The sequence below is a fragment of the Pseudomonas sp. AC229 genome, from assembly GCF_979254655.1.
This window is the reverse complement of the sequence record NZ_CEEDHK010000008.1, coordinates 172439-228783: the sequence shown is the minus strand read 5'-3', so window position 1 is coordinate 228783 and position 56345 is coordinate 172439. Positions and strand designations below refer to the sequence as shown.

General features: G+C 62.1%; 52 protein-coding genes, 2 pseudogenes and 1 riboswitch (2 of these 55 running past the window's edge). Of the genes and pseudogenes, 32 read left to right on the top strand and 22 right to left on the bottom strand.

What is annotated here, in order from left to right; all coding sequences use genetic code 11:
* The 5 genes in view from AC0IW7_RS13590 to AC0IW7_RS13570 are tightly spaced (at most 33 nt apart) and all read right to left on the bottom strand, a layout consistent with a single transcriptional unit that may run on beyond the window.
* On the bottom strand, positions 1-502 hold the 5' end (the start) of the coding sequence (locus AC0IW7_RS13590; protein ID WP_471818647.1) for a methyl-accepting chemotaxis protein. Its footprint begins 1145 nt before the window's first position; 502 of the gene's 1647 nt are visible here — the first part of the coding sequence; the start codon lies at positions 500-502; its stop codon lies off the left edge, out of view.
* Between the two features lie 10 nt (positions 503-512).
* A complete protein-coding gene (locus tag AC0IW7_RS13585) occupies positions 513-2708 on the bottom strand; it encodes a chemotaxis protein CheA (RefSeq protein WP_471818645.1) in 2196 nt (731 codons plus the stop codon).
* Positions 2709-2718: 10 nt separating this feature from the next.
* Positions 2719-3033 (bottom strand): STAS domain-containing protein, encoded by a 315-nt coding sequence (locus AC0IW7_RS13580; RefSeq protein ID WP_463382760.1) that lies wholly within the window; start codon positions 3031-3033, stop codon positions 2719-2721.
* Position 3034: 1 nt separating this feature from the next.
* Positions 3035-3400: a response regulator gene (locus tag AC0IW7_RS13575; RefSeq protein WP_122495991.1), complete on the bottom strand. Its 366-nt coding sequence runs from the start codon at positions 3398-3400 to the stop codon at positions 3035-3037.
* Between the two features lie 33 nt (positions 3401-3433).
* Positions 3434-4456, bottom strand: a complete 1023-nt coding sequence (locus AC0IW7_RS13570; protein WP_471818710.1) for a methyl-accepting chemotaxis protein — start codon at positions 4454-4456, stop codon at positions 3434-3436.
* A 224-nt stretch (positions 4457-4680) separates the two neighbouring features.
* Positions 4681-4918, top strand: a riboswitch (cobalamin riboswitch).
* Positions 4919-5067: 149 nt separating this feature from the next.
* On the opposite strand from AC0IW7_RS13570, the gene cobO reads away from it, so the two are divergent.
* The 18 genes from cobO to AC0IW7_RS13480 all read left to right on the top strand — a co-directional run bounded on the left by cobO (position 5068) and on the right by AC0IW7_RS13480 (position 19620).
* Complete coding sequence (cobO, locus tag AC0IW7_RS13565) at positions 5068-5679, top strand: cob(I)yrinic acid a,c-diamide adenosyltransferase (RefSeq protein ID WP_122450863.1); 612 nt, start codon at positions 5068-5070, stop codon at positions 5677-5679.
* A complete protein-coding gene (locus tag AC0IW7_RS13560; RefSeq protein WP_471818643.1) occupies positions 5679-7025 on the top strand; it encodes a cobyrinate a,c-diamide synthase in 1347 nt (448 codons plus the stop codon). The genes cobO and AC0IW7_RS13560 overlap by 1 nt, the downstream gene beginning before the upstream one ends.
* A complete protein-coding gene (gene bluB / locus AC0IW7_RS13555; protein ID WP_471818641.1) occupies positions 7022-7672 on the top strand; it encodes a 5,6-dimethylbenzimidazole synthase in 651 nt (216 codons plus the stop codon). Before AC0IW7_RS13560 ends, bluB begins: the two co-directional genes overlap by 4 nt.
* Entirely contained in the window at positions 7669-8601 is a 933-nt protein-coding gene (gene cbiB / locus AC0IW7_RS13550) for an adenosylcobinamide-phosphate synthase CbiB (protein ID WP_471818639.1), read from the top strand. Before bluB ends, cbiB begins: the two co-directional genes overlap by 4 nt.
* Positions 8594-9604, top strand: coding sequence for a threonine-phosphate decarboxylase CobD (cobD, locus tag AC0IW7_RS13545; protein ID WP_471818637.1), 1011 nt, complete (start codon positions 8594-8596; stop codon positions 9602-9604). Before cbiB ends, cobD begins: the two co-directional genes overlap by 8 nt.
* Before the next feature lie 19 nt (positions 9605-9623).
* Positions 9624-11084, top strand: a complete 1461-nt coding sequence (locus tag AC0IW7_RS13540) for a cobyric acid synthase (protein WP_471818708.1) — start codon at positions 9624-9626, stop codon at positions 11082-11084.
* Between the two features lie 47 nt (positions 11085-11131).
* A complete protein-coding gene (cobU, locus tag AC0IW7_RS13535; RefSeq protein ID WP_471818635.1) occupies positions 11132-11653 on the top strand; it encodes a bifunctional adenosylcobinamide kinase/adenosylcobinamide-phosphate guanylyltransferase in 522 nt (173 codons plus the stop codon).
* Positions 11650-12705, top strand: coding sequence for a nicotinate-nucleotide--dimethylbenzimidazole phosphoribosyltransferase (gene cobT, locus AC0IW7_RS13530; RefSeq protein ID WP_471818633.1), 1056 nt, complete (start codon positions 11650-11652; stop codon positions 12703-12705). Before cobU ends, cobT begins: the two co-directional genes overlap by 4 nt.
* Complete coding sequence (cobC, locus tag AC0IW7_RS13525; protein WP_471818632.1) at positions 12702-13274, top strand: alpha-ribazole phosphatase family protein; 573 nt, start codon at positions 12702-12704, stop codon at positions 13272-13274. The genes cobT and cobC overlap by 4 nt, the downstream gene beginning before the upstream one ends.
* A complete protein-coding gene (locus tag AC0IW7_RS13520; RefSeq protein ID WP_471818631.1) occupies positions 13274-13999 on the top strand; it encodes an adenosylcobinamide-GDP ribazoletransferase in 726 nt (241 codons plus the stop codon). The genes cobC and AC0IW7_RS13520 overlap by 1 nt, the downstream gene beginning before the upstream one ends.
* Positions 14000-14504: 505 nt before the next feature.
* Positions 14505-14918, top strand: coding sequence for a MarR family winged helix-turn-helix transcriptional regulator (locus AC0IW7_RS13515; protein ID WP_471818630.1), 414 nt, complete (start codon positions 14505-14507; stop codon positions 14916-14918).
* 22 nt (positions 14919-14940) lie between these two features.
* Complete coding sequence (locus AC0IW7_RS13510; protein ID WP_471818629.1) at positions 14941-16140, top strand: MFS transporter; 1200 nt, start codon at positions 14941-14943, stop codon at positions 16138-16140.
* The gene (locus tag AC0IW7_RS13505; RefSeq protein WP_471818628.1) at positions 16137-16262 is read left to right on the top strand and encodes a hypothetical protein; all 126 of its coding nucleotides are present in this window, start codon (positions 16137-16139) and stop codon (positions 16260-16262) included. The genes AC0IW7_RS13510 and AC0IW7_RS13505 overlap by 4 nt, the downstream gene beginning before the upstream one ends.
* 60 nt (positions 16263-16322) lie before the next feature.
* The gene (locus AC0IW7_RS13500; RefSeq protein WP_471818627.1) at positions 16323-16883 is read left to right on the top strand and encodes a glutathione peroxidase; all 561 of its coding nucleotides are present in this window, start codon (positions 16323-16325) and stop codon (positions 16881-16883) included.
* A 106-nt stretch (positions 16884-16989) separates the two neighbouring features.
* On the top strand, positions 16990-17298 hold the full coding sequence (locus AC0IW7_RS13495; RefSeq protein ID WP_122496016.1) for a PepSY domain-containing protein: 309 nt from the start codon (positions 16990-16992) through the stop codon (positions 17296-17298).
* Positions 17298-17633 carry a PepSY domain-containing protein gene (locus AC0IW7_RS13490; RefSeq protein WP_241000607.1) on the top strand — a complete coding sequence of 112 codons (336 nt, stop codon included), beginning with the start codon at positions 17298-17300 and terminating at the stop codon, positions 17631-17633. The genes AC0IW7_RS13495 and AC0IW7_RS13490 overlap by 1 nt, the downstream gene beginning before the upstream one ends.
* Positions 17633-18301 (top strand): response regulator transcription factor, encoded by a 669-nt coding sequence (locus AC0IW7_RS13485; RefSeq protein ID WP_463549697.1) that lies wholly within the window; start codon positions 17633-17635, stop codon positions 18299-18301. The genes AC0IW7_RS13490 and AC0IW7_RS13485 overlap by 1 nt, the downstream gene beginning before the upstream one ends.
* Positions 18298-19620: an ATP-binding protein gene (locus AC0IW7_RS13480; protein WP_471818624.1), complete on the top strand. Its 1323-nt coding sequence runs from the start codon at positions 18298-18300 to the stop codon at positions 19618-19620. The genes AC0IW7_RS13485 and AC0IW7_RS13480 overlap by 4 nt, the downstream gene beginning before the upstream one ends.
* 459 nt (positions 19621-20079) lie before the next feature.
* Here the strand turns inward: AC0IW7_RS13480 and AC0IW7_RS13475 are convergent, their stop codons facing one another.
* From AC0IW7_RS13475 to AC0IW7_RS13465, 3 genes and pseudogenes are all read right to left on the bottom strand, one after another.
* Positions 20080-20676, bottom strand: a complete 597-nt coding sequence (locus tag AC0IW7_RS13475; RefSeq protein WP_471818622.1) for an NADPH-dependent FMN reductase — start codon at positions 20674-20676, stop codon at positions 20080-20082.
* Between the two features lie 200 nt (positions 20677-20876).
* Complete coding sequence (locus AC0IW7_RS13470) at positions 20877-21632, bottom strand: methyl-accepting chemotaxis protein (RefSeq protein WP_471818706.1); 756 nt, start codon at positions 21630-21632, stop codon at positions 20877-20879.
* A 102-nt stretch (positions 21633-21734) separates the two neighbouring features.
* Positions 21735-22688 (bottom strand): annotated as a pseudogene (locus tag AC0IW7_RS13465) (PDC sensor domain-containing protein); the annotation flags it as partial.
* Between the two features lie 630 nt (positions 22689-23318).
* Here AC0IW7_RS13465 and AC0IW7_RS13460 point away from each other — a divergent pair.
* Positions 23319-24137: pseudogene (locus AC0IW7_RS13460) on the top strand (cache domain-containing protein); the annotation flags it as partial.
* Between the two features lie 36 nt (positions 24138-24173).
* Positions 24174-24995: a methyl-accepting chemotaxis protein gene (locus AC0IW7_RS13455; protein ID WP_463384697.1), complete on the top strand. Its 822-nt coding sequence runs from the start codon at positions 24174-24176 to the stop codon at positions 24993-24995.
* Positions 24996-25314: 319 nt separating this feature from the next.
* Here the strand turns inward: AC0IW7_RS13455 and AC0IW7_RS13450 are convergent, their stop codons facing one another.
* From AC0IW7_RS13450 to AC0IW7_RS13425, 6 genes are read right to left on the bottom strand one after another with little or no spacing between them, the layout of a single operon-like run.
* The gene (locus AC0IW7_RS13450) at positions 25315-26955 is read right to left on the bottom strand and encodes a BatD family protein (protein WP_471818620.1); all 1641 of its coding nucleotides are present in this window, start codon (positions 26953-26955) and stop codon (positions 25315-25317) included.
* A gap of 3 nt (positions 26956-26958) precedes the next feature.
* A complete protein-coding gene (locus tag AC0IW7_RS13445; protein ID WP_471818619.1) occupies positions 26959-28791 on the bottom strand; it encodes a VWA domain-containing protein in 1833 nt (610 codons plus the stop codon).
* Positions 28788-29837: a vWA domain-containing protein gene (locus AC0IW7_RS13440; RefSeq protein WP_471818617.1), complete on the bottom strand. Its 1050-nt coding sequence runs from the start codon at positions 29835-29837 to the stop codon at positions 28788-28790. Before AC0IW7_RS13440 ends, AC0IW7_RS13445 begins: the two co-directional genes overlap by 4 nt.
* Positions 29830-30324 (bottom strand): DUF4381 domain-containing protein, encoded by a 495-nt coding sequence (locus tag AC0IW7_RS13435; protein ID WP_471818615.1) that lies wholly within the window; start codon positions 30322-30324, stop codon positions 29830-29832. The genes AC0IW7_RS13440 and AC0IW7_RS13435 overlap by 8 nt, the downstream gene beginning before the upstream one ends.
* Positions 30321-31265, bottom strand: a complete 945-nt coding sequence (locus AC0IW7_RS13430) for a DUF58 domain-containing protein (protein ID WP_471818613.1) — start codon at positions 31263-31265, stop codon at positions 30321-30323. Before AC0IW7_RS13430 ends, AC0IW7_RS13435 begins: the two co-directional genes overlap by 4 nt.
* 5 nt (positions 31266-31270) lie before the next feature.
* Positions 31271-32230, bottom strand: coding sequence for an AAA family ATPase (locus tag AC0IW7_RS13425; RefSeq protein WP_108097801.1), 960 nt, complete (start codon positions 32228-32230; stop codon positions 31271-31273).
* An 831-nt stretch (positions 32231-33061) separates the two neighbouring features.
* Here AC0IW7_RS13425 and AC0IW7_RS13420 point away from each other — a divergent pair.
* Both AC0IW7_RS13420 and AC0IW7_RS13415 read left to right on the top strand, forming a co-directional pair.
* Positions 33062-37903: an NAD-glutamate dehydrogenase gene (locus tag AC0IW7_RS13420; protein WP_471818611.1), complete on the top strand. Its 4842-nt coding sequence runs from the start codon at positions 33062-33064 to the stop codon at positions 37901-37903.
* Positions 37904-38224: 321 nt separating this feature from the next.
* Positions 38225-39181, top strand: coding sequence for a hypothetical protein (locus tag AC0IW7_RS13415; protein ID WP_471818609.1), 957 nt, complete (start codon positions 38225-38227; stop codon positions 39179-39181).
* Between the two features lie 404 nt (positions 39182-39585).
* On the opposite strand, the gene AC0IW7_RS13410 is transcribed toward AC0IW7_RS13415, so the two are convergent.
* Both AC0IW7_RS13410 and AC0IW7_RS13405 read right to left on the bottom strand, forming a co-directional pair.
* A complete protein-coding gene (locus AC0IW7_RS13410; protein WP_471818607.1) occupies positions 39586-41562 on the bottom strand; it encodes a BCCT family transporter in 1977 nt (658 codons plus the stop codon).
* A 316-nt stretch (positions 41563-41878) separates the two neighbouring features.
* Positions 41879-42058, bottom strand: coding sequence for a hypothetical protein (locus AC0IW7_RS13405; protein ID WP_471818605.1), 180 nt, complete (start codon positions 42056-42058; stop codon positions 41879-41881).
* Between the two features lie 48 nt (positions 42059-42106).
* Between AC0IW7_RS13405 and AC0IW7_RS13400 the strand changes: the two genes are divergently transcribed.
* Together AC0IW7_RS13400 and AC0IW7_RS13395 are read left to right on the top strand one after the other, a co-directional pair.
* A complete protein-coding gene (locus tag AC0IW7_RS13400) occupies positions 42107-42382 on the top strand; it encodes a hypothetical protein (RefSeq protein WP_463538882.1) in 276 nt (91 codons plus the stop codon).
* Positions 42383-42387: 5 nt separating this feature from the next.
* Positions 42388-43140 (top strand): SGNH/GDSL hydrolase family protein, encoded by a 753-nt coding sequence (locus AC0IW7_RS13395; RefSeq protein WP_471818603.1) that lies wholly within the window; start codon positions 42388-42390, stop codon positions 43138-43140.
* 169 nt (positions 43141-43309) lie between these two features.
* Here the strand turns inward: AC0IW7_RS13395 and AC0IW7_RS13390 are convergent, their stop codons facing one another.
* From AC0IW7_RS13390 to AC0IW7_RS13380, 3 genes are all read right to left on the bottom strand, one after another.
* Entirely contained in the window at positions 43310-44122 is an 813-nt protein-coding gene (locus AC0IW7_RS13390) for an alpha/beta fold hydrolase (RefSeq protein WP_471818704.1), read from the bottom strand.
* A gap of 138 nt (positions 44123-44260) precedes the next feature.
* Complete coding sequence (locus AC0IW7_RS13385; RefSeq protein WP_471818601.1) at positions 44261-45049, bottom strand: SDR family NAD(P)-dependent oxidoreductase; 789 nt, start codon at positions 45047-45049, stop codon at positions 44261-44263.
* Between the two features lie 30 nt (positions 45050-45079).
* On the bottom strand, positions 45080-46162 hold the full coding sequence (locus AC0IW7_RS13380; RefSeq protein ID WP_471818599.1) for an alkene reductase: 1083 nt from the start codon (positions 46160-46162) through the stop codon (positions 45080-45082).
* Positions 46163-46323: 161 nt separating this feature from the next.
* On the opposite strand from AC0IW7_RS13380, the gene AC0IW7_RS13375 reads away from it, so the two are divergent.
* From AC0IW7_RS13375 to AC0IW7_RS13365, 3 genes are all read left to right on the top strand, one after another.
* On the top strand, positions 46324-46911 hold the full coding sequence (locus AC0IW7_RS13375) for a TetR/AcrR family transcriptional regulator (protein ID WP_471818597.1): 588 nt from the start codon (positions 46324-46326) through the stop codon (positions 46909-46911).
* A gap of 148 nt (positions 46912-47059) precedes the next feature.
* Positions 47060-49321, top strand: a complete 2262-nt coding sequence (locus tag AC0IW7_RS13370; protein ID WP_471818702.1) for a putative bifunctional diguanylate cyclase/phosphodiesterase — start codon at positions 47060-47062, stop codon at positions 49319-49321.
* Complete coding sequence (locus tag AC0IW7_RS13365; protein WP_471818595.1) at positions 49309-50178, top strand: phosphate/phosphite/phosphonate ABC transporter substrate-binding protein; 870 nt, start codon at positions 49309-49311, stop codon at positions 50176-50178. Before AC0IW7_RS13370 ends, AC0IW7_RS13365 begins: the two co-directional genes overlap by 13 nt.
* Positions 50179-50188: 10 nt before the next feature.
* Here AC0IW7_RS13365 and AC0IW7_RS13360 read toward each other — a convergent pair whose 3' ends face one another.
* From AC0IW7_RS13360 to AC0IW7_RS13350, 3 genes are all read right to left on the bottom strand, one after another.
* The gene (locus tag AC0IW7_RS13360; protein ID WP_471818700.1) at positions 50189-51043 is read right to left on the bottom strand and encodes an AraC family transcriptional regulator; all 855 of its coding nucleotides are present in this window, start codon (positions 51041-51043) and stop codon (positions 50189-50191) included.
* A 126-nt stretch (positions 51044-51169) separates the two neighbouring features.
* Entirely contained in the window at positions 51170-52093 is a 924-nt protein-coding gene (locus AC0IW7_RS13355) for an NADP-dependent oxidoreductase (RefSeq protein WP_471818593.1), read from the bottom strand.
* Positions 52094-52154: 61 nt separating this feature from the next.
* The gene (locus AC0IW7_RS13350; protein ID WP_471818591.1) at positions 52155-52586 is read right to left on the bottom strand and encodes a DoxX family protein; all 432 of its coding nucleotides are present in this window, start codon (positions 52584-52586) and stop codon (positions 52155-52157) included.
* Positions 52587-52827: 241 nt separating this feature from the next.
* Here AC0IW7_RS13350 and AC0IW7_RS13345 point away from each other — a divergent pair, with 241 nt between their 5' ends.
* From AC0IW7_RS13345 to AC0IW7_RS13325, 5 genes are all read left to right on the top strand, one after another.
* Positions 52828-53127, top strand: a complete 300-nt coding sequence (locus AC0IW7_RS13345) for a putative quinol monooxygenase (protein ID WP_122496066.1) — start codon at positions 52828-52830, stop codon at positions 53125-53127.
* Positions 53128-53197: 70 nt separating this feature from the next.
* On the top strand, positions 53198-54031 hold the full coding sequence (locus AC0IW7_RS13340; RefSeq protein ID WP_471818589.1) for an oxidoreductase: 834 nt from the start codon (positions 53198-53200) through the stop codon (positions 54029-54031).
* Positions 54032-54189: 158 nt separating this feature from the next.
* Positions 54190-55413 carry an MFS transporter gene (locus AC0IW7_RS13335; protein WP_471818588.1) on the top strand — a complete coding sequence of 408 codons (1224 nt, stop codon included), beginning with the start codon at positions 54190-54192 and terminating at the stop codon, positions 55411-55413.
* A 54-nt stretch (positions 55414-55467) separates the two neighbouring features.
* The gene (locus tag AC0IW7_RS13330; protein ID WP_122496072.1) at positions 55468-55722 is read left to right on the top strand and encodes an Atu4866 domain-containing protein; all 255 of its coding nucleotides are present in this window, start codon (positions 55468-55470) and stop codon (positions 55720-55722) included.
* A gap of 197 nt (positions 55723-55919) precedes the next feature.
* A protein-coding gene (locus AC0IW7_RS13325) for a helix-turn-helix domain-containing protein (RefSeq protein ID WP_471818698.1) crosses the window boundary here: on the top strand, positions 55920-56345 show its 5' end (the start). 474 nt of this gene lie beyond the right edge of the window; the window shows 426 of its 900 coding nt (coding positions 1-426); it begins with the start codon at positions 55920-55922; its stop codon lies off the right edge, out of view.

The following is a 56345-nucleotide window of genomic DNA, read 5'->3' as shown; positions in this document are numbered from 1 at the left end:
CAATCGTTTCGTCGGCGGCGTTGCTCTGGGCGCGCAGCTCGGGCAGCAGGGCGATCACATCGCTGGCCTCGGCGAAGCGGCCGCTGGCTTTGTTGATGTCGAGAATACGCAGCGCGGTTTGCTCGTAGGTATTCAGCTCTTTGGTCAGGGTGGCCAACTGCGCCAGCGACTCAGGGCTGCTAAAGCTGGGGCGCGCCTTGTCGAGGTTTTCGTGCATGGCTTTAAGCGCCTCGTGCACTTGCGCCATGGTGCGCTCGCGCTCTTCGGCATTGATGCTCAACAAGCTGCTGCGCAGGTGACGGCCCACGTAGGCGAGGTTGAGGTTGGCGGTTTGCATATAGCTCAGGCCGATCATTTCGCGCTGGTACATCTGGTCTGACAGGTCGTTGACCTTGCCCAGATTGATGATGCCCAGTGCGCCGACCAAAGCGGTGAGAATCACCACCAGGGTAAAGCCGGCGATCAGCCGAATGCCGATCTTCAAGTTACGGATAGCGTGCATAAAAGGTCTCCTAGGAGCCGGTGAGGTCCGGTCGCGGTTGGTTAGCGCGCGAGTCGGCCTCGACGCTGTGTTGCAGGGTGTTGAACAGACTGGCGATATCCAGGATCAGGGCGATTTGCCCGGAGCCGAGAATGGTGGAGCCGCTGATGCCTTGCAGGTGCTGGAACAGCAGGCCAAGCGGCTTGATAACGGTTTGCAGCTCGCCGTGCAGGTGGTCGACGATCAGCCCGGCCTGCTGGCGGCCGAAATTGACCACCACGATATTGCGGCGGCTGGTGTGGCTGGCGGGCAAGCCAAAGTGCGCGGCCAGGTCGATGCACGGCAGCGGTTTGCCGCGCAGTTCGATGTAGCCATAGGTGCAGCGCGCCAATTGGGTGGCGTCCAGCTCGATGCACTCGGTGACCAGATCCAGCGGCACCACCAAATGCTCGTCGCCCAGGCTGACCAAAAAGCCATCGATGATTGCCAGTGTCAGCGGCAGGCGTATGCGGAAAGTGGTGCCTTGGCCGAGCACGGAATCGATGTCGATGCTGCCGCGCAATGCGTCGATGGCGCTGCGCACAACGTCCATGCCGACGCCACGGCCGGAGAGGTCGGACACCGCATCGGCGGTTGAGAAGCCGGCGGCGAAAATCAGCCGTTGAATGTCGTGTTCCGAAAGGTTGGCCTGGGCGTCGATCAAGCCCCGGGCGATGGCTTTTTCGCGGATGCGTGCGGTGTTCAGGCCGTGGCCGTCGTCGCTCACTTCAATCACGATCATGCCCGACTCGTGGTAGGCATTCAGGCGCAGCAAGCCCTGCGCCGATTTGCCGGCCGCCGCGCGTTGTTCGGCGTTTTCGATGCCGTGGTCGATGGCATTGCGCACCAGGTGGGTGAGCGGGTCGGCCAGTTGGTCGATCACCGATTTATCCAGCTCAGTGTCGGCGCCGCGAATGTCCAGGCGGATGTCTTTGCCCAGTTGCTGGCTGACGTCGCGCACCACGCGGTGAAAGCGGTTGAAGGTGTCGCCGATTTCGATCATGCGCATTTTCAGCGCCACTTCGCGGATTTGCTCTACGTGCTGATTCACCGTTTGCGCGCTTTCGATGCACAGCGCATTGCCATGTTTTTGCGCGTGCAACTGGGCGCCGGCCGCACTGATGACCAGCTCGCCGACCAGGTTAATTAGCTCGTCGAGCTTGTGCGCGGCCACGCGAATTGGGCTGTCATTAACGCGCTTGTCGCGGGAGGCTTTTTGTTTGGCCAATGCCGCGTCTACGGCTTTCGGCGCCACCATGCCCTGGCTCACCAGCACTTCGCCGAGCGCGGGTTTTTCATCGGTGGCGCTGGCTTGCAGGTGCAGGCTGGTTTGCAGTTCGTGTTCGGTCAGCAAGCCGGCGGTCACCAGAATCTGGCCAATGCGCGCGTCGCTTTCGGGCAGTTGCTGAATGAGCTTGAGGTAGTCGTCCAACACGCTGTCGGGCGGCAAAATGTGCAAGGTGCAGAAGTCACGGATGAACTCGAACACCTCTTCAATCTCGGTTTTGCTGGCCTCGCTTTGCAGGTCAATTTCCAAACCCAGGTAGCAGCTTTCCGGGTCCAGATCGGCGAGGGCCGGCAGGGTGTCGTCGATCAACGCCAAGTGATTGATGTCGCCCAGACGCGCCAGGTAACGCACAAACGAGGCCGGGTCGAAACCGTTGCGCAGCAGGTCGGCGTGAAAGCGCAGGGAAATGTGCCAAGCCGCCGATTTACCCAGCGAGGCCACAACCGGCGCGCTGTTTTCAGGTTCGTGGGCAGCTATCACCGGCATGGCGCCGGGTACGGCCTGAGCATGTTCAGCCAGGGTCGCAAGCAGTTGCGCCTGATGCTCTTCATCCACCGGAAGTTCGCCCGTTTGCGCGTCGATCAGCGCCACCATGGAGGCGATTTCATCCAGGCAGCGCAGCAGCACGGAAATCAGCGCCGGGGTCAGCGTGCCGGCGCCGTCGCGCACGGCCATCAGCAGGTTTTCCAGGTGATGGGTAAAGCTCACCAGCGGCGTCAGCGAGAACAAACCCGCCGAGCCCTTGATGGTGTGCATGGCGCGGAACAGGCCGCTCAACGCCTCTTCGTCGGTAGGCGATTGGTCCAGTTGCAGCAAGTATTCCTCAGCCTGCTTGGTCAGCTCGCTGGCTTCTTCGATAAAGCCCAGCAGCAGTTGTGTCCACTGTTCGCCGTTCAGCATGGGGTGGCCCTCAGGCCTGGGCTGCCGACAACGGCAGCAAATGGGAGAGGCGCAACAGGGCAAGCAGCTCGTGTACGGCGGCGGCCGGGTTGCAGGTTTCCAGCACGATGCCCAGCTGTTGCAGCGACTTGTGCAAGGCCAGCAGCAGTTGCACGCCGGCGGTGTCGAGCTCTTCCACCTCGCTCAGGTCCAGGCGCCAGGCGGGCAGGTGCGTGTCGCTGGCGAGCACGGCGGCCAATTCGGTGTGCGCCTGGCTGACTTCATAAATCGTCAGGCTGCCGGCGATGGCCAACTGGCCCGGGGCAGGGTGGCTGAGCTGGAACATCTCAGCTGGCCAACTTGTCGACGGCCGACAACAACTGCGCCGGCTGGAAGGGTTTGACGATCCAGGCGCGCGCACCGGCGGCTTGGCCTTCGGCCTTTTTGTTTTGCTCGCTTTCGGTGGTCAGCATGACGATGGGGGTGAACTTGTATTCCGGCCGCGCTTTAAGCGCCTTGACCAGGCCGATGCCGTCGAGGTTGGGCATGTTGACGTCGCTGATGATCAGGTTGACCTTTTGCCCGGTCAGCTTGGCCAGCGCGTCGCGACCGTCGACGGCTTCAATCACTTGGTGGCCGGCACCGGTGAGGGTCATCTTCACCAGTTGGCGCATGGACGATGAGTCATCGACGATCAGAATGGTTTTGGCCATGGGGCAGGGCTCCGTCAGGGCAAGGAAAAGGCGTTAGAAAAAGGTGATGTCGTCTTGCGCAGCGCGGCTTTTGCCGGCTGCACGGCGGCCGCCGCGTTCTTCATCGGTGGTGAATTGGCTGCGCAGTTCACGCAGCCAGCGCTGCGGGTCGCTGATGATCGGGTCCTGGCTTTGCAGGGCGCTTTGCAGGCGCTGGATGTCGCTTTGCAGGTGGTCGAGCATCTGGTCGGAGCGGTCCTGAAACTGCAGGCTGACGACGATTTCCTGAATGTCGCCCTGGGTGACGCGGGTGTCCTGTTGCAGCTCCAGTGAGCTGTGGGTCAGCGCGTCAAGGTTGGCCGACAGGCCTTGCATGATTTCGCCCGCCACCTGATCGAGGTAATGCAGGTTGCTTTCTTCGCTGGCCGACAGCTGATCCGCAGCGCCGACGGTGGACTGGATGGCTTTGTTGATCTCGCCCACTTTCTCGACCATGCGCTGCCCGGTTTCGGCCGACAGGCTGGAGAGTTTGCGCACCTCATCGGCGACCACCGAGAAACCCCGGCCGTATTCACCGGCACGGGCGGCCTCGATGGCGGCGTTGAGGGCGAGCAGGTTGGTTTGGCTGGCGATGTCTTGCACATGCTTGGACATGCTCTGCAATTCGCTGGCATAGCTGTTCAGGTGGCCGACGGTGGCGAGCAATTGCTTGCGGTTGTCGCTGGCGGCGTGGAAAGCGCTGGTTACTTCGTCGAGGCGCGCATTGGCGGTGCGCAGGCTGTCGCCGATGCCGTTGTTGCCGAGCACGCTTTCGGAACGGTTGAGGGTTTGTTGCAGGCGGTCGACCAAACTGGCGAAGCGCTCGAACAGCGCGCTGACATTGCTGCCCAGCAATTGGCGCACCTGGCCAAGGTTGTCGTTCCAGGTCGGCAGCAGGGCGCTGAGCAGCGGTTGGTTGTCCAGGGTTGGCGCGGTTTCTTCAACGTAAACCGGCTCGGCCACGGGCGCCTTGCTCGGCCGTACAAACACGCCAGCCAAGGCGGTAACCGCCAGACCGGCACCGGCCAACCACGGCATGGACACGCCCAGGCCAACCAGGCTGATGACAACTCCAAGGTAAAGCGCGCAATAGGCCAACACGGCAAATTCCCGACCAGGTTCAAGTTGGGTGAACTATAGGCAGCCGCGGCTAAGCGAAAAATCGGGGCACCCCCTACAGGCTTTGTAGGGGTTTCCCCTATACAGAAGTGCGCCGAGTTGGCGACGCCCGCCGAATTGACGCTCAACCTGCAACCCTCTAACCTGCCACCCTCGCTTCAGGTGCCGCCATTTGGCGGTGAAACAGGGAAGTCGGTCCCGCTTGTTTTGTACGTGTTGCGCGTACAAAAGAAACGGCACAAGCCGACGCTGCCCCCGCAACGGTAATTGAGCTGAACACCGCACTAGCCACTGTGTTGAACACGGGAAGGCGCGCTGTTCTGTTGGCCATCAGTGGCCGCGCTCATTAGCCCGGAGACCGGCCTGTCGCAGTACCACGGCATTGCGGAGGGCTTTGTCTGGCGTCGGGTGATTGCCTGCAATCCCTGCGTCTGCCGTTCTCCGCTAGCCTCAACCAAGCCGTTGGAAAACCGCCGCCTCGCGCGGGTTTTCCCGGCGTGGACAATTGATGTTGAAGAGCTGAGACCGCAATGAGCGAATCCGCAGAACGCGACGCCCGCCACAAGGCGCGCATGGCCCGTAAAAAAGCCCTTATCGACGAGAAAATCGCCCAGGCCCAGAACGAATACGGCCTGCTGCTGGTGCACACCGGCAATGGCAAAGGCAAAAGCAGCTCGGCGTTTGGCATGGTCGCGCGGGCCTTGGGCCATGGCATGAAAGTGGGCGTGGTGCAGTTCATCAAAGGCGCGGCCAGCACGGGTGAAGAACGCTTCTTCCGCCGCTTCCCCGAAGAAGTTAGCTACCACGTGATGGGCGAGGGCTACACCTGGGACACCCAGGACCGCCAGCGCGACATCGACAAAGCAGTCGCCGCCTGGGCCGTGGCCAAAGACATGCTCAACGACCCGGCCATCGGCCTGGTGGTGCTCGACGAGCTGAACATCGCCCTCAAACACAACTACCTCGACCTCGACACCGTGCTTGCCGACATCGGCGGCCGTCCGGAATTTCAGCACGTGGTCGCCACTGGCCGTGGCGCGCCGCCTGCGCTCATTGAAGCCGCCGACACCGTGACCGAAATGGCCATGGTCAAGCACGCGTTCAAATCCGGCGTCAAAGCCCAGGCCGGGGTGGAGTTCTGATGCAGAGCCATGCATGCCCCGCGCTGTTGATCGCCGCACCGGCGTCCGGCCAGGGCAAAACCACGGTCACCGCCGCCCTGGCGCGCTTGCACACACGCCAAGGCAAACGGGTGCGGGTGTTCAAATGCGGGCCTGACTTTCTCGACCCCATGATTCTTGCCCGCGCCAGCGGTGCGCCGGTGTACCAGTTGGATTTGTGGATGGTCGGCGAAGCGGAAAGCCGCCGCCTGCTCTGGGAAGCCGCCGCCGAGGCTGATCTGATTCTGATTGAGGGCGTCATGGGCCTGTTCGACGGCACGCCATCGGCCGCCGATTTGGCCCGTCACTTCGGCGTGCCAGTGCTGGCCCTGATTGACGGTTCCGGCATGGCGCAAACCTTCGGCGCCATGGCGCACGGCATGGCCACGTACCAGGCCGACCTGCCGTTCTCCGGCGTGCTCGCCAACCGCACCGGCAGCGCCCGCCATGGCGAAATCCTGCGCGACTGCCTGCCGCCGGCCATCAAGTGGTACGGCGCCTTGCCGCGCAGCGCCGCCATCGAACTGCCGAGCCGGCACCTGGGCCTGGTGCAAGCCGAAGAGCTGGAAGACCTGGATGCCCGCCTGGACGCAGCAGCCGACGCCCTGGCGGCCAGCGCCGACACCATGCTGCCGGCACCGGTGCGCTTCGCACCGCCGCCAGCGGTTCGGCACGTTCCGCCGTTGCTCGATGGCGTGCGCATTGGCGTGGCGCGCGACACCTCGTTCGCCTTTCTGTATCAGGCCAACCTCGACCTGCTGCGCGAGCTGGGCGCCGAGCTGATCGAATTTTCGCCGTTGCGCGACAGCGAATTGCCCGAGGTCGACAGCCTGTATTTGCCCGGCGGTTATCCGGAATTGCACCTGCAACCGCTGCAAGCCAACCAGGCCATGCGCGCCGCCATTCACGCCCATCACGCGGCCGGCAAACCGCTGCACGCCGAATGCGGCGGCATGTTGTACCTGCTCGACGCGCTAACCGACAAAGACGGCGCCAGCGGCGAACTGCTGGGCCTGCTGCCGGGCAATGCGCTCATGCATAAAAAGCTCAAAGCCCTGGCGTTGCAGGAAATCGAATTGCCCGAAGGCCGCGTGCGCGGCCACACCTATCACTACTCCGAACTGCACTGCGCCCTGGAGCCGCTGGCCCGTGGCGTGTGCCCGACTTACAAACGCACCAGCGAGGCGGTGTACCGCATCGGCCGGCTGACGGCTTCGTACATTCACTTGTATATGCCGTCCAACCCGGCGGCCGCAGCGGCACTGTTTCTGCCTGGCGCAGCGCCCGCCGTCGCCCACATTCAACAGAGCGACGAGCAGCTCGCATGACCGACCACGCCTACAGCGCCGCCGAGCGCGCGGCTGTTTACCGCGCCATTGCTGAGCGCCGCGACATGCGCCACTTCAGCGGCGGCGAGGTGGCGCCCGAGGTGCTGGCGCGCTTGCTTGAAGCGGCGCACCACGCGCCGAGCGTCGGCTTGATGCAGCCGTGGCGGTTTATCCGCATTACGCAAACAGCGTTGCGCCATGCCATTCATGCGCTGGTGGAAGAAGAGCGGGTGCGCACCGCCGAGGCACTGGAACAGCGCGCCGATGAATTTATGCGGCTGAAGGTCGAGGGCATTCGCGACTGCGCCGAGCTGCTGGTGATCGCCCTCGGCGATGGCCGTGAAGCCCATGTATTTGGCCGCCGCACCTTGCCGGAAATGGACCTGGCCTCGGTGTCGTGCGCCATTCAAAACTTCTGGCTGGCCGCTCGCGCCGAGGGCCTGGGCGTGGGTTGGGTGTCGATGTTCGAGCCACACGCGTTGGCCGAGCTGCTGCGCTTGCCCGCCGGTGCCAAGCCCGTTGCAGTGTTGTGCGTGGGCCCGGTGCCCGAATTCTACGAAGCGCCGATGCTGCAACAGGAAGGCTGGGCGACGCCGCGACCGCTCAGCGAACTGCTATTCACCGACACCTGGCCGGAGGCGCAATGAGCATCGCCTTGCTCAGCGTCGCCGGGGTGGCGCTGGACGCGTGTTTCGGCGAACCCAAACGCTGGCATCCGCTGGTGGGCTTTGGGCGCCTGGCCAATGCCCTCGAACAGCGCTTCAACCGCGCCTTCAGCGACAACGCCGAAGAGGTCGGGCGCGGCTGGCGCAGCCATGGCGTCACCGCCTGGGTGCTGGCCGTACTGCCGCTGACCGTCGCCGCCTGGTTGCTGAGCCTGCTGCCCTACATCGGCTGGCTGGTGGACATTGCCGCGCTGTACCTGGCGCTGGGCATGCAAAGCCTCACCGAACATGTGCAACCGATTGTGCAGGCGCTGCGCGACGGTGATTTGGCCAAAGCCCGCGAGCGTGTGGGTTATATCGTCAGCCGCGACACCAGCGCCCTCGACGAGCACGGCGTGGCCTTGGCCGCCACCGAATCGGTGCTGGAAAACGGCAGCGATGCGGTGTTCGCCGCCTTGTTCTGGTTCGCGCTGCTGGGCGCGCCGGGGGTGGTTTTGTACCGCCTGAGCAACACGCTGGACGCCATGTGGGGCTACCGCAACCCGCGTTTCGAACGCTTTGGCTGGGCGGCGGCGCGCATCGACGATGTGCTCAATCTGATCCCAGCACGCCTGGTGGCCCTCACTTATGCGTTGCTCGGCAACACGCGTCTCGCTTTGCGCTGCTGGTGGCGGCAGGGCTTCACCTGGTACAGCCCGAACGCCGGCCCGGTGATGGCGGCGGGCGCTGGTGCGCTGGGCGTAGCGCTGGGGCGTCCGGCCATGTACCACGGCGCCTTGCGCGAACGCCCGCCCTTGGGCGAAGGGCCGCCGCCGGATGCCGACACCATTGAGCGCGCGGTGCGTCTGGTGCGCCGTGGCGTGCTGTTGTGGCTGCTGGTGTTGCTGCTCGGAGGGCGCCTGTTTGCCTAAGCCCATCAGCGCCGGCCTGCTTCATGGCGGCCGGCTGCAACAGGCGGCGCGTGAGTACGGCATTGCCGTGGAGCAGTGGCTGGACCTGTCCACCGGCATCGCGCCGTGGCCGTTTTCTTTGGCCGAAATTCCCGTCAGCGCCTGGGCGCGACTGCCCGAAGATGACGACGGTTTAACCGCCGCTGCCTGCGCTTATTACGGCGTTGAACAGCTGCTGCCGGTGGCCGGTTCCCAAGCGGCCATTAAGCTACTGCCGCGTTTGCGCGAGCGCAGCCGTGTGGGCGTGCTGTCCCCGTGCTACGCCGAACATGCCCACGCCTGGCGCGAAGCGGGGCACGACGTGCATGAGCTGAGCGACGCCGCTGTTGCAGCACAGCTCGACGGGCTGGACGTGCTCGTAGTGGTCAACCCCAATAACCCCACCGGCCGCCTGTGCAGCCGCGAACAGCTATTGAGCTGGCACGCGCGCCTGGCGGAGCGGGGCGGCTGGCTGGTGGTGGACGAAGCCTTTATCGACATCACCCCGCAGCACAGCCTGGCGGCCGACTGTCCGCGTGACGGGCTGATCGTGCTGCGCTCATTTGGCAAATTTTTCGGCCTGGCCGGCGCTCGACTGGGCTGCGTGCTGGCCGCGCCAGCGCTGCTACAAGCCCTGGCCGATCGCCTCGGCCCCTGGACCATCAACGGACCAACTCGCGCCGTCGCTCGCCAGTGTTTCGCTGACCTCGCCAGTCAGAAGCGCCAACGTGAGCGCGCGTTGCACGCCAGTCAGCGGCTTGCCGAACTGATGGCGGCGAACGGTCTGCAACCCAGCGGCGGCTGTGGGCTGTTCCAATGGTGGCAAGGCGAACAAGCCGCTGCGGTTCATGATTTTTTCGCCCGACGCGGCGTGCTGCTGCGGCTGTTTCCCGCTGACAGCAGCCTGCGCATCGGCCTGCCGGCTGAAGAGGCTGACTGGCTAAAACTGACCGAGGTTTTCCACGCGTGGCGCACCCATGACTAACGCAACGGGCACCACCTTGATGGTGCAAGCCGCGACCTTAATGGTGCAGGGCACCACATCGGACGCCGGCAAAAGCACGCTGGTGGCGGCGCTGTGCCGCTGGCTGTATCGCCAAGGCGTGAACGTGGCCCCGTTCAAACCTCAGAACATGGCGCTCAACAGCGCCGTGACCGTGGACGGCGGCGAAATCGGCCGCGCCCAGGCGGTGCAAGCGCAAGCCTGTGGTTTGCCGGCACACACCGACATGAACCCGGTGCTGCTCAAACCCAACAGCGACACCGGCGCGCAAGTCATCATTCACGGCCGCGCCGTCACCAGCATGGAAGCGGCGCAGTACCACGACTACAAAAAGGTCGCCATGCAGGCCGTTTTGCAATCGCACCAACGCCTGAGCAGCGCCTATTCGGTGGTGATGGTCGAGGGCGCGGGGTCGCCTGCTGAAATCAACCTGCGTGCCGGTGACATCGCCAACATGGGCTTTGCCGAGGCGGTGGATTGCCCGGTGATTCTGATCGCCGACATCGATCGCGGCGGCGTGTTTGCCCATTTGGTCGGCACCCTGGAGTTACTGTCTGAAAGCGAGCAAGCGCGGGTAAAAGGTTTCGTCATCAACCGCTTTCGCGGCGCCCTCAGCCTGCTGCAACCGGGCCTCGACTGGCTGGAACAACGCACCGGCAAACCGGTGCTGGGCGTGCTGCCGTACCTCACCGACCTGCACCTGGAAGCCGAAGACGCCATCGACACCCGGCAAATCGCCAAAGCCGAGCAGGTGCTGAAAGTGGTGGTGCCGGTGCTGCCGCGCATCAGCAACCACACCGACTTCGACCCCCTGCGCCTGCACCCGCAGGTTGACCTGCAATTCATCGCCCCGGGCCAGCCGATTCCGCCGGCCGACCTGATTATTCTGCCCGGCTCGAAAAGCACCCGTGGCGACCTCGCGGCCTTGCGCGCCAACGGCTGGCAAAGCGCGTTGCACAAACACCTGCGCTACGGCGGCAAAGTGCTGGGCATTTGCGGCGGCTTCCAGATGCTCGGCCACCAGGTACACGACCCGGCCGGCATTGAAGGCGCCGCCGGCTCGAGCGCCGGACTGGGGCTGCTCGACTTCGACACGGTGTTGGACGAGCACAAACAACTGCGCAACGTGAGCGGCCATCTATGCCTCGACGGCGCGGCCATCAGCGGCTATGAAATTCACGCCGGCATCAGCACCGGGCCGGCCCTGGAACACTTCGCCGTGCAGCTCGACGATGGCCGTTGCGACGGCGCCCGCAGCGAAGACGGGCAGATTCTTGGCACCTACCTGCACGGCCTGTTCGAAAGTCCGGCGGCGTGCAGCGCATTGCTGTGCTGGGCTGGACTGCAAGACGTACAAACAGTCGACTACCACGCCCTGCGTGAACGTGATCTTGAGCGCCTGGCGGACATGGTTGAACAGCATTTGGATACCGATGCGTTGAGGAGGTTGTGTGCGGTCTGAATGTTCGTTGGGCTTCGCTGCGCTCAACCCAACGGAGGAAGCGGCCCATGCATGAACTCATCCTCGGCGGCGCCCGCTCCGGCAAAAGCCGCCTCGCCGAGCGCCTGGCCAGCGAAAGCACCTGGCCGGTCACCTATATCGCCACCTCGCAAGCCGGCGACGGCGAAATGAGCGCACGCATCCGCCAACACCGCGAGCGCCGCCCGGCCGCGTGGGGCTTGGTGGAAGAGCCGTTGCGCCTGGCGCACGTGCTGCAAACCCATGCCGCGCCGAACCACTGCTTGCTGGTCGATTGCCTGACCCTGTGGCTCACCAATCTGCTGATGCTCGACGATCTCCAGCGCCTGGCCGCCGAACGCGACGCCTTGCTCGAATGCCTACCGGCGCTGCCGGGGCGCCTGCTGCTGGTGAGCAACGAAACCGGCCTGGGCGTGGTGCCGATGGGCGAGCTGACACGCCGCTACGTCGACGAAGCGGGCTGGCTGCATCAGGCCCTCGCTGAACGCTGCCAGCGGGTGATTTTCACCGTCGCGGGCCTACCCATGATTCTTAAAGGAGTGCCGTTATGAGCTTGTCGTGGTGGGCTGCACCGTGTCAGCCATTGGATACTGTGGCCAAAAGCAAAGCCACGGCACGCCAGCAAGTGCTGACGAAACCGGCCGGTTCGCTGGCGGTGCTGGAGCAGACGGCGATTGACCTGGCGGCCATGCAAGGCTGCGAGCGGCCGGTGATCGATAGCCTATGGATTGCCGTTTTTGCCGGCGACCACGGCGTGGTCGCCGAAGGAGTGTCGGCGTACCCGCAAGCTGTGACCGGCCAGATGCTGCGCAACTTTACCGGCGGCGGCGCGGCCATTAGCGTGTTGGCGCGTTATCTGGACGCTGCGCTGGAAGTGATCGACCTGGGTACCGCCACGCCGCTGGAAGCGATCCCTAACGTGCGCCACCTGAACCTGGGCGCCGGCACGTTCAACTTCGCCCAAGGTCCGGCGATGACGCCCACTCAGCTGTACATCGCCCTCGAAGCCGGGCGCGACAGTGTTCGCCGAGCCAAGGCCGGCGGCGCGCAACTGTACATCGGCGGCGAAATGGGCATTGGCAACACCACCGCTGCCAGCGCCATGGCCAGTGCGCTGCTCGACTGCCCGGTGCGGTTGATGGTTGGCCCTGGCACGGGCCTGGACCCAGCCGGAGTCGCCCATAAAGTGAACGTGATCGAAACCGCCTTAACCCTGCACCGCGCCCACCTCAACGACCCGCTCGCCGTGCTGCAACACCTGGGCGGTTTCGAGATTGCCGCGCTGGTGGGTGCGTATGTCGCCTGCGCGCAAGAGGGCGTAACGGTATTGGTGGACGGGTTTATTTGCACCGTCGCGGCGCTGATCGCCGTGCGCTTGAACGCCGATTGCCGACAGTGGTTGTTGTTCGCTCATCAGGGCGCCGAACCCGGCCATCACGCCGTGCTTGAAGCCTTGGACGCCCAGCCGCTGCTGCAACTGGGCTTGCGCCTGGGCGAGGGCAGTGGCGCGGCGCTGGCGGTGCCGTTGCTGCAAATGGCCTGCTGCCTGCACAGCGACATGGCCACGTTTACCGAAGCCGCCGTGACAGATCGCCCGGCATGAGCTTGCACCTGAGCCTGCTGCGCCATGGCGCCACCGATCTGGCCGGCGGCTTTCGCGGCAGCATCGACGATGCCCTCACGGCTGAAGGCTGGAACCAGATGAGCGCCGCCGTCGCTGAAGCGGGGCCGTGGGATTTGATCATTAGCTCGCCGCTGCAACGTTGCGCAGCTTTCGCCCACCAGCTTGCCGCTGAGCGTGGCGTGCCGCTGCAGCTGGAACGGGACGTGCGCGAACTGCACTTTGGCGCCTGGGAAGGGCAAACGGCGCTGGCGCTGATGGCCGAGCATGAGGCCGAACTGGGCCAATTCTGGACGGACCCCTACGCCTTTACGCCGCCCGACGGCGAGCCGGTGCTTGAATTCGCCACACGGGTGCTCGCTGCTATTGAGCGCATCGCGACCGAACAAGGCGGGAAGCGCGTGCTGTTAATCAGCCACGGTGGGGTGATGCGCTTGCTGCTCGCCCAGGCACGCGGTCTGCCGCGCGAGCAATTGCTGCAAGTAGAAGTTCTGCACGGTGGGCTGCACCAGTTGATCGTGCAATCGCCCTGCGTGCTGTCGGAGGTCTGATGCTGCCGCTGCTGATTGCCGTGCAATTTCTGACCAGCTTGCCCGTGCGCTTGCCGGGCATGCCGAGCCCGCAGGAGATGGGGCGTTCGCTGCTGTGGTACCCCGTGGTCGGTCTGCTCATTGGCTTGCTGCTGTTCGGCCTGAACGCGCTATTGGCCGACACGCCGACCCTGCTTCGCGCCGCGCTGCTGCTGGCCGCCTGGGTGGCGCTGAGCGGCGCCTTGCACCTGGACGGCCTCGCCGACAGCGCCGACGCCTGGCTCGGCGGCTTCGGCGACCGTGAACGCACCCTGACCATCATGAAAGACCCGCGCAGCGGGCCGATTGCCGTGGTCACGCTGGTGGTGGTGTTGCTGCTCAAATTCGCGGCGCTGGTGGCCTTGCTGGAACATTTCCATTGGAGCGCATTGCTACTGGCCCCGTGGCTGGCGCGCGGTTTGTTGCCGCTGCTGTTTATGACCACGCCGTATGTGCGAAGTGGTGGCTTGGGGCAGGCGCTGGCGGAGCACCTGCCGCGCTCGGCTTTGCCCTGGGTGCTGGGCACACATGCGCTGGCCATGCTGATATTTGGCTGGGCCGGGTTGTTGGCGTTGGTGAGCGGACTGCTGCTGTTCGCCTGGTTGCGGAGGCGGATGGTGGCGCGGTTGGGCGGCACGACAGGGGATACGGCGGGGGCGATGGTGGAGTTGGTGGAGTGTTTGGTGTTGGTGGTGTTGGCGGTTTAGGGCGCTAGTCTGAGTCGCGCATCGTCGAAATGCCGCTTTCGCGGGAAATGACGACCGTCTGTACAAAAACACCGTCATCCTCGCGCACGCGGCGGTCCGACGATTCGGGATCCAGGCTATTGCGTCGTACACATAACGTCGACAGATCCGAGATTCTGGATTCCGAATCGTCGGACCGCCGCCTACGCGGGAATGACGGATGTCTTTGCAAAAAACCACCGTCATCCTCGCGCATGCGGGGATCCAGAGTATTGCGTCGTACACATAACGCCGACACATCCGAGATTCTAGATTCCCGCCTACGCGGGAATGACGGATGTCTTTGCAAAAACCACCGTCATCCTCGCGCATGCGGGGATCCAGGCTTTTGCGTAGTACAGATAACGTCGACACATCCGAGATTCTGGATCCCCGCGTTCGCGAGCATGACGGGGGGCTAGCATCGAGCCCCCAAAACCCATCTTCCATTTGACGCCCACCCAAACACGGGTATATACACGCATCCATGCTAACCACCCATTGCCTGTGCACCAAACTGCGCCGAGCCGCCCGCAGCGTCAGCCGTCTGTATGACGACGCGCTACAGCCGCTCGGCCTTAACGTCGCCCAATATTCGCTGCTCAGCCACCTCCAGCGGCTTGAGCAGCCGAGCATTTCCGAGTTGGCTGAGGCCATGGGCCTGGACCGCAGCACCCTGGGCCGCAACCTCAAGGTGTTGGAAGGCGAAGGCTTGGTGCATATGGGCGAGGGCAGTGATTTGCGCAGCCGCCAGGTGCAGTTGTCGGCGCAGGGCGCCCGCCGTTTCGAGCAGGCCGCACAGGCTTGGAAAGACGCGCAAGCGCAAGTGGCGCTGCGCCTCGGTGCAGAAAAACGTGAGGCGCTCTGGCTGTTGCTGGACGACCTGGAAACCATCGATTAATGCAGTGCAGCGGAGCAGGGCGATGACAGCGAGGCGTGCAACCACGTGGGTGCTTTTGGGGGCGGCGCTGATCCTTGCGCTGTCGATGGGCATCCGCCATGGCTTCGGCCTGTTTCTGGCGCCGATGAGCGCCGAGTTTGGCTGGGGCCGCGAGGTATTTGCCTTCGCCATCGCCCTGCAAAACCTGCTGTGGGGCTTGTCGCAACCGTTCGCTGGCGCCTTGGCTGACCGCTACGGCGCGGCGCGGGTGATGGTGGTTGGCGGCATTCTGTATGCCCTGGGTTTAGTGCTGATGGCCTCGGCGGACTCGGTGTGGTCGCTGTCGCTGAGCGCCGGCTTGCTGATCGGGTTGGGGCTGTCGGGCACCACGTTCTCGGTGGTGCTCGGCGTGGTAGGCCGCGCAGTGCCGGCGGAGAAACGCAGCATGGCCATGGGCATCGCGGCGGCCGCCGGCTCGTTCGGTCAGTTCGCCATGTTGCCCGGCACGTTGGGCTTGCTCAGTTGGCTGGGCTGGTCGCTGGCCCTGGTCGCCCTCGGTGCCCTGGCCGCGCTGATCGTGCCGCTGGTGGCCATGCTTAAAGACAAACCGCTGCCGGTGTCGGGCCACGACCAAACCCTTGGCGCAGCGCTGCGTGAAGCGGCGGCCCATAAAGGTTTCTGGCTGCTGGCGTTGGGCTTTTTCGTCTGCGGGTTTCAGGTGGTGTTTATCGGCGTGCATTTGCCGGCCTATCTGGTGGATCAGCATTTGCCCGCCGCCGTCGGCACCACGGTGTTGGCACTGGTGGGCCTGTTCAATATTTTCGGCACCTACTTCGCCGGCTGGCTGGGCGGGCGGATGTCCAAACCGCGCCTGCTGGTGGGTTTGTACCTGGCGCGTGCCGTGGTGCTGGTGTGGTTTATCAGCGTGCCGGTCACCCTGTTTACCGCTTACACCTTTGGCGTGCTGATGGGCATTTTGTGGCTCTCGACCGTGCCGCTTACCAACGGCACCGTGGCCACGCTGTTTGGCGTGCGCAACCTGTCGATGCTTGGCGGCATCGTGTTCTTGTTCCATCAACTGGGCGCGTTCCTCGGCGGCTGGATGGGCGGCTTTCTGTATGACCGCACGGGCAGCTACGACATGGTTTGGAAAATCTCCATTGCCCTTAGCCTGGTGGCCGCCGCGCTCAATTGGCCGGTGCGCGAGCAACCGGTGGAACGTCTGCGCATGAGTCCGGCATGAGCCGTTCACTTGGCGTAGCACTGAGCATTGTCGTGGCTGCGGGTTTGCTCGCGCTGGCGTGGTGGGGTTGGCAACGCGGCGGCCTGGCGTTGTTGCAATTGGGCATGGGCAGTTGCCTTTGACGGCCCGGCGCTTGACGGGTAGCGTGGCTGCACTGCCATCGACCCTTGAGCGCCACCACCATGAGCCTGCGTCGCATCGTTCTACCTGCCCTCGTTTTGTCGCTGTTCTCGCTGCCGGTGCTGGCGGCCAGTTGCCCGCCATTGCTGCAAGGCGAACTGCCCAAGCTGCGCGACAAAAACAAAGAACAACTCAACCTCTGCGAGCAGTTCGCCGGCAAGCCGTTACTGGTGGTCAACACCGCCAGCCATTGCGGTTTCGCGCCGCAATTCAAAGGCCTTGAAGCGCTGTACAAAAGCCACAAAGAACAAGGCCTGGAAGTGCTCGGCGTGCCCTCCGATGACTTCAATCAGGAAGACGCCGACCTCGCTGAAACCGCCAAGGTTTGCTACGTCAATTACGGCGTGACGTTCGCCATGGTCGAGCCGCAGCACGTGCGCGGCGAGCAAGCCATTCCCCTATTCAAAGAGCTGGCCGCGCAGAGCAGTGCGCCGCGCTGGAACTTCTACAAATACGTGGTCGACCGCCAGGGCAACGTGGTGGCGAGCTTTTCCAGCATGACCAAGCCGGACGACCCCGAGCTGCAAGCCGCGCTGGCCAAAGCCATTGCCTCCAAGCCCTGAGCGGCCACGTTTTCTCAACCTTAAGGAATTTAAGCTTCAGTTAAGCGGCGGACGATAAGGTGATCCCGTCGAAACACATGACTAACTGAAGAAAAGGACTAACCCCATGAATAAGTTCACTGCCCTGTTTGCTGTTGCTGCCCTGACTGCCACCGCCGGTATGGCTCAAGCCCGTGACCTGGGCCCGGACGAAGCCATGAAACTGCGTGATGCCGGCACCGTTCAGTCGTTCGAGAAACTTAACGAAGCGGCCCTGGCCAAACACCCTGGCGCCACTGTGAAGGGCACCGAGTTGGAAGAAGAACACGGCCGCTACATCTACCAGGTTGAACTGCGTGACGCTCAGGGCCTGGAGTGGGATCTGGAGCTTGACGCTACCAACGGCCAGATCCTGAAAGACCATCAAGACAAGTAATGAGCAAACCCGTTAGCAAATGGCTGATGCGTTACTGCGGCATCGTCGCCCTGGTCCTGGCCGTGCTCACCCTGAGCGTCGCCGTGCACGCCCGTGACCTGGACCAGGACGAGGTGCTGCGCCTTCGGCAGGAAGGCCGCATCCCGCCTTTGGAACAGCTGCTAAAACCCGCCCTCGAGCGTCACCCCGGGGCGAAGTTGTTAGAGGCTGAACTGGAGGAAGAGGATGACGTGTTGGTTTACGAAATTGAGTTACTGACCACCGACGGCGTAGTTCGCGAGTTGGAAATCGATGTGCGCGACGGGCGCATTCTCAAGGACAAGGAAGACGACTGATGCGTTTGTTGTTGGTGGAAGACCACGTGCCGTTGGCGGACGAATTGCTCGTCAGTCTGGGTGCCCAAGGCTACGCCGTGGATTGGCTGGCCGACGGGCGCGACGCCGCGCACCAGGGCGCCACCGAACCGTACGACTTGATCATTCTCGACCTCGGCCTGCCCGGCAAACCGGGCCTCGACGTACTTCGCGAATGGCGAGCCGGCGGGCTGGCAACGCCGGTACTGATTCTGACCGCACGCGGTTCCTGGGCCGAACGCATCGACGGCCTCAAAGCCGGCGCCGATGACTACCTGACCAAACCTTTCCACCCCGAAGAACTGCAACTGCGCATTCAGGCCTTGCTGCGCCGCTCTAAAGGGTTGGCGAATCAGCCGCACCTGGAAGCCGCCGGCTTGCAACTGGACGAAACGCGCCAGTGCGTAAACCTCAATGGTGATGACATTCAACTCACCGCCGCCGAATTCCGCCTGCTGCGTTATTTCATGCTGCACCCGCAGCAACTGCTGTCCAAAACCCACCTGGCCGAACACCTGTACGACGGCGAAACCGAGCGCGACTCCAACGTGCTGGAAGTGCACGTCAACCACCTGCGCCGCAAGCTGGGCCGTGAAGTGATCGAAACCCGACGCGGCCAGGGCTATCGCTTCGCCGGGTTGGGCGCGTGAAGTCGATTCAGCGCCGGCTGAGTGTCGGCCTGGTCAGTGTGTTGCTGGTGGTTGGCCTGGTGCTGGCGCAAACCAGCATTTGGTTGCTGGACCTTGGCCTGCGGCGTTATCTGGAAGACGGCTTACGCCAGCAGGCCGAGAGTTTGCTGATCGCCACTGTGCGCGGGCCGAGCGGTTTGCAGCTCAGCGACCAGCGTGTGCAGGCCACCTACCAGCAACCGTTTTCCGGGCGCTATTTTCGCATCGACTTCGCCGACGGCACGCCGGCCCCGTGGCGCTCCCGCTCGCTGTGGGATTTTGAGCTGACGCCAGCCACCCAGCCGGGTCTGCAAACCGATCTGGCCGACGGCCCGAATGAACAACTGTTGCTGACCTACCGCGCCGACTACCGCCGCTACGGCCAGCACATGTCCATCACCGTGGCGCAAGACTACAGTCCCGTACTCGCCAGCTTTCGTCGCGTGCAATACGTTGGCCTGGCGGTCGGCGCCGGCGCGCTGCTGATTATTCTGCTGCTGCAACGCCTGACCGTGCGCAACGCCTTGCGTCCACTGGAACGCGTGCGTCAGCAATTGCAGCAACTGCAACAGGGCCAACGCACTGCGCTGGACAGCGAAGTGCCGCTGGAACTGGAACCGCTGGTGACACAAATCAACCACCTGCTGGCCCACACCGAGGACCACCTGCTGCGCTCGCGCAATGCCTTGGGTAATCTCGGTCACGCGTTAAAAACGCCGCTGGCTGTGCTGATCAGCCTGGCCGAGCGCGACGAATTGAAAGCCCATCCCACCCTCCAGGCCACCCTGCGCGAACAACTGCAACAAATCGAACAGCGCCTAAGCCGTGAACTGGGCCGGGCGCGTTTGGCCGGCGAAGCCTTGCCCGGCGCGCAATTCGTGTGCGACGAGGAGCTGCCGGGGCTGTTCAGCACCCTTGGCATGATTCACAACCGAGGTCTCGAACTGACCTGGAACGCCGCACCGGGTTTACGTTTGCCGCTGGACCGTGAAGACCTGCTCGAAGTGCTCGGCAACTTGCTCGACAACGCCTGCAAATGGGCCGACTCGGCCGTAAGCCTGACCGTTCAAGAAGAGGCGGGCGGGTACCACCTGTGGGTCGACGATGACGGACCGGGCATAGAACACGTGCGCCGCGTGGAAGTACTGGAACGGGGCACCCGGCTGGATGAACAAGTGCAAGGGCACGGGCTGGGATTGGGCATCGTGCGCGATATTGTCGAAGCGTGGGGTGGGCGCATCGAGATGCTGGACAGCCCGCTGGGGGGGCTGCGGGTGGGCGTTTTTGTGCCTGGGGCGTGATGCCTTTTCAGGAACCGCGGCTAACCGGAGCAGGTTGTTTGCCGTCTGTGGGAGCGGCTTTAGCCGCGATGTTTTTCGGTGATGTTGCGCAAGATGCCCGCCGTCCCCGCGCCAGGATGACGAAGGTTTCGCCCAAGCCTCCCGTCATCCCCGCGCAGGCGGCGGTCCGACGATTCGGGATCCAGAATTTTGTGGTGAGCACAAATATTCGTCTCATCCAAAACTCTGGATCCCCGCGTGCGCGAGGATGACGGAGGTTTTTCCCAAAATCCCCGCCGTCCCTGCGCGCGGATGACGGAGGTTTGCCCAAGATGCCCGCCGTCCCCGCGCGAGGATGACGGAGGTTTTGAATGCGCGTCATCCTCGCGCACGCGGGGATCCAGAATGTTGCGGCGGGCACGAACCTGAAGCCACGCCCGGTTCCGCGCTCCGGTCAGCCGCGATGCGCTTCCAGGCCAATCACATCCCGTTAGCAAACCCCGGATTGCTCATATCAATCGCCGCTCGCACCGGCTTCAGCGCCTCGCCGTACTTGGCCAAAATATCCAACGCATAATCAATGCGCGCCCGCAGGCGTTGATCATCTTCGCCAGCCGCTTCTGGCCCATTCAGCACGCCGCCGCAATGGCGAACCAAAATGTGTTCCGGCAAGTAATTCAAGCGGCAGTTCTTGTAGCTCGACGCGCGCATTTCGCTGATTACATAAGGCCCGCCCACGGCCGCCGAAACGCCCACCAACAGCCCCGGCTTATGTGCCAGTTCGGCCTTGCTGGTGTAGATAAAGAAATTCTTGATCGCCGGGCAGGCCATGCCGTTCCACTCCGGCACCACCACGATCACCGCGTCGGCCGCTTTCAGCTGCTCGGCGTATTGCGCCCATGGGCCGGTATCTTCGGCAGGCCACAGGGGCAGGGCACCGGTGCCCAGGTCGATCACCGAGCTGTGCTCGGCGCTGGTCAGGTTCAGCTCGATCAAACGCTGCTGAAGAAAATGCGCGACCTTGGCGGACTGGCTGTTGTTGCGGCTGGAGCCGGCGACGATGGTGTAATTGAGCATCTGCAAATCCTTGGCGAAAGAGAACGCGCAGGCTAGCGGGGCGCAGTCAGAGCGGCAAGGGCCAAGGCGTCATCGCGGCGATTGGATCGCGCCATGAAGCGCAGCCCTGTAGGAGCGACCTCTGTCGCGAACTCTGGAACAGGTGATTTCAGCTTTGTGTTCACAGGGTTCGCCAGCAACCTGGCTCCTACAAAACGCATTTAGACGCGGAACTGATCCATCAGCGCCTGCTGATGGTTAGCCAAGCGATTCAACGACTGGCTCACCTGCGCCGATTCATCAGCTTGCGCCGAGATCGATTCGGTGACGTCGCGAATCGAGGCCACGTTGCGGTTGATCTCTTCGGCCACCGAGCTTTGTTCTTCGGCGGCGCTGGCGATCTGCAGGTTCATGTCGGTGATCACACCCACCGCCTGGCTGATGCGCTGCAACGCACTCACGGCGCGCTCCACTTGCTGCACGCTGGCCTGCGCCTGGCGATGGCTGCTGCCCATGCTGCTGACCACTTCGCGGGTACCGTTTTGCAGGCCTTCGATCACTTTGCGAATTTCTTCTACCGAGTCTTGCGTGCGCTTGGCCAGGCTTCGCACCTCATCGGCCACCACGGCGAAACCGCGACCCGACTCGCCCGCGCGGGCCGCCTCAATGGCAGCGTTGAGGGCGAGCAGGTTGGTCTGTTCGGCAATCGAGCGAATCACCTCCAGCACCGAGCCAATTTGCTGGCTGCTGCTGGCCAGGCCTTCGACTTCTTCCATGGCCACGTTCATTTCATTGGCCAGCAACTCGATAGCACTGGTGGTCTGGTCGATCACGCCCAGCCCTTCGCGGGTGGCGTCGTCGGCACTGCGTGCGGCCTCGGCAGCCTGGGCGGCGTTGTGGGCGACGTCTTGCGCGGTGGCGCTCATTTCCTGGAAAGCGGTAGCAACCTGGTCCACTTCACGGAACTGCTGCTGCATGCCGGAACTGGTCTGACGGGCAATGGACGAGGATTGATCCGCCGTGCCGCGCGCGTCCTGCACCGAGCTTTTCACGTCAGCGATAATGGGCTGCAACTTGTCGAGGAAGCGATTGAACCAGCCGGCCAGTTCGCCCAATTCGTCGCGCTTGGCGTAGTCGAGGCGGCGGGTCAGATCGCCTTCGCCGGTGGCGATGTTTTGCAGCATGGCGGCCACATTGAGGATCGGCCGAGTCACGCCACGCGCCGTCAGCCACATGAGTAGCAAGCCAAGAATCACGGCCAGTAAACCGATGCCCAGCGACAGACTGCTGTCGGTTTTGCCACGGCTGTCGAGTTCGGCTTCAAGTTTTTTGGCCGGCACGGTAAGCACCTGCTGAGGCACTTCGATCAGCACGCTCCAGGGTTTCGATTCGGGAATCGGCTGCAACGGTTCGAGCACTTGCAGCATCTCGCCTTCATGGAGCACCTGGGGTTGGGCGCTGGCAGTCAGGCGGCTGAGTTCATTGCCATGCTCGCCGAACGCGGCGTTCAAGGGTTTGCCCAACATGCTCGCGTCGCGGCTGTGGCCGGCGAACAGTCCCAGCGGGCTGATAATGCTGACGTGGCCCTCGCCGTTGTACAGCTCTTTATTGGCCTTCACGCTGATGTCTTGCAGGCTCGCCAGGCTGATGTCGAGCCCGACGACGCCAATGACCTTGCCGTCGACTTCCACCGGGAAAGCGATGCTGGTCATCAGCGTTTGCACCTTGTCGACCTCGTCGATATACGGGTCGAGCACGCAAGCTTTTTTGCCCTGCAATGGGCAGGTCAGCCACGAGTTATAGGGCGTGCCATTGCTCATTACGCTGGTGTCGTTGAACAATTCTTCTTTCATCGCTTCGGGCGACAAGTCACCACTTTTAGACTGCGACCAGTACTGCGCGAAGCGGCCGATATCGTTGCTGCCTTGAGCTTCCTGGTCGACAAACTGAGCGTCCTGGCCGTCCAGCGCGTTAGGCAGAAACACCACGTACAGGCCCAACAAATTGCTGTTGCCTTGCAACGCGGTGTGCATCTGCTCAGACAAATCGGTACGCACGGCGCCGGCTTCAATGCTGTGCGCCTTGGCCTGAGCCAACAGCATGTTCACCTGGCGGGTAAAGCCGTTGCCGTACTGATAGGCGTCCATGAAATAACGCTGAATCCGTAGCGACTGCGTTTCCCCCCGCGCCGCCATGCGCTTTTGCGCCGCCTCTTCGAGCATGGCCGTGCTCGACGCCTTAACCACATTCGCCGTGTTTTTCGACTGATACAGCGACGTGCCGACCAGAAGGGTAACGATCACCAACAGACATAGACCGGCAAGCGAGGTGATTTTCCACTGGATGGAGAGGCGACTGAGCATGGGTAATTCTCATGTAAGGCTTAAAACAAACGGTGATTACAGACAACGCACGAATAGCCGTTATGGTCGAGCGGCGGGAATTATGCACGCGACCGATTGAAATATTGAACGGATATTTGTGACGGGTCCGACGCTTTTATCGGCACTGCACAAAATGTTTGAGGGGAATGACCGAAAAAAGTCGGAGGAAAGTGCCGACTTAGTCTGAAATGAATTTACGAAACCACCTACAGCCGTAATCAGAATCGCCGATAACTCGTTATTGCCGTTTCCTGACGGTGCGCAGTTAAAGGAGTAATCATGCGTTTAAAGACAAAAGTGATGCTGTTGGCCTTGGTGCCGGTGCTGCTGTTTGCATTGGTACTCAGCGGCGCGGCCACGCAAGTGCTGCTAAGCCTGGCCGACGGCGAAGTCAAAGAAACCCGTGAACGCCTGATTGCCGAGCGCCAACAAGAACTGCAGAGCTACATGCAAATTGCCCTCGGCTCGGTGCAAAGCCTTTACGACGGCGCGGCTCAGGGCGATATGGATAGCCGGGCCGAAGCGATCAAAATTCTTTCGAAAATCAAGTACGGCAAAGACGGCTACTTCTTCGGACATGACGCCAACATCGTGCGGCTGTTCCGTGGCGACAACCCGCTGGACGTCGGCAAAGTGCTGGCTGACCGCAAAGACCCCAACGGCGTTTACGTAAACCGCGAGCTGTACAACGTCGGCAAGAACGGCACGAATTACCTGCGGTACGCCTCGCCGCTGCCCACCAACGACAAAGTGTTGGTGCCCAAGTTGGCCTACAACATCTACTTGCCCAAGTGGGACATGGCCCTCGGTACCGCCATTAACCTGGACGGCGTGGAAGCGGACGTCGCCAAAGTGCAGGCCTCGATTTCGGCGCGCATCAGCACCATCGTCACCAGCATCGTGGTCATTGCCCTGGTGCTGCTGGTGATTTTCGGCATCGCCGGTTTGGCCCTGGGCAATGCCTTCTTGCGCCCGTTGCAGCAAATCAAAAACAACCTCGACGACATTGCCGCCGGCGATGGCGACTTGACCAAGCGCCTGCCGGTGAACAGCAAAGACGAACTCGGCGAACTGGCCGGCTCGTTCAACGCCTTTGTCGCCAAGATTCACGGCCTGGTGCGGCAGATCGTGGAAATGACCGGGCAACTGACCACGCTGGTGAGCGAGGTGTCCGCGCAAACTCAGCGCGCCGATAAAGCCATGGCCAACCAGCGTCATGAAACCGACCAAGTGGCCACTGCCATTAACGAGATGTCGGCGGCCGCGCACCAAGTGGCGCAGAGCGCGCAAGGCGCGGCATCGGCGGCGCAACAAACCGACCAGGAAGGGCAGGCCGCGAAGAAAGTGGTCGACGGCAGCATCAGCCGCATTCATGCGCTGGTCGGCGATATCCGCAGCAGCGGCACCTCGCTCGACAGCTTGCAGCAAGACGTGCAATCGATTGTCAGCGTACTCGGCGTGATCCGCTCAATTGCCGAGCAGACCAACTTGCTCGCGCTCAACGCTGCGATTGAAGCCGCCCGTGCCGGTGAAGCCGGACGTGGGTTCGCCGTGGTCGCCGATGAAGTGCGCGCCCTGGCCAGCCGCACGCAGCAGAGCACCCAGGAAATTCAAGGCATGATCGACCGCCTGCAAAAAGGCACCGAAGACGCCGTGACCGCCATGCGCCGCTCCAGCGAAGCGGGCGACGTCACCAGCCAGCAAGCCAACCAGGCTGGTGCCTCGCTGGATGCCATTGCCGAACTGATCGCCACCATCAACGCCATGAACGCGCAAATCGCCAGCGCGGCGGAAGAGCAGACTGCTGTGGCCGAAGAGATCAACCGCAGCGTTCACCAGATTGCTGGGGCGGTGGATCAGGTAGCCGATGAAACCCAGCAGAGCGCGCAGACTGCAAGGAGTCTGGCGGAATTGGGGGATCGGTTGGGGACGTTGGTTAAGCAGTTTAGGATTTGAAGGAGTGGGGGATTTTTGTACGCAAGGCCGGCCCATTTGGGACGTAAATGGGTGTTCGCCTCGAAATTCTGGATTCCGAATCGTCGGACCGCCGCCTACGCGGGAATGACGGTGTCTTTATCGGGTCACGTGATAGACGACAGATCCAACCAAACCACCGTCATCCCCGCGCACGCAGGGATCCAGGCGCGGTGATTGACTGGTTTACTCCGAACCGCTCTTTCCCAGGCCTACCGCGCTCCCACAGGGGTTCGAGCCAGCCACAAAGAATGGAGGCACCTGTAGGAGCGGCTTCAGCCGCGATTCCTGCAACCCCCAATCACCGCGGATACAACGGCGGCAACGGACTCGTTTCCTGCGCGTCGGCCGGAGCTTCGGCGGCGGGGAGGGCGCGGATGGCTTTCCACAGCTGTTCACCCTGCCAATATTGGCCGCTCTCGCTGTACAACGCGCCGTTCAATCCATCCAGGCTTTCACTCAATGGCACAAACCGCGCGGCCATGTCGGCGAGGGTTTCCGGTTGTTGCCGCGCCCAGGCGTCCAGCGCCTGGCGGGTGGCTTGGGAGTCGTTGGCCAGGCACGCGCGTTTGAGGTCGTCGAGCAAGCTGCGCGGGCTCGGCCCGGTCTGCGCGGTGCGTGACACCGCAGGCTGGCGGCGCGCACGCCACCACAGACCAAAGCCGAGCAGGGTGGTGAGGCTCAGAATCAGCGTCGCCAGTTGCCACGGCCACAGCGCCGGGCCTTCCATCAGCGGCAACACGGCGTCGGTGTTCACCGGTGCTTCCACGTCCATGGTCGGGTTGTTGGCGACCATCAGCGCGCGCGCCGGCACGCTGGTGTGTTCCAGGCGATCTTCCTTGGTGTTCCACCACACCAGGTCCACCGCTGGCAGTTCGATGCGCCCGCTGCGGTTCGGCACCAGGGCTTCGCGTTCTTCGCGGCTGCCGATCAGGCCGCGTTCATTGGTGCTGTTGCTCAGTTGCGGCTGGTCCGGGTAACGGCGCAAACCGGTCACCGACGTGGCCGGCAACGGCGGTAGCTGAGCGCTGGAAAGGCCGTCGACTTTCAAGGTGAGGCTGCGGGTCAGCGAGTCGCCAACCTGGGCTTTGTCTGGCTCCGGCGTCCACGCTTCGCTCAGTACCACGGCGCGCGCGGGCAGCCACGGCGCGTCGACGGGGTATTCAGCTGGCTTGGCTTTAACCTGCAAGGGAATCACCGGCGACTTCACGCGCATCAACCGCCCCGGGCGCGGCCCGAATGGCTGGTACGTGCTGTTGTTCTGAGTGCGGTCCGCCACCGTGGCACTAAACACCAACGATGGAATGTCCAGCTCGCCGCTGTGTTGCGGGTAGATGGCGTAGCGCAACTCGATCACGCCATGCCGTACGCCGTTTATTTCTTTCTCATACGTGCGCGGGTCGCCCAGCGATTCGATGCGTGCGTCCGGGATTTGCAGCGGCGTGAGCGCGCTGTCGTCGTACAGCGACACCGAGTGGTAAATACGCAACGTGAGGATGGTTTGCGCCTGCACGTACACGGTGTCCTGGTCGAGGCTGGCGTCGATAAACACCGGCGCCACCGATTCGGCGTCGCTGTTGGCTTCGGTTTTGATCACTTGCAGGGTGATCGGCTCGCTTTTGTTCTCGCCCAGACTGAGCGACGGAATCACCACGTTGCCGACGCTTTTAGGTTGCAGGGTGATGATCCAGCGCGTGGTGGCGCGGGCGGAGCCGTCGATGGTGGTCAGGCGGTTGATCTGGCGCGTGCCAAGCACGTCGAACGCTTCATCGAGCGGCGCCAGGTCTGGCTTGCCGAACAAGGTGGCGTCGTCCGATTCCAGCGACAGCTCAAGGGTTTCACCTTCGCTCAGGCGAGTGCGGTCCACCGAGGCGGTGAAGTTCGCGGCGCTGGCCTGCAGGGCCAGCAGGCACAGCAAAAAGGCGCAAAACAGACGGGTCATCAACTAATTCCTAGGCTCTTGGCGCTGTTGCTGTTCGTACCAGAATTTGCGTCGCAGCAGCTCGCCAGGGTCGTCGGGAATCTGCCGCAGCCACTGTTCCATGGCTTGGCGCTGCTCGGCGCCGAGATGCTGCTGTTGGCCATCGTCGGCCTGGGGTTTGCCACCTGGTTGTTGCTGCGCCTTGTCGGCTTTGCCGTCCTTGCCTTCTTTTTCGCCACCCGCCTGCTGACCGGCTTTGCTGGCGTTGGGGTCTTGCTGAGCGCCTTGCTGGCCGTCGGGCGCCGGTTTTTGCTCGGCGTCTTTGTCGTCCGCTTTGTTTGGCGAGGACGCAGGCGAGGGCGGGGTCTTGTCTGCGTTGGTGTTGGCGTCCGGCCCGCTCTGGTTCTGCTCAGACGACTTTTGCGGCTGATTTTTGCCGTTCTGTTTGTGCTTTTTCTGCTGTTGTTCTTTCTGCTTCTGCTCTTTTTCCTGCTGCTTCTGTTGGCGCAGCAGTTCTTCGACCAAGGCTTTGTTTTTTAGCGCCTGCGGCAACTCGGGTTGCACCTCCAGGGCTTGGTCATAGGCATCCAACGCCGCTTCCAGCTCACCGCTGCGGGCCAGGGCATTGCCACGATTATAGTGATCGGCGGCGCTGCCGCCGGTGGCGAAACGATTGGCCGCGCCGGCATAGTCGCCCGCCTGGTACAACGCCTGTCCCTGCCATTTGGGATCGGCAAAGGTGTCGGCCGCTTCCGCCGCCTTGTGTTGTTGCAACAGCCGCTCGCCTTGTTGGTCGGCGCGCAGCCAGAGGTCGGCGAACTCGAAGGCGTAGCTGGGGCGCGGCCCCATCATCAGCAGCAACGGCAAGCAGAACAGCCAACCACGGCGTCCCGCACAGGCCGCCAACAACAATAGGGGCAACAGCAGCCAATAACCCTGATCGGCCCAGGTCTCCAATTGCGTGGGCTCGCTGTCGCGCAGGCTTTCCGTGTCGGCAAGCAGGCCGAGGTCGCGCAGGTCGGTTTCGTCGAGACGCGAGCGCAGGTAGTTGCCGCCCATTTCATTGGCAAAACGACGCAGGCCAGCGCTGTCCAGACGCGGCAGCAAAATGCTGCCTTGGGCATCTTTCAAAAAGCCGCCGCCTTCTTGCGCAATCGGCGCCCCTTGCGCTGAACCAATGCCCAGAATCTGCAAGCGGCTGCCTTGTTTGCCCAGTGCTTGGCGAATGCCCTGGCGCTCCTGATCATCCAGGGCCGAGGTGATCAGCAGCAGCCGACCGTTGCCTTGGGCGCCCTGTTCCAGCAGCGTCATGGCTTTGGCCACCGCCAGATCAGCGCGTCGGCCGGCCTCTGGCATGATCGCCGGTTTCAGTGATTCCAACAGATTGCGCGTGGTCGCCAGGTCGTCCGAGAGCGGCACCAGAGTGTGGGCGCTGCCGGCGTAGAGCACGATGCCGGTTTGCGCGTCGTGACGTGCTTCCAGCAGGTCGAGCACTTTGTGTTTGGCGTGTTCCAGGCGATTGGGCTGCACATCGCCGGCCAGCATCGAAGGCGTCATGTCGAGCAGCACCACCAGTGGGTCGGCGCGCTTTTGCGTGCTCTGCTCCACGTGTTGCCAGCTCGGGCCAAGCAGGGCCAGTAAGCACAGCAGCCACGACACGCCCAGGGCGATCCACGGCAAACGACTGACCCGCCGATTACCGCCACTCAGCAGAACCGCGTGAAAGGCGGGTGGTAGCAGCATTTGCCAGCGCCCGGCGCGGCGTTGGCGGTGCCAGAGTTGCCACAGCAACCACAGCAGCAGTGGCAGCAACAGCAGCCAGAACGGCCGCAGCCAATGAGGCCATAGCGCGATCATGAGCGTTTCCTCATGCGCGGGCGCCATTTCGGTCTGGCCGGCAATGCGTGCTGCAAACGGCTTTGCAACAAGTGCGGCCACAGCGCGTTGACCACCAGCACCAGGCTCAACAAGAACGCCGCCGCCAGCGGCCAGGCGTACAGCTCAAGGGCAGGGCGGGCGATGGTGGGTTGCTGGGCCACGGGCTCAAGTTTGTCGAGGCTGGCTTCGATCAGGGTCAGTTCGTCGCTATCGCGAGCGCGGAAGTACTGGCCGCCGGTCATGTCGGCGATTTTCTGCAGCGTCGGTTCGTCCAGGTCCAGGCCAGGGTTCAGACCGAGCATGCCGAACGCGCCGCGCTCCGGGTCGGCGCCGATGCCGATGGTGTACACCTTCACCTTTTCCTCGACGGCCAGCCGCGCCGCCGTGATCGGATCAATCTGCCCGCCATTGCTGGCGCCGTCGGTGACCAACACCAGCACGCGGCTATTGGTCGGCCGCTGGCGCAGGCGCTTCACGGCCAACCCGAGCGCATCGCCAATGGCGGTGTTTTTGCCAGCGATGCCAATCAGGGCTTCGTCGAGCCAGATGCGCACGGTGCGGCGGTCGAAGGTCAGCGGTGCCTGCAAATACGCCTGGCTGCCGAACAGAATCAGCCCGACGCGATCGCCTTTGCGGCCCTCAATAAAGTCGCCGAGCAGATTTTTCACCAAGGTCAGGCGGCTGACGTCGTTGCCGTTCCACTGCATGTCGGCGTAGTCCATGGAGCCGGACACATCCACCGCCAGCAGCAAATCACGACCACTGGCCGACACCGGCAACGGCTCGCCGACCCACGCCGGCCGCGCCGCCGCACTCAACAACAGCAGCCACAGCAGGGCGAAAGGCGCCTGCTGCCGCCACGCTGGCAAGTTGGCCCGCGCACGGCGCCCAGCCAAGCCTTCGAGTTCCGGCAGGAAACTCACCTTCAGCGCCGCCTCGCCGCTGTCGGCGGCAGGCAACACCAGGCGCAGCAGCCACGGCAGCGGCAGCAGCACAAACAGCCAGGGCCAGGTGAACTCAAACATGTTTGCGAATCCAGGTATCGACGGCTTGGTAGAGGCCATCCACCGCTTTGTCGTCGAGTTTGCATTCGGGGCGGTACGCGCCTTCCACCAGAATCATCCAGCGCGTCAAACCAGCGGCCGGGCAGCGGTTGTCGAGGTACGCCAACCAAGCGCGGCCGCTCATGGTGTGGCTCTGGCTATTGGGGTAATGGCTTCGGCACAGGCGCTTGAGCAGGGAATTGAGTTGCTGCAACCACGGCCCGGCGTTGATGCCGTCATAGGGTTTTTTCAATTGCCCGAGTTCCTGCAACGCCGCCAGGCGAAGGGGATCGAGCGGCACATCGGTACCGGTTTTTTTGCCCCGCTGCGGCAGACGTTTGCGCAAGCGCCACAAGCCCCACAGCGCCACCGGAACCAGCAAACCGAGCAGCCACCAGCCCGGCGCGGGCGGCCACCAGGAAATTGGCGGCGGGGCGATCAAAGGCTGCAACTGGTCGAGAGGATTCATTGCTTCTTCCTCGGCCGCTGCCCTTGCAAGTGATCGCGCAGCTGTTCAATCGGGTCGTTCAACGTCGACAGCGGAAACAGCGGCACGCCTAGTTTCTGCGCCAGCAACTGCCAGCGCGCCTGCCGCGCTTCGCCGAGGGCGTGATAGGTCTCGCGCAGTTCGGCGTTATGGGTGTCGAGTTCCAACAGCGCGCCACGCTCGGTGAATTGCAACAAGCCGGCGGCGGGCAGGGCGTGGTCCAGCGGGTCGGACAACGGCAGCAGCAGCAAATCGGTATGACGAGCGAGCAGGGTGAGTTGCTGCTCGGCGCTGTCGTTCAGTGCGCGCTCATCACACAGCACCACCGCCAGGCTGCCGGGGCGCAGCACTTCGCGCGCACGGCGCAGCGCCAGGCCAAAGGTGTCGCGGCCGGCGGGAATTTCACTATTAAGGTTCTGGTTGGCGCGCACCAGGCGGTTGAGCAATTGCAGCAGGCTCATCTTGCTGCGCCGGGGTTTGATTTCGTGGTGCTCGTTGTCGCCAAACACCAAGCCGCCGACGCGGTCGTTGTGGCCCAGCGCGGCCCAGCCAATCAGCGCCGCCGCTTGCGCGGCCAGTACCGATTTAAACGCCAGCCCTGAACCGAAAAACAGGCGCTGGCTCTGTTCCACCAGAATAAAAATCGGCCGCTCGCGTTCTTCATGGAACAGCTTGGTGTGCGGCTCCTGGGTTCGGGCCGTCACGCGCCAGTCGATGGTACGCACGTCATCGCCGGGCTGATACACGCGCACCTGATCGAAGTCGACGCCACGGCCACGCAGTTTGGAATGGTGCAGCCCCACCAGCGGACTGCGTCGCGCCGGCGTGGAGAACAATTGCACCTCGCGGATGCGGTGGCGCATTTCGATCAACTCAGCAAGGCTGACGCGAATTCCGGGTTCGCTGGCGGCAAGCGGTTGCATGGCGATCAGGCCACGGCAACCACATCGAGGATGCGTTGCAGCACCCGGTCCTGATCAATGCCCGCCGCTTCGGCCTCGAAGGACAAAATAATGCGGTGACGCAGCACGTCGAACAGCACCGCCTGAATGTCTTCCGGCGACACGAAATCGCGGCCAGCCAGCCAGGCGTGGGCGCGGGCGCAGCGGTCAAGGGAAATGGAGCCGCGCGGGCTGGCGCCGTAGGAAATCCACTCGGCCAATTCCGGGTCGAACTTGGCCGGGGTGCGCGTCGCCATCACCAACTGCACGAGGTATTCCTCCACAGCGTCGGCCATGTACAAGCCCAGCACTTCTTTGCGCGCGGCGAAAATCGCCTGCTGGCTGACTTTATGTTCGGGTTTGGTTTCGCCGTTCAGGGCTTCGCCACGGGCTTGCTGGAGAATCTTGCGTTCGACCGAGGCGTCGGGGAAGCCGATCTTCACATACATCAGGAAACGGTCGAGCTGGGCCTCGGGCAGGGGATAGGTGCCTTCCTGTTCAATCGGGTTTTGCGTGGCCATTACCAGAAACAGCGGCGACAAATCGTAGGTGCTGCGCCCCACACTCACCTGGCGCTCGGCCATGGCTTCGAGCAAGGCCGACTGCACCTTGGCCGGCGCGCGGTTGATTTCGTCGGCCAGCACCAGGTTGTGGAAGATCGGCCCTTGCTGGAACACAAAGCTGCCGGTTTCCGGGCGATAGATTTCCGTGCCGGTGATGTCGGCAGGCAGCAAGTCGGGGGTGAACTGAATGCGGTGGAACTCCGCCTCGATGCCTTCGGCCAACTCCTTGATCGCCTTGGTCTTGGCCAGGCCGGGAGCGCCTTCGACCAACATGTGGCCGTCGGCGAGGAGGGCGATAAGCAGCCGCTCAATGAGTTTTTCCTGACCCAGAATCTGCGTGGAGAGAAATTGACGCAGGGCGACGAGCGCTTCGCGGTGTTCCATCGTGGAGAGTTTCCTGGCGGATTGACGAGATGCAACGGCTCACAGCCAGGCGACAAGGCGCGCGGGGGTGGCTGCGAATGGCGTGACACTTTAATGCAAAACACGAAGCGGCGGCTATTGGGGGGCTGGGGGATTGAGTGGTGGGTCAAAAAGCATCGCGCTCCGACATTTATTTAAGGATGGCAACGGATTTGAGTTTTCACCGTCATTTCCGCGCAGGCGGCGGTCCGACGATTCGGAATCCAGAGTCTTTCAGGAGAAGGTGATCTTTCCGGAACTTTCGGTTCCGAATCGTCGGACCGCCGCCTTCCCGGGAATGACGGGGTATTTGCAGAAGGTGGCGCCTGCGCGGCGAATCGTCTGACCGGCGACGGTTCCACAACCCACACCGTCGTCCTCGCGCACGCGGGGACCCAGGTTTTCGGAGCAATCACCGTTCTCCTGAAAGACTCTGGATTCCCGCTTTCGCGGGAATGACGGTGGTTTGTGAGGGAAACAGCGCACGCGCGCCAAATCGTCGGGCCGCCGCCTACACGGTAATGACGTCGCTTGTTCCGAGACTCCCGTACAACCAGCGCACTAGAGCACTGCATCTGTTGACCGAATATGTCGCCCCATCGCAATCCCTCGGTCACAGCCTCTCGTTAAGCTACGCGTGACTTGATGGTCGTCGCGTGCACTGGCGGGTTTCAACAATGGCCTAGACTGTTGTGCAACCCGATTAACAGGGTGCCCTGCCCACGTAACTATCGGCACCGGCACACGGCGTAATCGGTCAGGTATGAATTCAGCGAGCTCTCTCACGAACAACAAGCCCAGCGGAGCACACACATGGCGTTCTTTACGGCGGCCAGCAAAGCCGACTTTCAGCATCAACTGCAAGCGGCACTGGCGCAGCACGTTAGTGAACAGGCGTTGTCACAAGTAGCCCTGTTCGCCGAGCAGTATTTCGGTATCACCGCCCTCGAGGAACTGACCCAGCGTCGCCTCTCCGACCTCGTCGGTTGCACCTTGTCCGCGTGGCGTCTGTTAGAACGCTTCGACAGCAGCAAACCGCAGGTACGCGTTTTCAACCCCGATTACGAAAAGCACGGCTGGCAGTCGACCCACACCGCCGTCGAAGTACTGCACCCGGACGTTCCCTTCCTCGTCGACTCGGTGCGCATGGAGCTGAACCGTCGCGGTTACAGCATTCATACCCTGCAAAACAGCGTGCTCAGCGTGCGCCGCGACGCCAAAGGCGAGCTGGTGGAAGTGTTGCCCAAAGGCACCACCGGCCCGGACGTGGCGCAAGAATCGCTGATTTTTCTTGAGATCGACCGCAGCGCCAACGCCACCGACATGCGCACGCTGGAAGCCGCCATTCTTGAAGTGCTGGAAGAAGTGCGCATCACCGTCGCCGACTTCCAACCCATGCGCGCCAAAGTTGGCGAACTGCTGGACTGGCTGAGCAAAGCCAAGCTCAACGTCGAAGCCGCCGAACTGGCGGAAATCAAAGTGTTCCTGCAGTGGTTGCTCGACAACCGCTTCACCTTCCTCGGCTATGAAGAATTCACCGTGGCCGATGAAGCCGAGGGCGGTCATATCACCTATGACGAATCGACCCTGCTGGGCCTCTCCAAACGCCTGCGTACCGGCTTGAGCAACGAAGACCTGCACATCGAAGCCTACGCCGTGAACTACCTGCGTGAGCCCGTGTTGCTGTCGTTCGCCAAGGCCGCCCAGCCAAGCCGCGTGCACCGCCCGGCCTACCCGGACTTCGTTTCCATTCGCGAACTGGATGCCAAAGGTCGTGTGGTCAAGGAATGCCGCTTTATGGGCATTTACACCTCCATCGCCTACAGCGAAAGCGTACGCAGCATTCCGTACATTCGCCGCAAAGTGGCGGAAGTGGAGCAGCGTTCAGGCTTCAACGCCCAAGGCCACCTCGGCAAAGAGCTGGTGAAAGTGCTGGAAGTACTGCCGCGCGACGACCTGTTCCAGACCCCGGTGGACGAGCTGTACAACACTTCGCTCGCCATCGTGCAGATTCAGGAACGCAACAAAGTGCGCCTGTTCCTGCGGGCCGACCCCTACGGCCGCTTTGTGTATGCGCTGGCCTATGTGCCGCGCGACATTTATTCCACCGAAAGCCGCGTGCGCATCCAGCAAGTGCTGGTCGATCGCCTACAAGCCACCGACTGCGAGTTCTGGACCTACTTCTCCGAATCGGTGCTGGCCCGCGTGCAGTTCATTCTGCGCATCGACCCGAAAACCAAACTGAACATCGACCACGCGCAAATCGAGCGCGAAGTCATTCAGGCCTGCCGTTCGTGGAAAGACGACTACGCCGGTCTGGTGGTGGAAAGCCTCGGCGAAGCCAAGGGCACCCGCGTACTGGCGGACTTCCCGAAAAGCTTCCCGGCCGGCTACCGCGAACGCTTTGCGCCGCACTCGGCTGTGGTCGACATGCAGCATTTGCTCAGCCTCTCGGACGATCGCCCGCTGGTGATGAGCTTCTACCAGCCGCTGAGCGCCGACGGCCAACAGTTGCACTGCAAGCTGTACCACGCCGACACACCGCTGGCGCTTTCGGATGTGCTGCCGATTCTGGAAAACCTCGGCCTGCGCGTGCTGGGTGAATTCCCGTACCGCCTGCGCCACCAGAACGGCCGCGAGTTCTGGATTCACGACTTCGCGTTTACCTACGCCGAAGGCCTGGACCTGGACATTCAGCAACTCAACGACACCCTGCAGGACGCCTTCGTGCAGATCGTTGGTGGCGCCGCCGAGAACGACGCCTTCAACCGCCTGGTGCTAACGGCCGCGATGCCATGGCGCGACGTGGCCTTGCTGCGCGCCTACGCCCGTTACCTGAAACAGATTCGCCTGGGCTTCGACCTGAGCTACATCGCCAGCGCCTTGCTCAACCACGTCGACATCGCCAAAGAACTGGTGCGCCTGTTCAAAACCCGCTTCTACCTGGCGCGCAAACTCACCGCCGACGACCTGGCCGACAAGCAGCAACGTCTGGAACAAGCGATTCTCACCGCCCTCGACGACGTGGCCGTGCTTAACGAAGACCGCATCCTGCGTCGCTACCTGGACCTGATCAAAGCCACGCTGCGCACCAACTTCTATCAAAGCGATGCGAACGGTCAGGCCAAGTCGTACTTCAGCTTCAAATTCAACCCGCGCGCCATCGCCGACTTGCCCAAGCCGGTGCCGATGTTCGAGATTTTCGTTTACTCGCCACGGGTTGAAGGCGTGCACCTGCGCGGCGGCAAAGTGGCCCGCGGCGGTTTGCGCTGGTCTGATCGCGAAGAGGACTACCGCACCGAAGTGCTGGGCCTGGTGAAGGCGCAGCAAGTGAAAAACGCCGTGATCGTGCCGGTCGGCGCCAAGGGCGGCTTCGTGCCGCGCCGCATGCCCATCGGCGGCAGCCGCGACGAAGTGCTGGCTGAGGGCATCGCCTGCTACCGCATCTTCATTTCCGGCTTGCTGGACATCACCGACAACCTGAAAGAAGGCGAAGTGGTGCCGCCGCAAAACGTCGTGCGCCATGACGAAGACGACCCGTACCTGGTCGTTGCCGCCGACAAAGGCACCGCCACGTTCTCCGACATCGCCAACGGCATTGCCGGCGAATACGGCTTCTGGCTGGGCGATGCGTTCGCTTCCGGTGGCTCGGCCGGTTACGACCACAAAGGCATGGGCATCACCGCCAAAGGCGGCTGGGTGTCGGTGCAGCGTCACTTCCGCGAGCGCGGCATCGACGTGCAGAAAGACCTCTCTACCGTCATCGGCATCGGCGACATGGCCGGCGACGTATTCGGCAACGGCCTGCTGCTGTCCGACAAGCTGCAACTGGTGGCGGCGTTCAACCACCAGCACATCTTTATCGACCCCAACCCCGACGCGGCGAAAAGCTTTGTCGAGCGCAAACGTCTGTTCGACCTGCCCCGTTCCAGCTGGGCCGACTACGATGCCTCGCTGATTTCCAAAGGCGGCGGCTTGTTCCTGCGCAGCGCCAAAAGCATCGCCATCAGCCCGGAGATGAAAGAGCGCTTCGACATCAAGGCCGACAAACTGCCGCCCACCGAACTGCTCAACGCCTTGCTCAAAGCACCGGTTGACCTGCTCTGGAACGGCGGCATCGGCACCTACGTAAAAGCCAGCAGCGAAAGCCACACCGACGTCGGCGACAAAGCCAACGACGCCTTGCGCGTCGACGGCCGCGAACTGCGCGCAAAAGTGGTGGGCGAGGGCGGCAACCTCGGCATGACCCAGCTCGGCCGTGTGGAATACGGCCTTAATGGCGGCGCCAGCAACACCGACTTTATCGACAACGCCGGTGGTGTGGACTGCTCCGACCACGAAGTGAACATCAAGATCCTGCTCAACGAAATCGTTGCCGCCGGCGACATGACCGGCAAGCAGCGGAACACCTTGCTGGCCGAAATGACCGACGCCGTAGGCAGCCTGGTGTTGGGCAACAACTACAAGCAAACCCAGGCCCTGTCGCTGGCCCAGCGCCGCGCCCGTGAGCGCATTGGCGAATACAAACGCCTGATTTCCGCCCTGGAAGCCAGCGGCAAACTCGACCGCGCCATGGAGTTCCTGCCAAGCGATGAGCAACTGGCCGAGCGCGCCGCCAACGGTCACGGCCTGACGCGACCGGAACTGTCGGTGCTGATTTCCTACAGCAAAATCGACCTCAAGGAATCGCTGCTCAAATCCCTGGTGCCGGACGACGACTACCTCGCCCGCGAAATGGAAACCGCCTTCCCGCCGCTGTTGGCCGAGAAGTTCGGCGACGCCATGCGCCGCCACCGTCTGAAACGGGAAATCATCAGCACCCAGATCGCCAACGATCTGGTCAACCACATGGGCATCACCTTCGTTCAGCGCCTGAAGGAATCCACCGGCATGAGCGCGGCCAACGTGGCGGGCGCTTATGTGATCGTGCGCGACGTGTTCCGTCTGCCGTACTGGTGGTCGCAGATCGAGGCACTGGACTACAAAGTGCCGGCCGACCTGCAACTGCAACTGATGGACGAACTGATGCGCCTGGGCCGTCGTGCTACGCGCTGGTTCCTGCGCAGCCGTCGCAACGAACTGGACGCCGCCCGCGACGTCGGCCACTTCGCCCCACGCCTGGAAGCCTTGGCCAAACAACTCGACGGCCTGCTGGAAGGGCCGGCGCGTGAACAATGGCAAGCGCGCGTGCAGGACTACGTGGAACAAGGCGTGCCGGAAGAACTGGCCCGCGCAGTCGCAGGCACAAGTCATCTGTACACCTTGCTGCCGATTATCGAAGCGGCCGACATCACCGGCCAGGACCCGGCACAGGTAGGCGCTGCCTACTTCGCCGTCGGTGGTGCACTGGAACTGTCGTGGTACTTGCAGCAAATCACCAACCTGCCGGTGGAAAATAACTGGCAAGCCCTGGCCCGTGAAGCATTCCGCGACGACCTCGACTGGCAACAGCGGGCCATCACGGTATCGGTGCTGCAAATGACCGACGCCCCGGCCGACATGGAAGAGCGCACCCAAGTGTGGATCGAACAGCACCGGCCAATGGTCGACCGCTGGAAAGCCATGCTCGGCGAACTGCGCGCCGCCACGGGAACCGACTACGCCATGTATGCCGTGGCGAATCGGGAGTTGATGGACTTGTCGCAGCGCGGTTGACGGCTGTGAAGCTGTAACGAAAAGCCCCGCCTAGTGCGGGGCTTTTTTGTGCTCGCGAAACACCACCGTCGTCTGTGGGAGCGGCTGGGCGGCACTCCGCTTGAGCCGCGATGCTTTTGGTTTTTTCGTTTGCAGGAAATCGCGGCTAAAGCCGCTCCTACAATGTATTCGCGCCGCTTAGACAAAGGTGTCAACGCAGCCCCTGTAGGAGCGGCTTTAGCCGCGATGCTTGTGATTTTCCGGCAACGGAGATGGCGACATTCGCAAACCCCGTTGCCATATGCTCTATTACCGCGCTGGAGCCAAAACAAGGATGTGTAAATGCGGACGATCTCGCACAAAGTCAAAACCTACCGGCGTCAGTTTCGCTTGATCCCTCGCTACGTGTTGAACACTCGCATTTTCTTGCTCGTTGCGATTCTCGTGGTGTTAATGACCGGTGCGGTTGGCCTATCGGTATTCACAACCATCGTTTGTCGCTGGCAGACATACTCTCACCTTACGTGGGTCGTCTTGGCATTCGAAGTTCCGCTAGCGTTTGGCTTTGCCCAATTAATTGTGGAGGCGAGCCGCAAGCGCTATCTGCGGTCAAAACCAGGTTCGCCTCATCCCAAGCTGCGAACCGCTCTGATGTTCACAGAGCGAGACCGCGCAGCCACCATCCGTGCGCTATTTGGCGAGCACGAAAATTACGAAACGTTGGCCCGAGTGCTCATTGAACAGTGGGAATGGCGCTGCGCAATAACCGCCAAGGCAGGCGACCCCATCGTGAGAAAAGCGCGTGGCTTTTTCGCCATTCCCGGCGCGGGGAATTTCGCCTCCTACCTCGGAGGCCTACTGGCAGTGGTTGCCGCTATTGTCGTCACCATGGCGGACAGGCAAACCTTCTATGCCCAGTTGCCGACACTGATGAGCGATGTCTGGGAATTAATTTGGCTCATCACAGCGAACCTTGTTTTCCCGCTAGCGGTTCTGGTTATTCCCTTGGCAATGATCGCGGGCACGGTGCGGTCGGTCGCGATTCGACTGGTTGAAAAGCTAAACGACGACTATCTCAGCGAAGGCAGTTTCTACGGCTTCATCAACGCGCTTCTTGAGTTGCAGGAGTTAAAGGAACGTCGCTTGCTGATGGTTACCACTGGGGTGGCCTACTGGACCTTCCGGCTCGGAACGGCACCGATGTGGGAAGTGCCGAGGCTAGTCCGAAATATGAGGCGCGCCAGGCGACTCGGGAAAATTCGACGGCGACAACTGAATCAGCCCAGCACTGCAGCGTAGGTGGCGAAACTGTCGTTTTTCCTTAAACCATCGCGGCTAAAGCCGCTCCCACAGTAGATTGGGGTTGCCCGCTGACGGTACCAACACCCCAGATACATCGCACCTGTAGGAGCGGCTTCAGCCGCGATGCTTTTGATGTTTCGTCCGCAGGAAATCGCGGCTAAAGCCGCTCCCAACAGTGGACTCATTTCGTGCTCCCGCAAGCGGGCGAGGAGTGACGTATGGCGACGAGGGTGCATATCCGTAGGAGCGAGCTTGCTCGCGAATGGTGGCAAATAAATTTCAAAACTGGCGTTTGCAGGGTTCGCGACCAAGGTCGCTCTTACAAAAGCGCGCGGAGATCAGCTCCCTCTCCCGCTTGCGGGAGAGGGTTGGGGTGAGGGGCCGTTGATGCTCCGGGCTAATCAGCGCACCACATGCAAGTAATGCATGTGCTTTTCATACTGGTCGAGTATGTCGCCGATCACGTCGTCGCGGTTCCAGCCCATCAGGTCGTAGTCTTGCCCGCCTTCTTTGAGGTGCACTTCGGCGCGGAAGTATTTGCGGGTCTCGCTGGCGGTGTCTTCCTCGCCGCTCAGTACAAAGCTCGGCAGGGTGAAGGCGCGGGGGCGTACTTCGTAGAGGAAGTCGGGCTGCCCGGTCAGGCTTACGGCAAGCGCGGTGCGGCCGTCGCTGCCGGTGGTGACTTCAGCTACGTAGCCCTGTTTTTTCAGTTCTTCTGCCACCGAGTCACACGCTGGGCGCACCACTTCGCTGATGAACCGGTTCACGTGGGCGCGGCGCGGGAACATGGCGATGCCGCGCAGACGACGCTGCCAACCGCCGTGGGTGCGCGCGGTTTGCCGAGGCCGAGCCAGGGCGTGGTAGCGCATGCCTTGTTTGGTGGAGTCTTTGTCCAGCGCTTTGAACAGGCCCCACATCGAGGCCAGCAGGATCGCGGCGAAGGGCAGGGCGCTGGCGATGGTCGCGGTTTGCAACGCTTTCAGGCCGTTGGACAGCAGCAGCGCAATCGCCACCACGCCAATTAGCACCGACCAGAAAATGCGCTGCCACACCGGCGAATGGGTGCTGCCGGAAGAGGCGAGCATGTCGACGACCAGCGCGCCAGAGTCGGCAGACGTGACGAAGAACACCACCACCATCAGCACGGCAATGCTCGACACCACCGTGGACCAGGGGAAGCGCTGGAGGAAGGCGAACAACGCTAATGAACTGTCCTCGCCGACGATTCGCGCCAGCTCGGTGTTGCCCTCGTTGAGGATCATATGAATGGCGGTGTCGCCGAATACGGTCATCCACAGCAGGGTGAAACCGGCCGGCACGAACAGCACGCCGCAAACGAATTGGCGAATGGTGCGGCCACGGGAAATGCGCGCGATAAACAGACCGACGAAGGGCGACCACGACAGCCACCAGCCCCAGTAGAGCAAGGTCCAGCCGCCAATCCAGTCGGTGGGTTCGTAGGCGTAGAGGTTGAAGGTTTTGCTGACGATTTCCGACAAGTAGCTGCCGGTGTTCTGCACATAGGTTTGCAGCAAGAACACGGTCGGCCCGAGTACCAGCACGAACAACATGAGGATAACGGCGAGGCTCAGGTTCAGTTCCGAGAGGATGCGAATGCCACGGTCCAGGCCGGTGGCGACCGACAGTGTGGCCAGCGCGCACGTCACCACGATCAGGCCCAACTGCACGGTGGTGTTGACCGGCAGGCCGAACATCATGTGAAAGCCGCTGTTGATCTGCAGCACGCCATAGCCAAGGGATGTCGCGACGCCGAACACGGTGCCGAGAATGGCGAAAATATCCACGGCATGGCCGATGGGCCCGTAGATGCGTTCACCAATCAGCGGGTACAACGCCGAGCGCAGGGTCAGCGGCAGGTCGTGGCGGAAGCTGAAGTAGGCGAGGATCAGCGCCACGATGGCGTAGATCGCCCAGGCGTGCAGGCCCCAGTGGAAGAACGTCAGCTTCATGGCTTCTTTGGCGGCTTGCACGGTGCCGGGGTCGCCAACCGGCGGTGTGGTGAAGTGCATCACCGGCTCGGCCACGCCGAAAAACATCAGGCCAATGCCCATGCCGGCGGAGAACAACATGGCAAACCAGCTGGCATTGCGGTAGTCGGGTTCGCTGTGGTCCGGGCCGAGTTTGATGTCGCCGTAGCGGCTCACGGCGAGGAACACCACGCCGATGAGAATCAGCGCGACGGTGAGGATGTAGAACCAGCTGACGTTAATGATGATCCAGTGCTGGATATGGTCGAACAGCGTTTGCGACTGTTCCTGGAACAGCACGGTGTACGACACCAACAGCAGAATCAGTACGGCGGCGGTGTAGAACACCGGCGGGTTGAGGGTATTACGCGGCTTCGCCGGCGTTTCCATGGCGGATATTCCTTCTAGGCGGGTGCGCTGCAGCAATCGTAGTGTATGACCACGGCTGCGCCGGTCGGTGCCGGTTCGCGGAGCCTATGGGAGGGCACTATGCCGCTGGGGTTCAATTTTTTATTGGCATCCAGCCCTTATGCCGAACGGAAGCGTGCAAACCCGTAGGCGCGAGCTTGCTCGCGAATGATGGCGAAGGAGATCCCAAAACTGGCGGTTGCAGAGGTTCGCGAGCAAGCTCGCTCCTACAGAAAGCGCGCGCCCATCAGCCGCCTCGGCCGCTTGCAGGAGAGCGGCTTTGAGCAGCTTTGTGGCACTACGCCAGGCCGGTTTCGCCATAGGCCAGGCCACCGGTGCCTGGCGCCTCGCTCACGTCGTTGGCCAGGTAGTGAATGAAGTTGGCCAGCCGCAGGTAATCGAGCATTTCCATGGGTTGCTGTTCGGTGCCTGCGGCGTGTTTTTTGCCGTCGTGTTCAGACTCGTGTTGACAGTTCATCACTTGCTCCAAATACTGTATGCATAACCAGCTTACAGGGATTCGGATATGTCGTTCAACCTCAGCCAGCTTCCAGCCGCCGAACGCACCGCCATTCAGCACCATCGCCAATACTGCTTCGAAAGCTATCAACGCCAACAAGAGTTGGACGCGCAGTTGGCCCTCGAAGCCGCGTGGGAATTTGGCCGTTTAATGAGTGCGCGAGAAGAAAAGAAAGCTGGCTGGCGCGACTGGGTAGGCCAGCAGTTGTTGGCCATGGAAGACCCGCAACTGGTTGCCAAACTGACCCGCCGCTTGAACCTGCATTTAAAGCAACAAGGTTGAGGTGTATGCGCGACACGCTGATCAAACTGGCACTTGCCCCATTGCTGTTGCTGCAAGGCCTGTATGTGCGCCGAGTCACGCCGCGCCTGCCTGAGCCAGAAGGCGAGCGCGTGGGCACGACCGGAAGTGGCCCGCATCTGCGCCTGCTGGTGTTGGGAGACTCGGCGGCAGCAGGCGTGGGGGTGAACAGCCAGGCCGAGGCGCTGAGCGGGCAGTTGGTCGGCAACCTGGCCAGCGTTTTCAGAGTGTCGTGGAAGCTGATCGCGCAGTCGGGCTTGAACACCGCGCAATTGCAGGCATTGGTTGAACGCAGCGTGACCGAGCCGTTTGATGCGGTGGTGCTGTCTATTGGCTTGAACGATGTGACCGGCGGTGCCTCGGTGGCCGAGTGGACGCCGGCCATGAACCGGCTGTTGGATTTGCTGCAATGGAAATACAACACTCGACATCTGTTGATTGCACCGATACCGCCCATGCACGCCTTCCCGGCGCTGCCGCAACCGCTGCGCTGGTACCTGGGGCGCCGCGCCAGGCACTTCAACGCCGGGCTGAAATGGCTGACGAACCGGCGCATGGACTGCCACCTGCAAACATGCAACTTCCCCATGCAGCGAGATTCGCTTGCCGCCGACGGTTTCCATCCGGGCGCTGCGGCGTACGCGCTGTGGGCCAGCGAAAGCGCCTCGATTTTGCGCGAGTGTTTTGCCGATCCGCAGATGTTGAGCGGGCGAGTGGTTGTGCCTGAGCGGGCGGGCTGACAGCTCCCGACGCGGGACCCCCTGTAGGAGCGGCTTTAGCCGCGATTCCTGGAAACGATAATGATGCGTTCGGGCTCGGTTTAGCGGTCGCAGGGCCGGCCAATCGCGGCTAAAGCCGCTCCTACAGGTGGGGGGGTGTGTTTTTTGAAAGAGTGGCGGCCATTCCGGCTCAATCCTCTAAAAACATCGCCGCCCGTTCTACGAAATCTTGGTGATTCTGAAATATCCCGCCATGCCCGGCATCGTCGTAAATGACCAACTGGGCATTGGGGATGCGCCGCGCCAGGTCGGCCGAGTTCAGCGACGGCACCATGATGTCGTTGTCGCCGTTGGCGATCAGGGTTGGGCTTTTGATAGGGCTCAGGTCGTGTGGCGGCTGTTTGCCCCAGGCCTGAATCGCTTTCAGTTGGCGCATAAACGCAGCCGGCGACGGCGCTTTATCGCGCTGGTGTTTGCGTTCTTTCAGACGTTTCAGGAAGGCTTTGGCTGCCTGTTTGCCTTGCGTGCTGGAGGTGAAGAACAAGTAAAACTTGGGGTCGCGTAAGGTCAGCAGACCTTTGATCATCAGCGGCCATGACATGGACCACACGCGGTCGATGCCTAGTCCACCGGCAGGCCCAGTGCCGGTCAGAATCAGTTTGCGCACCAGTTCAGGCGCTTTGAGCACGACGGCCTGGGCGACAAAACCACCAAGGGAAAAGCCGAGCAAGTCGACTTGGCTAAAACCCAGCGCGCGAATCAAGGCGATGGCATCGTCGGCCATTTCCTCGACGGTCAATCGGGCCGTGCCGCCAGAGCCGCCGATGCCGGGGTAATCGGTGGCGAAGACCCGGCGCGTTTGTGCCAGGCCATCGACTATGCGCGGGTCGAAGTTGTCGAGCACCGCGCCCCAGTGGTTGAGCATCACCAGCGGCATGGCGTTTTCTTCGCCGATGGTGCGGTAGGCGATGGGCGTGCCGGCCACGGTAATGGTGCGATTGATGGCGGTGGCAAACTGCGCATCAGGACCACGGGTAGGGGAAATATGAATTGTCACGGTGACCGTGCCTCGGTTCGCAAGCGAACGCTACGAGCGGGGAAGGGCGCGCCGCACCCTGAACAAGGCGCGGCGGGCCAGCGATTACGCTTCGTTGCGATAGCGTGGGGCGACGGTGGATTGCTTCAGGTTGCCAAGAAACGCCTGACGCGCGCCTTGCAAGGTGTCCCAGTAGGCAGCGTCTTGCAGAGGCGGAATGGTCACGTTTTCGCGGCGGTCGAAGCCCAGCAGCGCGGCGTCGACCATGTCACCAACTTCCATGATTTCCGGCAGTTGATTGATGTCGATGCCGGCACGGTCCCAGATTTCGGTGCGGGTGGCGGCTGGCAACACGGCCTGCACGTAGACGCCTTTTGGCCCCAGTTCCAGGGTCAAGCCTTGCGACAAGAACTGCACGAATGCCTTGGTGGCGCCGTACACGGTCATGTTCAGTTCAGGGGCCAGGCCCACGACCGAACCAATGTTGATGATTGAGCCTTCACCGGCCGCCACCAGACGCGGAGCGATGGCACTGGCCAGGCGCACCAGGGCGGTGGTGTTCAGCGCCACCAGGCGGGCGACGCTTTCGGTGCTTTGCTGGATAAACCCGCCAGACTGCGCGGCGCCGGCGTTGTTAACCAGAATGCCGATGTTGGCGTCTTCACGCAGGCGCGCTTCTACGGCTTCGATGTCGCGCAGTTCGGTCAGGTCGGCGGGCAGTACGTCTACGGCAATACCGTGCGCGTCACGCAGTTTTGCAGCCAGGGTGTCGAGGCGGGCTTTGTCGCGGGCCACCAGAACCAGGTTGTGGCCACGGGCAGCGAAGCGTTCGGCGTACACGGCGCCAATGCCTGACGAAGCGCCGGTAATCAGTACAGATTTCAATGCGGTCATGGCGGTAATTCCTTAAGAGAAGAGGGTGGTTTACGCGGTGTACGTTGGGTAATCGGTATAGCCTTTCGCACCACCGCCATAGAGCGTGGCGGCATCGAGTGCAGCCAGCGGTGCATCGGCTTGCAGGCGCTCGACAAGATCCGGGTTGGCAATAAATGGACGGCCAAACGCCGCCAGGTCGATCTGGTTGTCGGCAAGGCGCGCGTTGGCCAGGTCGAGGTGGTAGCCGTTGTTGCCAATGTAGGTGCCGCTGAAGCGACTGCGCAGGGAGTCGAAATCAAACGGCGCCACGTTGCGCGGGCCGCCAGTGGCGCCTTCTACAACGTGCAGGTAAACGAGGCCGAGCGCGCTGAGTTTTTCCACCAGATAGTCGAACTGCCCTTGCGGGTCGCTGCTGGACACGCCATTGGCCGGGGAGACAGGGGAAATGCGAATGCCGGTGCGCTCGGCGCCAATCTCGCTCACCACCGCCGCAGCGATTTCGAGCACGAGCCGCGCACGGTTTTCGATAGAGCCGCCGTACGCGTCGGTGCGCACATTCGCGCCGTCTTGCAAGAACTGATCGAGCAAGTAGCCGTTAGCGCCGTGAATTTCCACACCATCAAAGCCAGCCGCAATGGCGTTGGCAGCGGCTTTGCGGAAGTCTTCGACGATGCCTGGCAGCTCGCTGATTTCCAGGGCGCGTGGCTCGGAGACATCATGGAAACCGTTGTTGACGAACACCTTGGTGGCGGCGCGAATGGCCGACGGCGCTACCGGCGCCGCGCCATTTTCTTGCAGGTCGACGTGGGAAACGCGGCCGACGTGCCACAGCTGCAGGAAAATTTTCCCGCCTTTGGCGTGTACCGCAGCGGTAACCGCTTTCCAGCCGTCGATCTGGGCCTGGGTGTAGATGCCGGGGGTGTCTTGATAGCCCTGGCCTTGTTGCGAAATCTGCGTGGCTTCGGAAATCAGCAGCCCGGCCGATGCGCGCTGGGCGTAGTACTCGGCGGCGTATTCACTGGGCACATTGCCAACGCCCGCGCGGTTGCGCGTCAGCGGCGCCATGACGACACGGTTAGTGAGGGTCAGTGAGCCTAGGGTGTAGGGTTCGAACAGCGTGTTGTCGTTCATTTCTGGTCCACGATTCGGTGAAAGGTAAGGGCATGCCGACACGCAGTAACGAAGCGGCGGCTTTATGATGTCGAGCATAATCTAACCTGTCAACTGTTTTGATTATGGTCGACATCAGAGTAGTATTCGCCGCGTATGTGAACGAAACAGAGGCGCTTGCTATGAAAGTGACAAAAGCCCAATCGCTGGCCAATCGAGCCCACATCGTCGACACGGCGTCGGTGCTTTTCCGCGAACGCGGCTACGACGGCATCGGCGTGGCCGACCTGATGGCGGCGGCTGGTTTCACCCAGGGCGGGTTTTACAAACACTTCGGTTCCAAGGCCGATCTGATGGCCGAGGCCGCTGCGTGCAGCCTGGCCCAGTCGCGCGCTTCCAGCAAAGAATTGGACTTCGCCGGCTTTATCGACCTGTTCCTGTCGCGCCAACACCGTGACTCGCCCGGTAGCGGTTGCACCATGTCGGCCCTGTGCGGCGACGCGGCGCGGCAACCGGCCGACATCAAAGCCACGTTTGCCGAGGGCATTGAGCAAGCGGTCAGCGGGCTGCAGCACAAGCACATCGCCGACGGCAACGCGGCGGACGATCAAGTGCGCGAAAGAATGATCAGCCTGTTGGCGCAGCTGGTGGGCGCCGTGGTGTTGTCGCGCGCTTGCCCGGATGATTCGTCGTTGGCCGACGAAATATTGCAGGCGTGCCATCGGCAAATCAGCGCGTCGTATACGCCACCTGTCGATCAGCCGGAGTAAACCGTCTGCGCCCAAATGATGTCATTGTGCCGTCATGTGGGCGTCGTATGCTGGCCATTCAACGTGGCCGGATGATGGTGCAGTGAACCGTCAGTTTTTCTCGTCTCCCCGATTTTTGCAGGTGCTGTGGCTGACCTTGTGCGTCGCGATGCTGGTGTTGCTGTGGGGTTTGTATTTCCAGCAAAAAACCGCTTCGCGGCAGGAGGCTTTGGCCGCGAAAGCCTCGGAGCATCTCAATCTCGCCAGCATCGTTGCGCAAAATCTGCAGCAACTGGTCGACCGCGCGCAGGCCATCGGCCGGGTGACGCAAAGCACGCCGGAAAGTCGTGAGCAAAGCCATCAGGGGCTGGTGCGCATGTTGGCCGAAGACCCGGTGCTCAAGCGCATGAGCCTTTACGACAGCAGCGGCAAGCTGTTGTCCGCCAGCCACAACGATGAAGCGCAAGCGCTGCCGGCCGCCTGGCTCGAGCAACTTCAGGCGCATACCGCGCGCTACGGCTTCAAAGCGTTTTTGCCTCGGCTTAGCGAACGCGAGCAGACCTCCTCGTTGCCTAACTGGCGCCTGCCATTTCTGCTGCCGCTCGCCGACGCCACCACACGCAAGCTCGATGGCGTGCTGTTGGTGCAGCTCGATATCGGCTACCTGGCGACACTGTTCCAGCACATCAATCTGGGCAACAGCGGGCTTATGAGCCTGCTCGACAGCGACGGGCAAGAGCGTTTGCGCATCAACAACAGCGGGGTGGTGATTTCCGCCGTGCCGCTGCATTCGACGTTGAACGCCAGTACCGACGAAGTGGGCAAACTCAGCGTTTACCTGAATGGCGAGGCGTATCAAAGCCTGTACCGCCGCGTCGCCGACCGTGGTTTCAGCGTGATGGTCAGCGAGCGCACCGATGAAATACTGGCCTCGCCGCAACTGGCCTTTGGCCGTCAACGCTGGCTGAACCTGGGCATGACCCTGTTGATTCTCAGCGGCCTGCTTTGGACGCTGCGCGCCCTGAACAACCGGCAATTAGCGTTCAGCGCCCTGGAACAAGCGCAAGCCGTGAACCAGGAATTGATTGGCCGCCTGGAGGAAGAACACAAACGCAGCAGTCATGCCGCCGCTACCGACCATCTCAGTGGCCTGCACAACCGCCGGCGCTTTATCGAAGTGGCCAAACGTGTGCTGACCGAGCAGCGCAGCAAGCGGCGTCTGCTAGCGATCTGTTTTATCGACATGGACCGCTTCAAGTCGATCAACGATTCCCTTGGCCACAAAACCGGCGATTTGCTCTTGCAGGCGGTGGCCGGACGCATCAGCCGTTTGCTCGAACCGGGCGATGAGGCAGCGCGTTTTGGTGGCGATGAGTTTGTGGTGCTGTTGGCTGGCGAGCGCACGGAAGAGCAAATTAATGCCTGGGTGCGCGCGCTGGTGGCAAAACTCACGGCGGTGTATTCGCTGGACGAGCACGAACTCAACACCAGCCCAAGCGTGGGCGTGAGTATTTGCCCGCGCGACGGGCAGGATGTCGACAGTCTGATTCGCCACGCCGACGCGGCCATGTATTCGGCCAAGCGCGCGGGCAGGGGGCAATTCAGGTTTTTCGACCCGTCGTTGAATGTGTCCGATATCGAGGAGTTCACCCTTGAGCAGGCGTTCGGCCATGCCCTCAGCGAGCGGCAGTTTGTGCTGCATTACCAGCCATTACTGCGGCTGGACTCGATGACGGTGGTGGCTTATGAAGCGCTGGTGCGCTGGGAGCATCCCGAGTTTGGTCTGGTGTACCCGGACCGCTTTATCGCCTTGGCCGAGCGCAGTGGTTTTATCGTCGCGCTGGGTTGGGAAGTGTTGCGCCTGGCCTGCGAAGAGCTGGCCGACTGGCAAGGGCAGGGCATCACCACGCGGCTGGCGGTGAACGTATCGGCCATTCAGTTACGCCAGGTCGATTTCAGCGAGCGCCTGCTCAATAAGCTGGCGCGCCACGGCATCGACCAATCGCGCCTGGAGTTGGAGATCACCGAGACCACCGTGCTCGACCAGGACGGCATCGCCATTGAGCATTTACACCGGCTGCGCGCCAACGGCATTGGCGTCAGTCTGGACGACTTCGGTCAAGGCTACGCCGGCTTTGCCCACCTGCAATCGCTGCCACTGAGCAAGCTGAAAATCGACCGCGCGCTGATTGCGCCGCTATCCAACAGCTACGACGACAGTCCGATTGTTTCCTCCACCATCATTCTGGCCAAACGCCTCGGGTTGGAAGTGGTGGCCGAGGGCGTCGAAACCGTGGATCAGGTGGTGTGCCTCAAACTGGCAGGCTGCGACATCGCCCAGGGCTACCACTTCAGCCGACCGCTCTCTGCGCAAAAGCTGCGCGAATATGCGCCGTTCGTTAGCGCCATGGAAAACGCGTGCGCGCCGTAACAGCACTGGCAGCGCTGCTGCTTTCGGCGTTACTGAGCGCTGACGCCAACGCGCAGTGCAGCCAACAAAGCCTGCGCGTGGCGGTGATTCCGAAGAAAAGTATGGAAGCGCTCATGGTGGAGTTTCAGCCGTTGCTGCAACGCCTCACCAGCACCTTGCACATGCCGGTGGAAATCGTCGCGGCGTCTTCCTATGAAAGCGTGGTGGATGCCATTGTTTCTGGCGGCGTGGATATCGCCTGGCTCGGCCCGGCCTCGTACATTCTGGCGTACCAGCGCGAGCCGCGAATCGAGCCGTTCGCCAGTCTCACCATCAACGAAGGTTTTTTCACGCCGGCCGGCCACCATTACCAGTCACTGCTGATGGTTCGCCGCGACGGCCCCGCAGACGTCAATGCCGTACGTGGTGAAAAAGTGGCCTTGAGCGATCCGGCCAGCACCTCCGGCGGCATTGTTCCCAATGGCGAGTTCGCCGCAGAAATCGGCCAGCCGCTGTCCCGTTATTTCGCCTCGCTGGTGTACACCGGTGCCCATGACAAATCGCTGGACGCATTGCTCGACGGGCGCGTCGGCGCGGCGTTTGTGTCCAGCGTGCAGGCCGATGGGTACCTCAACAGCGGCAAAATCAAACAAGACACCCTGCGCGTGCTGTGGCGTTCGGCACCGATTTTTTACGACCCGTACGTGTTCAGCGCCAACGTGTGCGCGCCGTTAAAAGCGCGCATTCGCACGGCCATGCTCAGCGAGCCGCAGGCGCTCGCCGCGTTTCTTGCCTCGCAACATGCGTCCGGCATCATGCCGGTCAGCCACGCCGACTACGCGCCGCTGCTGGAAATCATGGAAAAAGCCGCGCCTTAGCGACGCGCCACTAAGCAATAGAGCGAAGTTTGGCGATGTCTTTGCTGGGCGGTGCGCCAAACATTCGGCTGTATTCGCGGCTGAACTGCGACGGGCTTTCGTAGCCCACCTTGAACCCTGCGGCCGACACGTCCATGCCTTCGGCAATCATCAACCGCCGCGCTTCGTGCAGGCGCAGCTGTTTCTGGTATTGCAGCGGGCTCATGGCGGTAACAGCTTTGAAGCGGTGATGCAGAGTCGAGGTGCTGAGGTTGACGAGGCTGGCCAGCTCCTCGATAAGCAGCGGCTTGTGGTAGTTGCGGTTCAGCCACTCGATGGCGCGAGTTACGCGGTGGGTCTGGCTGTCGGCGATGGCGATCTCGTGCAGCCGCTGGCCCTGCTGGCCTTTAAGCAGGCGGTAAAAAATCTCGCGCAGGGCCAGCGGTGCCAAGGCGGGAATATCTGCCGGGGAATCGAGCAGGCGCACCAGGCGCAGCATGGCGTCGAGCAGCGAGGTGTCGATTTTGTCCAGATATAAACCGCGGTTCGCTTCTCGCCCCGGCACGCCGATGGGACTGGCGTCGGCGATCAGCTGGGCGATTTCGGCGGGGTCGATATCCAGGCGTACGCACAGATACGGTTGCTCGGGGGACGCTTCAATCACTTGCCCGGCCAAGGGCAGCGTCACCGACACGACCAGGTAATTCAGTGGATCGTACACGTAGCTTTCGTTCCACAGCCGAACCTCTTTGCGGCCCTGGGCGATGATGCACAAACCGGGTTTGTGCACCGTGTGGATGGTGTCGGTGGGGCTGTCGCTGCGGATGAAATGAAGAGGCGCAATGTCGGTTTGAAACACACCATATTCCGGGGCGAAGCGTTGCATGGCATTGGCCAGCTCGGCTCGGCGTCGGGTAATTTCCGCGTCCAGGTCGTTCACATCGGTTACCTCCCTTTGTAAGTCCTGCGCCAGAGAATATGGCTTATGCGCTGCGCTTGGTAGACGGCAGTTTCAGCGGTTTACATCCAGTACCAGTTTTCCGCGCGTGTGCCCGGCCAAGCTCTGTTTCACCGCGTTTACTACGTCGCTGAGCGGCACCACTTGCGCCTCCAGATGAAGCTTGCCGGCGCTGAACAGGTCAGCAATCTGCGCCAGTTGGCGACCGTCCGAACGCGTGGCGAAATGCTTGCCCGCCGCGCCATGTTCGCGGGCTTTGCCGGCGTCCGGTGTGCTCACCGGCGAAACCAGCACGCCCCCGGCTTTGATTACGCGCCAGGAGCGAGCCTGGGTTTGGCCACCGATCAGATCGATTACCACGTCCACATCCGCGACGCTGTCTTCGAATTCTTCAACGTTGTAATCGATCACTTCATCGGCGCCCAGCGAGCGAAGGTAGTCGTGGTTCTTCGGCGAGCTGGTGGCAATCACGAACGCACCGGCAAGCTTGGCCAGTTGCACAACAAAGCTGCCGACACCGCCTGCACCGCCGTGGACCAGCACTTTCTGGCCAGGCTGAACGAGGGCGTGTTCATGCAAGGCTTGCCACGCGGTGAGCGCCGCCGCCGGAATGCCACCGGCCACTTGCAGCGGCACTGTGGACGGCACGCGGGCGAGTCGATCGGGCGTGGAAAGGGCTTGCGTGGCGTAGCCGCCGACAATGCCGATAAAGCCGAACACCGTGTCGCCAACCGCGAATTCACTGACGTTTTTACCCACGGCTGCAACGGTTCCCGAGACTTCGACGCCGGGCGTGTAGGGCAGCGGCAGGGGAATGAATTGCTTCATGGCGCCGGAAAGAATCTTCCAGTCGACCGGGTTGATACCGCTGCCCGCGACATTGATCAGCACTTGGTCATCGTTTGGGCTCAGGTCTGCCACCTCTTTAAGTTGCAGGGCGTCCGGCTGGCCGTATTGGGCGACTTGAATAGCTTTCATCTGAATACTCCATTTCCAAAAGTGAGGGCCTTGCCGGCAGGCGAACCTGCCGGCGGTGGGTTTAGCGGCGACGAGCATCCAGGCTGAAGCGACCAGCACCGAAGGCGACAACCTGCAAAAGGCCGCCAGCCATGGCGATGTTTTTGAAGAAATGAATGAACTGGTTCTGGTCAGCCAAAGCGCTGTGAAAGATCAGTGCGGTGACAACACTGAACACCGCCAGCAAGCCTGCGGTAAGGCGGGTGCGATAGCCGGCGATCAACGCCGCGCCGCCGAGAATTTCCACGGCGATGGCGGCGGCCAGTGCCAGTTCCGGAAACGGCAGCCCGACCGAACCGATGTAGCCAATCATCATGGCCGGGGCGCTGATTTTTGAAATGCCAGACAGAATGAAAATGGCGCTTAGCAAGATGCGCCCAAGCAACGAAGCGCTGCTGTTGAAGGTGTTTGAAGAGGCCAGTGGAGCGGTAGAAGCGATAGCTGCGTGGGACATGACGGTAGATCCTTTTTGAGTTCAGCGCCTCACCACGAAGCGCCGATGTGAGGTCATCTTGTCATCGCCAAGCTATTGCGAATAGCCGACTAATTTCGACGATTACGTTCGATTATTTCGGCATGAAGTGCCAATCACCTCTGGCAGAATCAGGCAAACACGTCGGAGAAATCGAATACCCCCGGCGCGCATCAGAGCAGTAGCCTGAACCCCGGTTCAAACACGCAACGGAGAGAACGCTATGACTGAGCACATCACGGTAATTGCCTACCTGCGCGCCCAAGCCGGGAAGTCGCAAGCGTTGGGTGAGCGTTTGTTGGCGCTGGTGGCGCCGTCACGCGCGGAGGAGGGGTGTATTTCCTATGACGCCCACCAATCGATGGAAGACCCCGACCTCTGGTGCATGTACGAAAACTGGCGGTCTGCCGCCGATATCGACAGCCATTTTCAAACGCCGTACTTGCGCCAATTTGCAGCGGATCTGCCCCAGCTCATCGAAGGCGAACTGGACCTGCGCCGCTACGTGAAACGCTCGGTGTAATACGCCACCGGGCCATCTTGAATGCGGTTCAGCATGGCGCTGCACCGCCTCTATCAAGAGGAATTTTGTAATGAACGACAACAGAGTGTGGCTGGTGACAGGTTGCTCCACCGGCTTTGGTCGACACATCGCCACGGCGTTGCTCAACGAAAGCCAGCGTGTGGTGGTGACGGCAAGAAGGACGCAGCAGATTGAAGAGCTGGCAGCGCTGGGCGATGCCTTGATTCTGCCGCTGGACGTGACCGATCCCGAACAGGCGCAGCAGGTTGTGCAGGCCGCCGAGCGCCACTTCGGGCGCGTGGACGTGCTGATCAACAACGCCGGTATCGGCTATTTTTCCTCGGTGGAAGACAGCGACGATGACGCGGTACGGCGAATGTTCGAGGTCAATTATTTCGGCACGGCCAACATGATTCGCGCAGTGCTGCCAGGCATGCGCCAACGGCGCGCCGGCATGATCGTTAACCTCACTTCGGTGGGCGGTCTGGTCGGCTTCGAAGCGGTTGGCCATTACTGCGCCACGAAATTTGCCGTCGAAGGCTTGTCTGAAAGCCTGCGCGCCGAGGTGACGCCGCTGGGTATTGCCGTAATGACCGTTCAACCCAGCGCGTTCAGAACGGAGTGGGCCGGTTCATCTGACGCCGCGCAAGCCGTGGCCGAGGATTACCAGGCAACCGCAGGCGCCGCCATGCGCGCCTATCAAGACTCGGTTGGTAAACAGGCGGGTGATCCGGCCCGGGCAGCGGCGGCCATCTATGCCGCCGTTACCTGCGCAACGCCGCCAGCACGCCTGCTGCTGGGCAACGAAGCCTATGAAGCTGCGCAGGACAAGGTCGCAACCATGGCACGCGAGTTCAGCGCCTGGGAATCGGTTGCCCGTGGTGCGGATTTTCCAACCCCGTAAGTGCTGTGGCGGCGCCAGGTTGCGGGCGCGGCAGGATTAGGCAAACAACTGACAGGAGTGATTTAACGGGGACCGCGCGGTGCGGGCAACACTGGGTGCGTGGCGTTACTTAGCCGCAAGTCGCCCAGTTTGAACGGTCCGCACCGAGGAGAATTTTTATGGATTCACCGTCCCCGTCCCGCCCGTTGTTGTGGCTCTACGCGATCGCTACGGGAGCCATGATCGCCAATCTTTATTATCTGCAGCCGATCCTTTCCCTGGTTGCCGCCTCCTTTGCCATTCCCGTTGCCGCATCCGGCCTGCTGGTAAGTTGCGCCCAGCTCGGCTACACGCTGGGCATTTTGCTGGTGGTGCCGCTTGGCGACGTGCTTGAACGGCGCGCGCTGTTAAGCCGAATGTTTGCGCTTAACGCGTTGGCCCTGTTCATGGCGGCGGCCAGCCCGAGCTTTCTGCTGTTCAGCGCAGCCGTTCTGGTGTGCGGTATCACTGCGGCAGCCGCCATGCTGATCGTGCCCTATGTAGCCTCGATTGCTGCCGAGCAGCGGCGCGGTCAGGTGGTTGGCTTTGTGATGACCGGCGCGCTGCTGGCGATTCCGCTGTCATGGCTGGTGTCCGGCGGAGTCGGCAATGCAGCAGGCTGGCGAATGGTCTTTGCCAGTGCCGGATGTACCGCGCTGATTCTGCTCATGTTGCTGAGAATTACCTTGCCGGCCGAGCCGCAACGGAGAATGGAAAAGGTGCGTTATCGGCCGCTGCTGCTCTCCTTGTGGCGCATCACGCGAACCCATTCAGCCCTTCGTCGCCGCGCTCTTTACGGCGCGCTGGGAATGGCCAGCTTCAGCATGCTGTGGACCGGCTTGCCGATTCTGCTGTCGCAGGCACCACTCAATTTCCCCGCTTCGCAAATCGGCCTCATCGGCCTGACAGGCGTTGCCGGCGCCTTGATTCCTGGCTTGGTGGGCCGCCTGAGCGATCGCGGCCACAGCCATGCACTGGCTATCGGCCTGGCAACGCTAATGGTGTTCGCCTGGGCGGCGCTGAGTGTTGCCACGGCGGGGCTCTGGATAATCATCGCCGCCGCCATGGCGCTAAACGTTGGCGTGATGGGGCTGCAAATTACCCATCAGGCGGTGATCTACAAACTCGACCCCACGGCAAACGCACGAATTACAGCGGTGTTTATCAGCCTCAACTTTGTTGGCGCGGCCATCGGCTCGGCAGTGGCCAGCGTCGGTTGGCGCTACCTCGGCTGGGAAGGGCTGTGCGTGCTGGGAGCAGCGTTCCCGGTGGTGTTGCTGATTGTCTATGCCACCACGGAGCGTCTGTGGTCGAGCCGTTGTGATTCGCCCGATACGCCGATTCAGCGCGAAGAAATTCAGTAAGGCTTGCACCTGCGCGGGTATTTCAATTTCAACATCAATGCAGAGGAGACGCTCATGGCCCAGCCATCCGCAGATCAGAACAAATATGTAGGCATGTGGGTGACCGCCGACGGCCGTATTCGCCATGAATTGCTGCCCGGCGGGCGCTATGACGAAGCGCGGGGACAGCAGCAAAGCGCTTATCAAGGACGCTACTGGCTGGAAGGCGACCATATCGAATACGCCGACGACACCGGTTTTACAGCCGACGGCGAGTTCCGCAACAACGTGCTGTACCACGCAGGAATGGTGTTGTATCCGCAGCGTTGATCAGAGAGCCGGAATGGAGATTCCGGCTTTTTTTGACTCTGTAAAAAACACATGGCCGAGTGGGTGAGCGCTTATGGGCGGATGCGTTTGGCAGCCCTGGAACGGTAAATCCATGGAACTGCTCGCAACTACAATGGCCTCACGCTAGCGGCCTTTGGGTTCGCTTGTGTGCCGGTCAACGAAGGAAGCTGATGCGCATGGACACCGCAGAACGAACCTCGCCTAAGGGCCTGGAAAACTACATTCGGGGTGAGCGCCTCGCCGCGTCTGATGAGTTGGATGCGCGCGACGTGCTGGTGCAGATATTCAACCGCGAGCGCCAGGAAGCGAGCTTCATCGTTCCCGCCGTGGCGGAGCCTTTGCTGGTCTGGGTTATTGGCGGAACGGCTACGGTAGACGAACGAACCCTGGGCGGCGCATGGGAAACCAGCAGGGTAACCACCGGCGACTTCTTTCTAACCACTTCGGCCGAGCCTTATGAGATGCGCTGGAACGTCACCAGCGAAGCGCCATTCGTGGTCATGCATATCTATCTGGGTATCGCGCTGCTGGAAAAAGCCATTCACGAGACGCTCGGCGTAGCGGCGCCTGTTAGGTTGCGAGAGGTGTCGGGTGGACGGGAC

Coding starts and splice junctions, on each gene's coding strand:
- AC0IW7_RS13585 (WP_471818645.1), bottom strand. CDS start 2,708: ATGCTGAACGGCGAACAGTGGACACAACTGCTGCTGGGCTTTATCGAA.
- AC0IW7_RS13580 (WP_463382760.1), bottom strand. CDS start 3,033: ATGTTCCAGCTCAGCCACCCTGCCCCGGGCCAGTTGGCCATCGCCGGC.
- AC0IW7_RS13575 (WP_122495991.1), bottom strand. CDS start 3,400: ATGGCCAAAACCATTCTGATCGTCGATGACTCATCGTCCATGCGCCAA.
- AC0IW7_RS13570 (WP_471818710.1), bottom strand. CDS start 4,456: ATGCCGTGGTTGGCCGGTGCCGGTCTGGCGGTTACCGCCTTGGCTGGC.
- cobO (WP_122450863.1), top strand. CDS start 5,068: ATGAGCGAATCCGCAGAACGCGACGCCCGCCACAAGGCGCGCATGGCC.
- AC0IW7_RS13560 (WP_471818643.1), top strand. CDS start 5,679: ATGCAGAGCCATGCATGCCCCGCGCTGTTGATCGCCGCACCGGCGTCC.
- bluB (WP_471818641.1), top strand. CDS start 7,022: ATGACCGACCACGCCTACAGCGCCGCCGAGCGCGCGGCTGTTTACCGC.
- cbiB (WP_471818639.1), top strand. CDS start 7,669: ATGAGCATCGCCTTGCTCAGCGTCGCCGGGGTGGCGCTGGACGCGTGT.
- AC0IW7_RS13540 (WP_471818708.1), top strand. CDS start 9,624: ATGGTGCAAGCCGCGACCTTAATGGTGCAGGGCACCACATCGGACGCC.
- cobU (WP_471818635.1), top strand. CDS start 11,132: ATGCATGAACTCATCCTCGGCGGCGCCCGCTCCGGCAAAAGCCGCCTC.
- cobT (WP_471818633.1), top strand. CDS start 11,650: ATGAGCTTGTCGTGGTGGGCTGCACCGTGTCAGCCATTGGATACTGTG.
- cobC (WP_471818632.1), top strand. CDS start 12,702: ATGAGCTTGCACCTGAGCCTGCTGCGCCATGGCGCCACCGATCTGGCC.
- AC0IW7_RS13520 (WP_471818631.1), top strand. CDS start 13,274: ATGCTGCCGCTGCTGATTGCCGTGCAATTTCTGACCAGCTTGCCCGTG.
- AC0IW7_RS13515 (WP_471818630.1), top strand. CDS start 14,505: ATGCTAACCACCCATTGCCTGTGCACCAAACTGCGCCGAGCCGCCCGC.
- AC0IW7_RS13510 (WP_471818629.1), top strand. CDS start 14,941: ATGACAGCGAGGCGTGCAACCACGTGGGTGCTTTTGGGGGCGGCGCTG.
- AC0IW7_RS13505 (WP_471818628.1), top strand. CDS start 16,137: ATGAGCCGTTCACTTGGCGTAGCACTGAGCATTGTCGTGGCTGCGGGT.
- AC0IW7_RS13500 (WP_471818627.1), top strand. CDS start 16,323: ATGAGCCTGCGTCGCATCGTTCTACCTGCCCTCGTTTTGTCGCTGTTC.
- AC0IW7_RS13495 (WP_122496016.1), top strand. CDS start 16,990: ATGAATAAGTTCACTGCCCTGTTTGCTGTTGCTGCCCTGACTGCCACC.
- AC0IW7_RS13490 (WP_241000607.1), top strand. CDS start 17,298: ATGAGCAAACCCGTTAGCAAATGGCTGATGCGTTACTGCGGCATCGTC.
- AC0IW7_RS13485 (WP_463549697.1), top strand. CDS start 17,633: ATGCGTTTGTTGTTGGTGGAAGACCACGTGCCGTTGGCGGACGAATTG.
- AC0IW7_RS13475 (WP_471818622.1), bottom strand. CDS start 20,676: ATGCTCAATTACACCATCGTCGCCGGCTCCAGCCGCAACAACAGCCAG.
- AC0IW7_RS13470 (WP_471818706.1), bottom strand. CDS start 21,632: ATGCAGCAGCAGTTCCGTGAAGTGGACCAGGTTGCTACCGCTTTCCAG.
- AC0IW7_RS13455 (WP_463384697.1), top strand. CDS start 24,174: ATGACCGGGCAACTGACCACGCTGGTGAGCGAGGTGTCCGCGCAAACT.
- AC0IW7_RS13450 (WP_471818620.1), bottom strand. CDS start 26,955: ATGACCCGTCTGTTTTGCGCCTTTTTGCTGTGCCTGCTGGCCCTGCAG.
- AC0IW7_RS13445 (WP_471818619.1), bottom strand. CDS start 28,791: ATGATCGCGCTATGGCCTCATTGGCTGCGGCCGTTCTGGCTGCTGTTG.
- AC0IW7_RS13440 (WP_471818617.1), bottom strand. CDS start 29,837: ATGTTTGAGTTCACCTGGCCCTGGCTGTTTGTGCTGCTGCCGCTGCCG.
- AC0IW7_RS13435 (WP_471818615.1), bottom strand. CDS start 30,324: ATGAATCCTCTCGACCAGTTGCAGCCTTTGATCGCCCCGCCGCCAATT.
- AC0IW7_RS13430 (WP_471818613.1), bottom strand. CDS start 31,265: ATGCAACCGCTTGCCGCCAGCGAACCCGGAATTCGCGTCAGCCTTGCT.
- AC0IW7_RS13425 (WP_108097801.1), bottom strand. CDS start 32,230: ATGGAACACCGCGAAGCGCTCGTCGCCCTGCGTCAATTTCTCTCCACG.
- AC0IW7_RS13420 (WP_471818611.1), top strand. CDS start 33,062: ATGGCGTTCTTTACGGCGGCCAGCAAAGCCGACTTTCAGCATCAACTG.
- AC0IW7_RS13415 (WP_471818609.1), top strand. CDS start 38,225: ATGCGGACGATCTCGCACAAAGTCAAAACCTACCGGCGTCAGTTTCGC.
- AC0IW7_RS13410 (WP_471818607.1), bottom strand. CDS start 41,562: ATGGAAACGCCGGCGAAGCCGCGTAATACCCTCAACCCGCCGGTGTTC.
- AC0IW7_RS13405 (WP_471818605.1), bottom strand. CDS start 42,058: ATGAACTGTCAACACGAGTCTGAACACGACGGCAAAAAACACGCCGCA.
- AC0IW7_RS13400 (WP_463538882.1), top strand. CDS start 42,107: ATGTCGTTCAACCTCAGCCAGCTTCCAGCCGCCGAACGCACCGCCATT.
- AC0IW7_RS13395 (WP_471818603.1), top strand. CDS start 42,388: ATGCGCGACACGCTGATCAAACTGGCACTTGCCCCATTGCTGTTGCTG.
- AC0IW7_RS13385 (WP_471818601.1), bottom strand. CDS start 45,049: ATGACCGCATTGAAATCTGTACTGATTACCGGCGCTTCGTCAGGCATT.
- AC0IW7_RS13380 (WP_471818599.1), bottom strand. CDS start 46,162: ATGAACGACAACACGCTGTTCGAACCCTACACCCTAGGCTCACTGACC.
- AC0IW7_RS13375 (WP_471818597.1), top strand. CDS start 46,324: ATGAAAGTGACAAAAGCCCAATCGCTGGCCAATCGAGCCCACATCGTC.
- AC0IW7_RS13370 (WP_471818702.1), top strand. CDS start 47,060: ATGCTGGTGTTGCTGTGGGGTTTGTATTTCCAGCAAAAAACCGCTTCG.
- AC0IW7_RS13360 (WP_471818700.1), bottom strand. CDS start 51,043: ATGCAACGCTTCGCCCCGGAATATGGTGTGTTTCAAACCGACATTGCG.
- AC0IW7_RS13355 (WP_471818593.1), bottom strand. CDS start 52,093: ATGAAAGCTATTCAAGTCGCCCAATACGGCCAGCCGGACGCCCTGCAA.
- AC0IW7_RS13350 (WP_471818591.1), bottom strand. CDS start 52,586: ATGTCCCACGCAGCTATCGCTTCTACCGCTCCACTGGCCTCTTCAAAC.
- AC0IW7_RS13345 (WP_122496066.1), top strand. CDS start 52,828: ATGACTGAGCACATCACGGTAATTGCCTACCTGCGCGCCCAAGCCGGG.
- AC0IW7_RS13340 (WP_471818589.1), top strand. CDS start 53,198: ATGAACGACAACAGAGTGTGGCTGGTGACAGGTTGCTCCACCGGCTTT.
- AC0IW7_RS13335 (WP_471818588.1), top strand. CDS start 54,190: ATGGATTCACCGTCCCCGTCCCGCCCGTTGTTGTGGCTCTACGCGATC.
- AC0IW7_RS13330 (WP_122496072.1), top strand. CDS start 55,468: ATGGCCCAGCCATCCGCAGATCAGAACAAATATGTAGGCATGTGGGTG.